This is a genomic window from Cellulosimicrobium funkei, from assembly GCF_900155925.1.
Lineage (GTDB): Bacteria > Actinomycetota > Actinomycetes > Actinomycetales > Cellulomonadaceae > Cellulosimicrobium > Cellulosimicrobium funkei.
In genome coordinates this window covers 1-45,034 of the sequence record NZ_FTMI01000010.1, presented here as the reverse complement: position 1 = coordinate 45,034, position 45,034 = coordinate 1, and the positions used below count along the sequence as shown (strand labels likewise).

General features: G+C 76.3%; 47 protein-coding genes and 3 pseudogenes. 20 read left to right on the top strand and 30 right to left on the bottom strand.

Annotated elements, in window-relative coordinates; genetic code table 11:
• The 3 genes and pseudogenes from BXA05_RS20620 to BXA05_RS19115 all read left to right on the top strand — a co-directional run.
• Positions 1 to 97 (top strand): annotated as a pseudogene (locus BXA05_RS20620) (glucosamine-6-phosphate deaminase); the annotation flags it as partial.
• Positions 98 to 367: 270 nt separating this feature from the next.
• Positions 368 to 1,039, top strand: a complete 672-nt coding sequence (locus BXA05_RS19120) for a hypothetical protein (protein ID WP_076406800.1) — start codon at positions 368 to 370, stop codon at positions 1,037 to 1,039.
• 221 nt (positions 1,040 to 1,260) lie between these two features.
• Positions 1,261 to 3,477, top strand: coding sequence for a sialidase family protein (locus tag BXA05_RS19115; protein ID WP_076406789.1), 2,217 nt, complete (start codon positions 1,261 to 1,263; stop codon positions 3,475 to 3,477).
• A 34-nt stretch (positions 3,478 to 3,511) separates the two neighbouring features.
• Here the strand turns inward: BXA05_RS19115 and BXA05_RS19110 are convergent, their stop codons facing one another.
• Genes BXA05_RS19110 through BXA05_RS19100 form a run of 3 tightly spaced genes read right to left on the bottom strand, consistent with a single transcriptional unit; the run spans position 3,512 to position 5,038 of the window.
• Complete coding sequence (locus tag BXA05_RS19110; protein ID WP_076406787.1) at positions 3,512 to 4,180, bottom strand: YrhK family protein; 669 nt, start codon at positions 4,178 to 4,180, stop codon at positions 3,512 to 3,514.
• A 52-nt stretch (positions 4,181 to 4,232) separates the two neighbouring features.
• Entirely contained in the window at positions 4,233 to 4,538 is a 306-nt protein-coding gene (locus tag BXA05_RS19105; RefSeq protein WP_076406786.1) for an SHOCT domain-containing protein, read from the bottom strand.
• 23 nt (positions 4,539 to 4,561) lie between these two features.
• Positions 4,562 to 5,038 (bottom strand): DUF6325 family protein, encoded by a 477-nt coding sequence (locus tag BXA05_RS19100; RefSeq protein WP_021480863.1) that lies wholly within the window; start codon positions 5,036 to 5,038, stop codon positions 4,562 to 4,564.
• Positions 5,039 to 5,492: 454 nt separating this feature from the next.
• On the opposite strand from BXA05_RS19100, the gene BXA05_RS19090 reads away from it, so the two are divergent.
• The gene (locus BXA05_RS19090; protein ID WP_076406783.1) at positions 5,493 to 5,978 is read left to right on the top strand and encodes a hypothetical protein; all 486 of its coding nucleotides are present in this window, start codon (positions 5,493 to 5,495) and stop codon (positions 5,976 to 5,978) included.
• 78 nt (positions 5,979 to 6,056) lie between these two features.
• On the opposite strand, the gene BXA05_RS19085 is transcribed toward BXA05_RS19090, so the two are convergent.
• The 5 genes and pseudogenes from BXA05_RS19085 to BXA05_RS19070 form a co-directional block, all read right to left on the bottom strand.
• Positions 6,057 to 6,548 carry a hypothetical protein gene (locus BXA05_RS19085; protein WP_076406781.1) on the bottom strand — a complete coding sequence of 164 codons (492 nt, stop codon included), beginning with the start codon at positions 6,546 to 6,548 and terminating at the stop codon, positions 6,057 to 6,059.
• Between the two features lie 59 nt (positions 6,549 to 6,607).
• Positions 6,608 to 7,294 (bottom strand): hypothetical protein, encoded by a 687-nt coding sequence (locus tag BXA05_RS19080; protein WP_076406779.1) that lies wholly within the window; start codon positions 7,292 to 7,294, stop codon positions 6,608 to 6,610.
• Positions 7,291 to 7,377 carry a hypothetical protein gene (locus BXA05_RS20615; protein ID WP_244550534.1) on the bottom strand — a complete coding sequence of 29 codons (87 nt, stop codon included), beginning with the start codon at positions 7,375 to 7,377 and terminating at the stop codon, positions 7,291 to 7,293. Before BXA05_RS20615 ends, BXA05_RS19080 begins: the two co-directional genes overlap by 4 nt.
• Before the next feature lie 227 nt (positions 7,378 to 7,604).
• Positions 7,605 to 7,739 (bottom strand): annotated as a pseudogene (locus tag BXA05_RS20610) (sigma factor); the annotation flags it as partial.
• A gap of 284 nt (positions 7,740 to 8,023) precedes the next feature.
• A complete protein-coding gene (locus BXA05_RS19070; RefSeq protein ID WP_076406777.1) occupies positions 8,024 to 8,395 on the bottom strand; it encodes a hypothetical protein in 372 nt (123 codons plus the stop codon).
• Between the two features lie 151 nt (positions 8,396 to 8,546).
• Between BXA05_RS19070 and BXA05_RS19065 the strand changes: the two genes are divergently transcribed.
• The 6 genes from BXA05_RS19065 (at position 8,547) to BXA05_RS19040 (ending at position 15,392) form a co-directional block, all read left to right on the top strand.
• Complete coding sequence (locus tag BXA05_RS19065; RefSeq protein WP_076406776.1) at positions 8,547 to 9,503, top strand: L-lactate dehydrogenase; 957 nt, start codon at positions 8,547 to 8,549, stop codon at positions 9,501 to 9,503.
• 119 nt (positions 9,504 to 9,622) lie between these two features.
• Positions 9,623 to 10,663, top strand: a complete 1,041-nt coding sequence (locus BXA05_RS19060) for a phosphotransferase enzyme family protein (protein ID WP_076406774.1) — start codon at positions 9,623 to 9,625, stop codon at positions 10,661 to 10,663.
• A gap of 140 nt (positions 10,664 to 10,803) precedes the next feature.
• Positions 10,804 to 11,964, top strand: a complete 1,161-nt coding sequence (locus tag BXA05_RS19055) for a YihY/virulence factor BrkB family protein (protein WP_083712050.1) — start codon at positions 10,804 to 10,806, stop codon at positions 11,962 to 11,964.
• A 187-nt stretch (positions 11,965 to 12,151) separates the two neighbouring features.
• Entirely contained in the window at positions 12,152 to 13,243 is a 1,092-nt protein-coding gene (locus BXA05_RS19050) for an acyl-CoA dehydrogenase family protein (RefSeq protein ID WP_244550532.1), read from the top strand.
• Positions 13,240 to 14,649 carry a PIG-L family deacetylase gene (locus BXA05_RS19045; protein ID WP_244550529.1) on the top strand — a complete coding sequence of 470 codons (1,410 nt, stop codon included), beginning with the start codon at positions 13,240 to 13,242 and terminating at the stop codon, positions 14,647 to 14,649. The genes BXA05_RS19050 and BXA05_RS19045 overlap by 4 nt, the downstream gene beginning before the upstream one ends.
• A 20-nt stretch (positions 14,650 to 14,669) precedes the next feature.
• Entirely contained in the window at positions 14,670 to 15,392 is a 723-nt protein-coding gene (locus BXA05_RS19040; protein ID WP_244550527.1) for a glycosyltransferase family 2 protein, read from the top strand.
• A gap of 46 nt (positions 15,393 to 15,438) precedes the next feature.
• On the opposite strand, the gene BXA05_RS19035 is transcribed toward BXA05_RS19040, so the two are convergent.
• Positions 15,439 to 16,410: a LacI family DNA-binding transcriptional regulator gene (locus BXA05_RS19035; protein WP_076406771.1), complete on the bottom strand. Its 972-nt coding sequence runs from the start codon at positions 16,408 to 16,410 to the stop codon at positions 15,439 to 15,441.
• A gap of 168 nt (positions 16,411 to 16,578) precedes the next feature.
• The gene (locus BXA05_RS19030) at positions 16,579 to 17,097 is read right to left on the bottom strand and encodes a VanZ family protein (RefSeq protein ID WP_076406770.1); all 519 of its coding nucleotides are present in this window, start codon (positions 17,095 to 17,097) and stop codon (positions 16,579 to 16,581) included.
• A gap of 55 nt (positions 17,098 to 17,152) precedes the next feature.
• Here BXA05_RS19030 and BXA05_RS19025 point away from each other — a divergent pair, with 55 nt between their 5' ends.
• From BXA05_RS19025 to BXA05_RS19015, 3 genes are all read left to right on the top strand, one after another.
• A complete protein-coding gene (locus BXA05_RS19025) occupies positions 17,153 to 18,010 on the top strand; it encodes an MBL fold metallo-hydrolase (protein WP_076406768.1) in 858 nt (285 codons plus the stop codon).
• 94 nt (positions 18,011 to 18,104) lie between these two features.
• On the top strand, positions 18,105 to 18,377 hold the full coding sequence (locus BXA05_RS19020; protein ID WP_144681188.1) for a hypothetical protein: 273 nt from the start codon (positions 18,105 to 18,107) through the stop codon (positions 18,375 to 18,377).
• A gap of 174 nt (positions 18,378 to 18,551) precedes the next feature.
• On the top strand, positions 18,552 to 20,468 hold the full coding sequence (locus BXA05_RS19015) for an alkyl/aryl-sulfatase (protein WP_076406766.1): 1,917 nt from the start codon (positions 18,552 to 18,554) through the stop codon (positions 20,466 to 20,468).
• A 53-nt stretch (positions 20,469 to 20,521) separates the two neighbouring features.
• Here the strand turns inward: BXA05_RS19015 and BXA05_RS19010 are convergent, their stop codons facing one another.
• Positions 20,522 to 22,270, bottom strand: a complete 1,749-nt coding sequence (locus tag BXA05_RS19010; RefSeq protein WP_076406765.1) for a SpoIIE family protein phosphatase — start codon at positions 22,268 to 22,270, stop codon at positions 20,522 to 20,524.
• A 105-nt stretch (positions 22,271 to 22,375) separates the two neighbouring features.
• Between BXA05_RS19010 and BXA05_RS19005 the strand changes: the two genes are divergently transcribed.
• From BXA05_RS19005 to BXA05_RS18995, 3 genes are all read left to right on the top strand, one after another.
• Complete coding sequence (locus tag BXA05_RS19005) at positions 22,376 to 23,110, top strand: aminoglycoside phosphotransferase family protein (protein ID WP_076406763.1); 735 nt, start codon at positions 22,376 to 22,378, stop codon at positions 23,108 to 23,110.
• Between the two features lie 77 nt (positions 23,111 to 23,187).
• The gene (locus BXA05_RS19000) at positions 23,188 to 23,697 is read left to right on the top strand and encodes a GNAT family N-acetyltransferase (protein WP_076406761.1); all 510 of its coding nucleotides are present in this window, start codon (positions 23,188 to 23,190) and stop codon (positions 23,695 to 23,697) included.
• 166 nt (positions 23,698 to 23,863) lie between these two features.
• Positions 23,864 to 24,250 carry a hypothetical protein gene (locus tag BXA05_RS18995; RefSeq protein WP_076406760.1) on the top strand — a complete coding sequence of 129 codons (387 nt, stop codon included), beginning with the start codon at positions 23,864 to 23,866 and terminating at the stop codon, positions 24,248 to 24,250.
• 62 nt (positions 24,251 to 24,312) lie between these two features.
• Here BXA05_RS18995 and BXA05_RS18990 read toward each other — a convergent pair whose 3' ends face one another.
• Entirely contained in the window at positions 24,313 to 24,966 is a 654-nt protein-coding gene (locus BXA05_RS18990; protein WP_076406758.1) for a LysE/ArgO family amino acid transporter, read from the bottom strand.
• 68 nt (positions 24,967 to 25,034) lie between these two features.
• Between BXA05_RS18990 and BXA05_RS18985 the strand changes: the two genes are divergently transcribed.
• Positions 25,035 to 25,949, top strand: a complete 915-nt coding sequence (locus BXA05_RS18985; RefSeq protein ID WP_076406756.1) for an ArgP/LysG family DNA-binding transcriptional regulator — start codon at positions 25,035 to 25,037, stop codon at positions 25,947 to 25,949.
• A gap of 24 nt (positions 25,950 to 25,973) precedes the next feature.
• Here BXA05_RS18985 and BXA05_RS18980 read toward each other — a convergent pair whose 3' ends face one another.
• From BXA05_RS18980 to BXA05_RS18905, 16 genes are all read right to left on the bottom strand, one after another.
• Positions 25,974 to 26,321: an STAS domain-containing protein gene (locus BXA05_RS18980; protein WP_143311221.1), complete on the bottom strand. Its 348-nt coding sequence runs from the start codon at positions 26,319 to 26,321 to the stop codon at positions 25,974 to 25,976.
• Positions 26,322 to 26,366: 45 nt separating this feature from the next.
• Complete coding sequence (locus BXA05_RS18975; protein ID WP_009863124.1) at positions 26,367 to 26,630, bottom strand: GlsB/YeaQ/YmgE family stress response membrane protein; 264 nt, start codon at positions 26,628 to 26,630, stop codon at positions 26,367 to 26,369.
• 105 nt (positions 26,631 to 26,735) lie between these two features.
• Positions 26,736 to 28,223, bottom strand: a complete 1,488-nt coding sequence (locus BXA05_RS18970; protein WP_143311220.1) for a condensation domain-containing protein — start codon at positions 28,221 to 28,223, stop codon at positions 26,736 to 26,738.
• Positions 28,220 to 28,918, bottom strand: coding sequence for a 4'-phosphopantetheinyl transferase family protein (locus BXA05_RS18965; protein ID WP_076406753.1), 699 nt, complete (start codon positions 28,916 to 28,918; stop codon positions 28,220 to 28,222). Before BXA05_RS18965 ends, BXA05_RS18970 begins: the two co-directional genes overlap by 4 nt.
• On the bottom strand, positions 28,915 to 29,613 hold the full coding sequence (locus BXA05_RS18960) for an HAD-IA family hydrolase (RefSeq protein ID WP_143311219.1): 699 nt from the start codon (positions 29,611 to 29,613) through the stop codon (positions 28,915 to 28,917). Before BXA05_RS18960 ends, BXA05_RS18965 begins: the two co-directional genes overlap by 4 nt.
• Positions 29,610 to 31,541, bottom strand: coding sequence for a hypothetical protein (locus tag BXA05_RS20160; RefSeq protein ID WP_076406751.1), 1,932 nt, complete (start codon positions 31,539 to 31,541; stop codon positions 29,610 to 29,612). Before BXA05_RS20160 ends, BXA05_RS18960 begins: the two co-directional genes overlap by 4 nt.
• Positions 31,538 to 33,025 (bottom strand): MATE family efflux transporter, encoded by a 1,488-nt coding sequence (locus BXA05_RS18950; protein ID WP_083712048.1) that lies wholly within the window; start codon positions 33,023 to 33,025, stop codon positions 31,538 to 31,540. The genes BXA05_RS20160 and BXA05_RS18950 overlap by 4 nt, the downstream gene beginning before the upstream one ends.
• A complete protein-coding gene (locus BXA05_RS18945; protein ID WP_076406750.1) occupies positions 33,009 to 34,172 on the bottom strand; it encodes an acyl-CoA dehydrogenase family protein in 1,164 nt (387 codons plus the stop codon). Before BXA05_RS18945 ends, BXA05_RS18950 begins: the two co-directional genes overlap by 17 nt.
• Positions 34,169 to 34,939, bottom strand: coding sequence for an acyl-CoA dehydrogenase family protein (locus BXA05_RS18940; protein ID WP_076406748.1), 771 nt, complete (start codon positions 34,937 to 34,939; stop codon positions 34,169 to 34,171). The genes BXA05_RS18945 and BXA05_RS18940 overlap by 4 nt, the downstream gene beginning before the upstream one ends.
• Positions 34,936 to 35,871 (bottom strand): hypothetical protein, encoded by a 936-nt coding sequence (locus tag BXA05_RS18935; protein ID WP_143311218.1) that lies wholly within the window; start codon positions 35,869 to 35,871, stop codon positions 34,936 to 34,938. Before BXA05_RS18935 ends, BXA05_RS18940 begins: the two co-directional genes overlap by 4 nt.
• A gap of 43 nt (positions 35,872 to 35,914) precedes the next feature.
• Positions 35,915 to 36,199 (bottom strand): acyl carrier protein, encoded by a 285-nt coding sequence (locus BXA05_RS18930; protein WP_061268877.1) that lies wholly within the window; start codon positions 36,197 to 36,199, stop codon positions 35,915 to 35,917.
• A 73-nt stretch (positions 36,200 to 36,272) separates the two neighbouring features.
• Positions 36,273 to 37,592 (bottom strand): type III PLP-dependent enzyme, encoded by a 1,320-nt coding sequence (locus BXA05_RS18925; protein ID WP_076406745.1) that lies wholly within the window; start codon positions 37,590 to 37,592, stop codon positions 36,273 to 36,275.
• Positions 37,589 to 39,037: a preATP grasp domain-containing protein gene (locus BXA05_RS18920; RefSeq protein WP_143311217.1), complete on the bottom strand. Its 1,449-nt coding sequence runs from the start codon at positions 39,035 to 39,037 to the stop codon at positions 37,589 to 37,591. The genes BXA05_RS18925 and BXA05_RS18920 overlap by 4 nt, the downstream gene beginning before the upstream one ends.
• On the bottom strand, positions 39,034 to 40,038 hold the full coding sequence (locus BXA05_RS18915; protein ID WP_076406744.1) for a 3-oxoacyl-[acyl-carrier-protein] synthase III C-terminal domain-containing protein: 1,005 nt from the start codon (positions 40,036 to 40,038) through the stop codon (positions 39,034 to 39,036). The genes BXA05_RS18920 and BXA05_RS18915 overlap by 4 nt, the downstream gene beginning before the upstream one ends.
• Entirely contained in the window at positions 40,035 to 40,301 is a 267-nt protein-coding gene (locus BXA05_RS18910; protein ID WP_076406742.1) for an acyl carrier protein, read from the bottom strand. Before BXA05_RS18910 ends, BXA05_RS18915 begins: the two co-directional genes overlap by 4 nt.
• Complete coding sequence (locus BXA05_RS18905; protein WP_211435881.1) at positions 40,298 to 42,118, bottom strand: fatty acyl-AMP ligase; 1,821 nt, start codon at positions 42,116 to 42,118, stop codon at positions 40,298 to 40,300. Before BXA05_RS18905 ends, BXA05_RS18910 begins: the two co-directional genes overlap by 4 nt.
• A 229-nt stretch (positions 42,119 to 42,347) precedes the next feature.
• Between BXA05_RS18905 and BXA05_RS19875 the strand changes: the two genes are divergently transcribed.
• Positions 42,348 to 43,019, top strand: coding sequence for a helix-turn-helix transcriptional regulator (locus tag BXA05_RS19875; RefSeq protein WP_076406741.1), 672 nt, complete (start codon positions 42,348 to 42,350; stop codon positions 43,017 to 43,019).
• Here the strand turns inward: BXA05_RS19875 and BXA05_RS18895 are convergent.
• Complete coding sequence (locus BXA05_RS18895; RefSeq protein WP_061268882.1) at positions 43,016 to 43,435, bottom strand: VOC family protein; 420 nt, start codon at positions 43,433 to 43,435, stop codon at positions 43,016 to 43,018. The two genes, BXA05_RS19875 and BXA05_RS18895, sit on opposite strands and share 4 nt — an antisense overlap.
• Before the next feature lie 61 nt (positions 43,436 to 43,496).
• Between BXA05_RS18895 and BXA05_RS18890 the strand changes: the two genes are divergently transcribed.
• The gene (locus tag BXA05_RS18890; RefSeq protein ID WP_076406739.1) at positions 43,497 to 44,126 is read left to right on the top strand and encodes a putative glycolipid-binding domain-containing protein; all 630 of its coding nucleotides are present in this window, start codon (positions 43,497 to 43,499) and stop codon (positions 44,124 to 44,126) included.
• A gap of 102 nt (positions 44,127 to 44,228) precedes the next feature.
• Here BXA05_RS18890 and arfB read toward each other — a convergent pair whose 3' ends face one another.
• Positions 44,229 to 44,666 (bottom strand): alternative ribosome rescue aminoacyl-tRNA hydrolase ArfB, encoded by a 438-nt coding sequence (gene arfB / locus BXA05_RS18885; protein WP_076406737.1) that lies wholly within the window; start codon positions 44,664 to 44,666, stop codon positions 44,229 to 44,231.
• Positions 44,667 to 44,921: 255 nt separating this feature from the next.
• Between arfB and BXA05_RS18880 the strand changes: the two are divergent.
• Positions 44,922 to 45,034 (top strand): annotated as a pseudogene (locus tag BXA05_RS18880) (superoxide dismutase); the annotation flags it as partial.

The window sequence follows — 45,034 nt, the reverse complement described above, 5'->3', positions numbered from 1 at the left end:
CACGGTCCTGGTCGACGACGCGGCGGCCTCGCGCCTGCAGCTGGGCGACTACTACCGCCAGACGTACGCGTCCAAGCCCGACTGGCAGGGCCTCTAGCCCGCCGCCCGGGCGGCTCGACACCGTCCGGACTTCACCCGCTCGAGAACTGGACGCCTGTCCAGTTGGGTGTCTAGGTTGAGGCCCAGCCGATGCCCGCACCACAGCCCCCTGCAGGTGCGGGCATCGGCGACGACGGCGGTGCCGCCTCATCGTGTCCGACACGCCCGTGCCCCTGCTGCTCCGGTCCCGCTGGTCCGCGGGGGTACGGCGGCGCCCGTGGACGACGACCGCCGAGACCCGACCGACCACGACCCGACGGGAACCACCATGAGCACCTCGACCGGGCGCCGCGCCGCCGGGCGGGCCACCGCCGCCGCCGCCCTCGCTGCCACCGCCGCGCTCCTCGCGGGGCCGGCCCACGCGGCGGAGGGTGACACCTACGTGCCGACCGAGCCCTCGATGCGCCTGACGACCCTCGCACCCGTGTGCGAGAGCGACGCCGCGTACCTCGACTACGCGATCGAGGTGGAGGGCACCGACCACGACACCGCGACGGTCACGTGGATCAACCCCGACGGCGAGAGCGTCGTGCAGAGCGGGCTCCCGCTCTCGGGCCGCCTCCTGTGGCCCGGTGCGGTCGTCGACGACTCCGGCCGCGGGGTCGACTGGCCCGGCTGGCGCCTCGAGGACGGCCGGTGGGTCGAGGGCGACGAGTACGACTGGGTGCGCCCCTCCGTCGACGTCCGCTTCGAGGTCAACCCCCACGTCGTCGTGACGACCGTCTACCCGCCGGCGTCCCCCGACTGCGCGACGAACCCGCCCGGGCTGGGCGACCCGGCCGGCGTCGTCCCCGTCTCGAGCACGGTCAGCGCCTCCGCGGCGAACCCGGGCCTCGCGGAGACCGGCGTGAGCGCGGCGCTGTACGCCGGGATCGCCGCGGTGCTCGCCGCCGCGGGCACCGCCGTCGTGATCGCGTCCCGCCGGACCCGCCGCGGCTGAGCCGCCGGAGAGCTCCGACCCCCACCGACGCCCGTCGGCCGCGCACCCCGCGCGGCCGGCGGGCGTCGTGCTGTCCGCGCGCCGCCCTTGACCCTGCCGATCCGCCGGGCTACCTTCCTGACGTCAGACATCTGACATCATCTGTTCAAGCGTTCTCGGCAGCGTCGCCGCGTTCCCCCGTGACCGTCCGCCCGCGCCGAGCACCGACCGGAAGGAACGGCATGATCGGACACCTCCGCAGACCCGCGCACCGCGCGGTGACCGTCGCCGCGACGCTCGCGCTCGCGGTGGGCGGCGTCGTCGCCCCCGTCACGACGGCGTCGGCCCACCACACGACCCTCGCCCCGGACTTCGACCTCGCGCCCGCCACCGGCGGACCGGGCTCGTACACCGAGCAGCAGCTCGCGACGAACGGCCAGGGCGGCTTCCCCAACTACCGCATCCCCGCGCTCACCGTGGCGCCGAACGGCGACGTCCTCGCCTCGTACGACGGCCGTCCCACCGCGGCCGACTCCCCCGGGCCGAACTCGATCCTCCAGCGCCGCTCCACCGACGACGGCGTCACCTGGGGGCCGCAGGAGGTCGTCGCCGCCGGGAAGACCACCGCGCCGATCGAGGGCTACTCCGACCCGAGCTACGTCGTCGACCGGGAGACGGGGACGATCTACAACTTCCACGTGAAGTCCTACGACCAGGGCTTCGGCGGCTCCCGGCCGGGCGTCGACCCGACCGCGCGCGACGTCGTCCACGCCAACGTCTCCGCCTCCACGGACGACGGCCGCACGTGGACCCACCGCACCATCACCGCCGACGTCACGGCGGACCTCGGGTGGCGCTCGCGCTTCGCCGCGTCGGGCCAGGGCATCCAGCTCCGCTACGGCCCCCACGCGGGCCGGCTCGTGCAGCAGTACACGATCATCAACGGCTCCGGCCAGTTCCAGGCCGTGTCCGTCTACTCCGACGACCACGGCGCGACGTGGCAGGTCGGGCAGCCCGTCGGCACGGGCATGGACGAGAACAAGACCGTCGAGCTCTCGGACGGGCGCGTCATGCTCAACTCGCGCGACTCCGCCGGGTCGAAGTACCGCAAGGTCGCGTACTCGACCGACGGCGGCGTGACGTACGGGCCGGTCACCATCGACACCGAGCTGCCCGACCCGACCAACAACGCGTCGATCGTGCGCGCGTACCCGAACGCACCGCAGGGGTCGGCCGAGGCGAAGGTGCTCCTCTTCTCGAACGCCGCGTCGCAGACCGGGCGCGTCAACGGCACCGTCCGCGTCAGCTACGACGACGGCGAGACGTGGCCCGTCGCGCGCGTCTTCCAGCCGGGCGGCATGGCGTACTCGACGCTCGCCACGCTCGCGGACGGGACCGTCGGCCTGCTCTACGAGCCCGGCGGTGGCGGGGGCGGCATCCGGTTCGCCAAGCTCGACCACGACTGGCTCCTCGCGGCCCCGAGCAGCACGCCGGGCGAGGTCGAGGTCACCGCGGCGAGCGTCACGAGCGCGACCCCGGCCGGCGGCTGGAAGGTCGGCGACATCGTCACCTACTCGTTCACGATGACCAACCTGTCCGACGCCGTGACGACCGTCTCGCCGACGGGGAACCTCGAGCGGTTCGACCCCGCGCAGGGCGCGCCGAACTGCCGCTACCGCAACCTCGGGGCGCGCGCGGCGTACACGTGCACGTCCGCCCGGCACACGATCACGCAGGCCGACCTCGACGCGGGCTTCTTCGCCCCGCGCACCACGTGGACGTCGACGTCCGGCACGACCGTCACCACCGTGGAGCACGAGGGTCCCGGCGTGTACTTCGGCGCGCCCGGGAACATCAGCGTGCGCGGGACGCACGCGAACCCGCAGCAGTCGTACGCCGTGGGCGACCGCCTGAGCTTCACGTTCGACGTGCGCAACCTCTCGACGGCCGCGACCCAGGTCGTGCCGACGGGCAACCTCGCCGGGCTCGACCCCGCGAACGCCGCGCAGAACTGCCGGTACCGGAACCTCCCGGCCGAGGGGTCGTACACGTGCACGTTCGCGCACCACGTCGTCACGCAGGCCGACCTCGACCGCGGGTCGTTCACGCCCGCCACGACGTGGACCTCGACCTCCGGGTCGAGCGTGACGGTCGTCGAGCTCGACGGTCCGACGGTCGAGCTCGCCGCCGCCCCTGCCGCGCTCGCGGTCCAGGCGACGAGCCGCTGCCTCGCCGGCGGCGCGTACGTCGCGGTCACGGCGCGCAACACCGGCGACGAGCCCGCCGACGTCACGCTGCGCACGCCGTACGGCGAGCGCACGGTGGCGGACGTCCAGCCGGGCCGGGCGGCGTACCAGTCGTTCGCGGTCCGCGCGGCGTCGGTCGACGCCGGGAGTGCGAGCGCCGGGACGGCCACGGCGGCCGTGGACGCCGACTACGCGGCGGCCGACTGCTCCTGACACCGGGAGCGCCGGGCCGGGTGACGCGGGGGCGTCACCCGGCCGGGACGGCGTCTGTGCGGGCCGGGGTGCCGGCCGACCGGCGCGAGAGCAGCGCGGCGGCGAGGAAGCAGACGGCGCCGAGGAGCGTCCCGGCGTCGTCCCACCACGCGCTCAGGTACGTGCCCGTGGACGGGTCGACGTACGCCCCGACGGCGGACGCCGCGAAGGCGACGGAGCCGATCATGTTCAGCCACGTGCCGTGCCACGTGCGCGCGTCGGTGTCCCACAGGTGGCCCCGGTCGCGCGTCGCGAGGACCGCGAGCGCCGACGACACGAGGAACGCGACCGAGCCGTAGGCGTCCGGCCTCCACCCCACCCACAGCGCGGTCGGGGCCTTCACGGCCGCGACGAGGGCCGCCGTCGTGCTCACGTTGAAGCACAGCGTCCCGACGAGCTGCACGGCCGCGGACCACCAGTCCCAGCGGTCGGCGGGCAGCGTGCCCGTCCGGGGCGTGCGGCGCCCGCTCAGGCCGAGCTGGACGAACGCCGCGGCCGTGAAGAAGACCGAGCCGACGACGAACGTCACCCCGGTCGCCACGGCGCCCACCGCGCCCGCGTACGGCGGGAGCGCGCCGACGAGGAAGCACAGCGACCCCGCCGCGAACCCCCACGCCTCGCGCCGCAGGCGACGCCCCGGGTCGGCGGTGCGGGTGCGGGTCATGCTCGTCCTTCCGCCGTGCCGGGCCGGCCCGCGCGACGGCGGACCGGCCGTGTCAGGCGAGGATGCGGGCCTTCTGGGCCTCGAACTCGGCCGGCGTGAGCACGCCCTGGTCGCGGAGCGCGGCGAGCTGCGTGAGCTGCTCGATGCGCGCGTCCGTGGCCGCCGGAGCCGGCGCGGCGTACTGCGGTGGCGGGGCCGCGTACTGCGGCTGCTGCGGCGGGTCCGCGTACTGCGGCGCCTGCGCCGACTCCTGGGCGGCCCAGCGGCCCGCCTGGCGGCGCGAGACACGGTTCGAGACGGCGGTCGCCGTCCCGGCGACGACGGCGGTGCGGGCCACGCCGCGGAGCAGTCCTGGCACGGTGGTCTCCTTCCTGGCGCCGGTCAGCCGACCGGCTCGGTGGCGTCCAGCGACGCGATGAGCGCCTGGACCGGGATGCGCCCGCTCGCGACGAGCTGGGCACCGTTGCGGCGCAGGGCGGTCGCGAACGGCGCCGCCCACACGTTCTCGTACACCAGCACGACGGCCGTCATGCCGGGCTCGACGGCGTCCACCGCCTGCGCGAGGTCGTCGTCGTCGAGCAGCCCCGACCGCGCGCCCTCGAACACCGCGAGCTCCGTCGACCCGTCGTCGAGCTCCTCGAGCCCGACGGCCGTCACGCCGCCGTCGTCCTCGCGGCGCACGACCACCAGGTCGAGCACGCGGATGATGCCGCGGTCCACGAGGTCGACGAGGTAGGGGAACGCGGCGTCGCCCGTCGCGCGGTCGGTGGGGAGCTCGACGACGAGGAAGTCGACGGGCCCGCTCTCCCGGAGGTCGTCGAGCCCGTCACCGGGCCCGTCGCTGAGTTCCTGCGTCATCGTGGCGTCCTCCCCGCGTCCGTCCCGCGCGGCGCACGGGCTCCGTCCCCCAGGCTCGCTCCCGGGCGCCGTCCGCGTCCTCACCCGGGAAGTGTGAAGTCGCGTCACAGGTACGCGACGTGCACGCCGTCGATGCGCCCGTCGAGCGCGAACGGCATCCGGTCCGCGTACACGCGCGAAACCGGCCTCACGGCCGTGCAGCGTGGCTCGATGCTCGTCCGTCCTCCCGTCCGTCCCGGGCCGTGCGGACCCGGCGCCGTGGCCCGCCCGGGCGCGGTCGACGCCGCCGCCACACCCGACCTCCGCGAGGAGACCTGGGTGGACCTGCGGGGACGGGTGCGCACCGCTCGACCGGGCGGCAGATCGGCCATGATGGTCCTCGGCGTCGCGCGCGGCCAGGGTCGTCGCCCGCGACGTGCACGGCACGGAACCGGTCCGCGACGAGGGGGCACTCATGGAGGAGCAGGACGTCGACCGGGCGCACCGGCCGACGAGACCTCGGCGCGTGCGCCTGCCCGTCTGGGCGGGGACGAGCCTCGTGGTCGTCGGGGCGCTGGTCGTCGTGGCGCTCCTCGTCTCGCGGCTCTCCGGCGGCGCAGAGGCCTGCCCCGCGATCGGGTACGCCGATCTCCTCGAGGTGGTGCTGACCGGCGACACCGAGGAGGTGCACCATCTTCAGGTGCGCGACGGCGGAGGCGACGTGTGGCAACCACCGCTGCCAACGGGTCCCGACCCCCCGGAGTCGGCCGTCGCGACCTCGCGGGACGGTGACACCTGGTCCTTCACGCTCTTCTCGCGGACCGACCCGGTCGGGCTGCGCGCCCTCGACGAGACCGGAGCGGTCCTCGCCGAGACCGAGAAGTCCGTGAACTGGGTCCGCGTCAGGGGGTCGGAAGCGTGCGGCGGCCCGATGGAAGCCCGGGTGGGCTGGACGCTCTGATCACCCCCGAGCACGGACCGGCCGTCGACGGCCACCCGTAGGGCCCGAGCGTCGTCCGCGTGCCCTGCCGCCGCCCGATCAGCCAGCCGGCGCGCGCCGTGCAGCGCGCACCTGCGTGGACCCGAGCACGGCGAGCGACGTGACGACGAGCAGAGCCGCCCCGGCCGCACACACCTCGGCCACGCCCGACCCCGTCGCAGCGTTGAGGAGCGCCCCCACGATCGCGGCGGCGCTCAGGGTCGCCGCTGTCGCGACGGCTCGGGGCGCCTCGACGTCGGACGAGCCGCGGGCCCAGCCCCGGACCAGGCGCCAGCCGAGGACCCCGCACCCCAGGGTGAGGACCGCCCCGACACCGCCGACGAGCGTGACGAGCTGCTGCACTTCCGCGAGGAGCTCCGGTGACGCCGCTGCCGCACGGGGCGCCTCGTCGCGGTACTCCGTCACCGCCGCGGCGACGACCAGGCCGGGCAGCGCGCCGGCGACGCAGAGCAGGACGGTCGCGAACGCGAACAGCTCGACGGCCGGGCGCGCAGCGCGAAAGCCCCACGTCCAGGCTCGTCCGTCGTCCATGCCTGAGGAGTCTGGCAGAGATCGGTGTCGTCCCGAACGGATCGGCGCGGGGTGTCGGTCTACGGAGCGGTGGGGGTGTTGAGCGCCTGCTCGGCCAGGACCTCGCCGGTCCGGGCGTCGAGGACGACGATCGCGTCGGCGGGCAGCGTCTCGGGCGGCGGGGGCACGTAGCCCTCGACGGGACCGCAGGTGCGCCGGTCGAAGGACTCCAGGACGGTGCCGCTGACGGTCTCGACCGTGGCGGTGGCGGGGTGGTCGAGGATCTGCTGGGGCCATTCCTCGACGGGCAGGTAGCCGCCGTCGGTGTCGGCGGGGTTCGCGTTCCACCAGCCCTCGAGCCCGCCGATCTCGTCCGTCGTGCCGTCGGGCTGGTACTGGGTCGCCGTGTTCCCGCCCGGTTGCGCCACGTAGCTCGCGCAGATCCGGACGCCGTTCGTGTCGCGCTCGGGCGTGGACGGCTCGGGCGCGCTCGTCGTGGCGTCGGTGCGCGGCGCGTCGCTCGGGCCCGCCGGCACGACCCGGCCCAGCCGGGTGCTGGGCTCGGTGCCCGCGGTCCCGAGCGCGGCCGGCACCACGAACGCCACCGCGGCGATCAACGCGACCGCGGACCCGGCGACGGCGCCGAGACGACGGCGCGTGCGGACCCGCCGCGCGCGGGTCAGGACCTCAGCGGGGTCGAGGTCGGGGTCGAACGGCGCGGCGCGCAACCGGTCGCGCAGCGCGGCGGCGAGGTCGTCGTCGTTCACGGGTGCTCCTCTCCCAGCACGACACGCAACGCGGCGAGTCCGCGCGACGCCGAGGCCTTGACGGTGCCGGGCGTGACGCCCAGCTCGACGCTGACCTGCTCGACCGACAGGTCCAGCAGGTGACGCAGCAGACGACCCGGCGCTGGCGCGGCGGCAGGGTCATCAACGCCCGCACGAGCTCGTCACGGAGCACCACCGCGTCGTCGCCCGCCGCGTGCGCGCGCTCGGGCACGACGTCGACGAGCCGTTCGCGGCGCCGTCGTCGCCAGTGGTCGACCCGGAGGTTCACCAGCACGCGTCGCGCGTACGGCAGCGGGTCCTGGCGTGCCCGCGGCCACGCCCGCCACACGCGCTCGTACGCCTGCTGCGTCAGCTCCTCGGCCCGGTGCCGCTCGCCGACCAGCAGGTAGGCCGTCGTGGCCAGCGCTCTCGCCGAGTCGCGCACGAACGCCTCGAACTCGACCGACGACGACCGGTCGCCCACCGCGAGCGGGAGCGACGCCTCGACCTCGACGCCGCTCGACCCGACCCCCTGCTCCACCCGCACCTCCGCCACCGACCTTCCTGTCACCCACGACAACGCACGAGCGCGCCGAGAGGTTGAAACGCGCCGCCCCTGGCGCGGAGTCGTGGGGCGATGGCAAGGCCGTCGGAGTCGTGCGACGACCGGGGGCGCTCTCCTCCGTTTCCCGAGGGATGAGATGGCTCGGCCGCTCAGGGAAGGCCCCCTCAGTCGCAGCTGTTCTCGACGTGCTCGGTGACCGCGCTGAACGAGGCCTGGTAGTCGTCGTCGAGCAGGAGCTCGGTCCCGTCGTCGCCGTCGGCCAGGGCGTCCGCCACGTCCGAGGCCGTCGTCGTCACGCGGTCCCAGTCCGCGCTGAGCGCGTCGGGCGCGGTGACCTCGCGCATCGCCTCGGCGTCCTGCGCGAACGCGTCCGCGGCCTCGTCGCGCGTGAGCGACTCCGTGCTGGCCCTGACCGTCTCCTCGTAGGACCGGGCGGCGTCGCAGAAGCTCGGCTCGTCCGCCGAGCAGGCTCCTGCCGACACCAGCACCACACCCGCCGCGGCGACCGCCGCGACCCGGGACCGCAGAGCTCTCATGACCGTCCTCGCCTCGCACCCTGCCCGACCTGGCGGCCCGGCCTCCCCGGGCGGCCCGAGGAGCACTGCCGATGATGCCCCAGGCCCTCCGGCACCGCCCCCGGACGCCGCGCACGAGCCGCAGCGGCGCCGTCTGCGTAGCGTGGTGCCCATGACACGCGTCGAGAGCTCGAAGGTCACGGTGGTGGGCGCCGGGAGCGTGGGGACCAGCCTGGCGTACGCCGCGCTGATCCGCGGCTCCGCACGGACGGTGGCGCTCTACGACATCAACCGCGCGAAGGTCGAGGCCGAGGTGCTCGACCTCGCGCACGGCACGCAGTTCACGGGGGCGAGCCAGGTCGTCGGCGGTGCGGACCCGTCGGTCGCGCAGGGGTCGCACGTCGTCGTCATCACCGCCGGTGCGAAGCAGGACCCGGGCCAGAGCCGCCTGGACCTCGCGGGCACGAACGTCCGCATCCTCGAGACGCTGCTGCCGCAGCTCCTCGAGCACGCGCCGGACGCCGTCTACTGCATCGTCACCAACCCGTGCGACGTGCTGACCGTCGCGGCGCAGCAGATCAGCGGCCTGCCGACGTCGCGCGTGTTCTCGTCCGGCACGGTGCTCGACACCTCCCGGCTGCGGCGCCTCATCGCCGACAAGGCTCGCGTCGCGGCGACGAGCGTGCACGCGGACATCGTGGGCGAGCACGGAGACACCGGGTTCGCGCTGTGGTCGCAGGCGCGCATCGGGCCGGTGCCGATCCTCGACTGGGTCTCGCCCGACGGCCACCACTTCACGCACGGCGAGCTCGACGAGATCACCGACCAGGTGCGCCAGGCCGCGTACCGGGTGATCGAGGGCAAGGGCGCGACGAACTACGCGATCGGGCTCGCGGGGGCCCGGATCGTCGAGGCGGTCGTCAGCGACCAGCACGCCGTGCTGCCCGTCGGCACGGTGCACGACGACTACCGCGGCATCGGCGGCGTCGCGTTCTCCGTACCGAGCGTCGTCGCGTCCGGTGGCATCCAGCAGGTCCTCGACCTCACGATGTCCGCGGCCGAGGAGCGTCAGCTCCGCGCGTCCGCCGAGGCCCTGCACGCCGCGCAGCAGGACCTCGGGCTGGAGTAGCAGCCCGCGCCGGGCCACCGCGGCCCTCCCCGCACGGGTTCGTCCGCGCGCGGACGACGGCGCGGCGTCGTCGGGAAATCTCTCGCCTCGGCGCCACGACGACGCCCAGGATCGTCGCCATGCTCCCGCTCTCCGAGATCCATGCCGTCCGCACGACCGTCGACGACGAGTGGCGCAGTCCCGTCGCGGACGCCGTCGCCGCCCGGTGGGGGATCCCGCCCGGTGCGGCGCGGTACTGGCGGTCGAGCGCGTCGCACGTCTTCGTCGTCCCTCCGGGCGTCGACGACCGCGGTGTGCTGTACGTCCGCTTCGTCCCGGCGGCGCTCCGGTCGCGACGATCCGTCGAGGCACCGGCGGCGCTGCTCGCCGCCGTCGGCGCGCAGGGTGGCGTCGTCGAGCCGCTGCCCTCGCTCGACGGCGCGCTCGTGGAGACCGTCCGGACGCCGTCGGGGGACGCGCACGCGGTCGTCGTGCCCGAGGCACCGGGGCGGGAGCACGACGTGGACGACCTGACCCCCCAGGGCGCGAGCGACTGGGGCGCTGCGCTGGCGCGGTTCCACCTCGCCGCGGCCCCGCACGCGGCGCTCGTGTCCGACGTCGCAGGGGCCGCCGCGACGGGGAGCCGGAACGGCGGCGACCCCTGGGCCACGCTCGCCCTCCGCTCGGCCGAGGCCGGCGACGACGCTCTCGCCGAGGCCGCGGTCCGGCTGAGCGCCCCGTGGGGCCAGGTCACCCAGAGGCTCCCCGGCGGCGTCCTCCACGGCGACTTCGAGCTGGACAACGTGCGCGGCGAGGGCCGGCACATGGTCGCGTTCGACGTCGACGAGACGTGCGTCGGGCCGTACGTGCTCGACGTCGCGGTCGCCGTCCGCGACCTCGTGGGGACCGGCACGGTCGACGATCCCCGGTACCCCGCGCTGCTCGCCGCCTTCCTGGAGGGGTACGGCCGCACGCGTCCGGTGCTCGACGCGGAACGGCACGCCCTGGCCCTGAGCGGTCCTGTCGTCGCGGCACGCTCGCTCGTGCACGGCCACGGCGTGCTCGACGCGGGCGACGCCCCGGACGACCCCGGCTGGCTCGCCGAGCTGCGGCGTCGCCTCGACGCCCATCACGACCAGGCCCGGAAGGTCGTGCTGGCGGCGAGCAGCACGCTCGACTGAGCCTCGCCGCGCGTCCGGGGGCGCTCCGCTTGCGGGTGGAGCCCGGCGCACGGAGCGTGGTGCTCGTCCGGGACGCGCCGTGAGGCCGTCCACCGACGCGAGCGTCGTGCGCCGAGGCGACGCCCACCGAGGAGGCCGCCATGACCGACAGCAGCGGACGCCACGCGTCCGGCACCGCACGGGACGAGGAGTCGCGGCCCGCCCCCGACGCCGACCACAAGCCCGACTCCCCCACGGACCTGCGCAAGCCGTCGTGGGGCTTCGCCGTCAAGGGCGCGGTGCGCGAGTTCATGGACGACCAGTGCACCGACCTGGCCGCCGCGCTGACGTACTACGCGGTGCTGGCGTCGGCGCCCGCGCTGCTGGCGCTCGTGTCGATCCTCGGGCTCGTGGGCGACGGCGAGAAGGCCGTCGAGTCGGTGCTCAAGAGCGTCGAGGGCGTCGTGCCGCAGACCACCCTCGACATGATCAAGCCGCTCGTCGAGAACGCCGCCAACACGGACAAGGCCGGGTTCGCGCTCGTCATCGGTGTCGTGCTGGCCCTGTGGTCGGCGTCCGGCTACGTGGGCGCGTTCTCGCGGTCGATGAACCGCATCTACGAGATCGAGGAGGGACGCCCGATCTGGAAGCTGCGCCCCGTGATGCTGGGCGTCACCGTCATCACCGTGCTGCTCGCGGGCCTGGTCGTGGGGAGCCTCGTCCTGTCCGGGCCGATCGCGCGCCAGGTGGGCGAGCTCGTCGGCCTCGGGGACACCGCGATCGCCGTCTGGCAGGTCGCGAAGTGGCCGGTCGCGCTCCTGCTCGTCGTCATCCTCGTCGCGCTGCTCTACCACCTCACGCCGAACATCAAGCAGCCCAAGTTCCGCTGGGTCAGCCCGGGCGCGATCCTGGCGATCCTCGTCTGGGTCGTCGCCTCGGCGGCGTTCGGCCTCTACCTCGGCAGCGGGCTGAGCAACTACGGCGCGACCTACGGCACCCTCGCGGGCGTCATCATCTTCCTCCTGTGGCTCTGGCTGACGAACCTCGCGCTCCTGCTCGGCGCCGAGCTCGACGCGGAGGTCGAGCGCAGCCGCGAGCTGCAGAGCGGCATGCCCGCGGAGGAGCGCATCCAGCTCCCGCCGCGCGACACGCGCGCGAGCGAGAAGAAGGCCGCCAAGCGCGAGGAGGCCGTCGAGCAGGCGCGCGCCCTCCGCGAGTCGAACGGCCGGTCGACGGACACCGACACCGACTCTCCCGGCACCGGGCGCACGAGCGCGGACGACGACGCCACCGACCCGGGCACGACGCCGCGCCGCGACTGAGCTCACCGGCGACGACGGGCCGCCGCGCCCGGCGGCCCGTCGTCGGCCCGCTCCGCCCGGCTGCCTGCGCGCCCTGTTCGTCTTCCCACACGGCCCGACCCGGGTTGGGCGCGCCCGGCGACGCGCCCGCGGTTACGGTCGTGCCGGGTCGAGACGAGGCCCGTCCTCGATCCCCCGGAGCCGCGACGTGCCCGACCTCGCTCGACCCACCACCCCCGGCCTCGTCCCGCTGTACCTAGGCCCGCCGTCGACCCCGCCCGCCGACCGGCCCGCGCTCGTCGGGCCCGACGAGCTTGCCGCGATCGACGCCGCCGGGACCGACGTCGCGGCCCTCCTCGACCACGCGCGCACGATCGGCGCCCGGGCACCGTTCCCCGGCGACGGGCGGACGGCCGAGCTCTGGGGCGCGCTCGCCTCGCTCGCGGCGACGGACGTGGGCGCCGCGCGCATCGTCGAGCCGCACCTCGACGCCCTCGCGATCCTCGGGCAGGTCCCGGTCCCCGTGGCGCTCGACGCCGTCGGGGCGGGTCCGGACAGCACGTGGGGCGTGTACGCGGCGGAGGGGCCCGGCGTCCGGCTGGAGGCGCACGAGCACGACGGCGCGTGGGTGCTGTCGGGCACGAAGCCGTGGTGCTCCCTCGCCGCCGACCTCTCGCACGCGCTCGTCACGGCGTGGACCGACGCCGGTCGGCGGCTGTTCGCGGTCGGGCTGCGGTCGCCGGGCGTCGTCCCCGCCGACGGGCCGTGGGTCGCGCGCGGGCTCGCCCAGGTCGTGAGCGCCGCGGTCCGGTTCGACGACGTCCCGGCCGTACCGGTCGGGGCGCCCGGCTGGTACCTGGAGCGGCCGGGGTTCGCGTGGGGCGGCATCGGCGTCGCGGCGTGCTGGTGGGGCGGCGCCGTCGGGCTGGCGCGGACGCAGCGCGACGCGCTCGCCGCGCGCGAGCCCGACCAGCTCGCGCTCGCGCACCTCGGCGCGACGGACCGCGCGCTCGCCGCCGGCCGGGCGGTCCTCGCGGAGGCCGCGAGCGCCGTCGACGCGGGCGTCGAGGGCCCCGACGCCTCCCTGCTCGCGCGCCGCGTGCGCGGGGTCGTCGCGGAGGTCGTCGAGGAGGTGCAGCGCCGCTGCGCCCACGCGCTCGGCCCGGGCCCGCTGACCACGGACGAGCGCTTCGCGCGACGCGTCGCGGACCTCGGCCTGTACGTGCGCCAGCACCACGCGGAGCGCGACGACGCGTCGCTCGGCCGCGCCCTCCTCGCGCACGGGACGGCGGCGTGGTGACGTTCGACCACCGCGAGCCCGGCACGTCGGAGGACGCGTGGGTGCGCGCCGGGATCCTGGACGTGCCGCGCCTCGACGTGGGCGAGGTCGCGCACCTCGTGGTGCTCGCCGCGCACCCCGACGACGAGTCGTTCGGCGCGGCGGGGCTCGTGCACGAGCTGGCCGGCCGCGGCGCCGCGGTCACCGTGGTGGTCGCGTCGGACGGCGAGGCGTCGCACGCGGGCTCGGCGACGATCTCGCCCGAGCGGCTCCGCGCCGTCCGCCGCGCGGAGGTGGCCGAGGCGGTGGGCGTCCTGGCCCCTGCGGCCCGGCTCGTGCTGCCCGGCCTGCCCGACGGCGGTCTGCGCGAGCACCGCGACGACCTCGCCCGGGTACTCGGTGACGTGCTGGACGCCGTGCTCGCCGGGCCGGGCGGCGAGGGCGTGCCGCCGTCGTCGGTGGTGCTGTGCGCGCCGTGGCGCGGCGACGGGCACCGCGACCACCGGATCGCGGGCGAGGTGGCGGCGGAGGTCGCCGACCGCCTCGGCCTGCGCCTCCTGGAGTACCCGGTGTGGCTGTGGCACTGGGCGGACCCGGGCGACGACGCGGTGCCGTGGCCGACCCTGCGCGCGCTGCCGCTGGGCGCGGAGGCCAGGGAGGCCAAGCGACGCGCCCTCGCCGCCCACGTGACGCAGGTCGAGCCGCTGTCGGCGGCGCCCGGCGACGAGGCGACGCTCGGCCCGGAGATGCTCCGGCACGCGGACCGCGGGGTCGAGGTGCTCGTCGACGCGTCGGGCCGCCGGGTCGCGAAGGAGCCCGCGGACCCGGGCGCGAGCCTCGACGCGGGGTTCTTCGAGCGCTTCTACGCGGGCCGACGCGACCCGTGGGGGTTCGAGACGCGCTGGTACGAGCAGCGCAAGCGGGCCGTCCTCCTCGCGAGCCTCCCGCGGCCGCGGTTCCGGGCCGCGCTCGAGCTCGGGTGCTCGACGGGCGTGCTCACGGCCGAGCTCGCCGCGCGCTGCGACCGCGTGGTCGGCGTGGACGTCGCCGAGGCTCCGCTGGCGGAGGCGCGGCGCCGCCTCGGGCCGGAGGTCGAGCTGCTGCGTCTCGACACCCCGGGCGAGTGGCCCGACGGCACGTTCGACCTCGTCGTGCTCTCGGAGGTCCTCTACTACTACGGTCGCGACGACCTCGACCGCGCGCTGGACCGGGCGACGGCGTCGCTCGCCGCCGACGGCGTGCTCGTCGCGTGCCACTGGCGCCACGACGTCGTCGAGTACCCGCTGGGCGGCGACGACGTGCACGCGCGTCTCGCCGCCCGCCCGGAGCTCGACCGGCTCGCGCACCACGTCGAGGAGGACTTCGTCCTCGACGTGCTCGTCCGCCGTCCGGCGGTGTCGGTCGCGCACGCGACGGGGCTGCTGTGAGCGCCCCGGGGAGCCGGCCGGTGGGTGCAGTCGAGCGCGTCGTCGTGGTGGTCCCCGCCCGCGACGAGGAAGAGCTGCTGCCGCGCTGCCTCGCGGCGCTCGGGCGGGCGACGGCCGTCGTCGGGCGGGACCGGCCGGACGTGCGGGTCGGGGTCGGCGTCGTGCTCGACGGCTGCACGGACGGGAGCGCGCGCGTCGCCCGGGCCGCGGGCGTGCGCGTGGTGGAGGTCGCGTACGGCAACGTCGGGCGCGCCCGTCGGGCGGGGGTGCGCGCCGGCGTGGCCGACCTGCAGGTGCGCCGGGACGGCGCCGCGTCGCGCACGTGGCTCGCGTGCACCGACGCCGACTCCGCGGTGCCCGAGCACTGGCTGACGCGTCAGCTCGACCTGGCCGACGCGGGGGCGGACGTCGTGGTCGGGACGGTCCGCCCCGAGCTGGCCGCGCTCTCGCCGGACCGGGCGCGCGCGTGGCTCGCGACGCACCGGCCGGGCACGGCCAACGGGCACGTGCACGGCGCCAACCTGGGCGTCCGCCTCACGGCGTACGACGCCGCGGGCGGGTTCGCGCCCGTCGCGGAGCACGAGGACGTAGGGCTCGTGGAGCGCGCCCGGGCCGCGGGGGCGCGCGTCGTCGCCGACGCGGCCGGGGAGGTCCTGACGTCGGCGCGACTCGTCGGACGCACGCCCGGCGGGTACGCCCGGCACCTGCGCGAGGACCTGCTCGCGCACGACCTCCCCGCCTGAGGCGCCACCCCCTGGCGAGCGGGCGAGCGCAGTCCCGACGGCCGGGTCAGGCGCTCGTGCGCCGCACGACGACGGACGGGAACGTCCGCTCGTCGTCGTGCCGCCGCCCGAGCAGGGCCGTGGTCGCGGCGGCCGCGATGCGCTCCACCGGGTGCGTGGCCGTCGTCAGGCCGGGCCCGGCCTGCTCCGCGAACGGCTGGTCGTCGAACCCGGTGACCGCGACGTCGTCGGGCACGCGGACGCCGTCCTCCGCGAGCGCGCGCATCGCGCCCACGGCGAGGGTGTCGCTCATCGCGACGAGCGCGTCGACGCCGGGCCAGCGCCGCCGCGCCTCGCGCGCGGCCTCGGCGCCCGCGAGCCACGACAGGTCGGCCGCGACGACGCGCGCCGGGACCCCCGCCTCCCGGACCACGTCCTCGTACGCCTCGACGGCGCGCCGCGAGCCGGGCAGCCAGCCCGGACCGGTGAGCATGACGACGTCGCGCCGCCCGGCCGCGAGCACGTGCTCGACGAGCGCGGCGATCCCGGCGGCAGCGTCGACGTCGTACGAGGGGACGCGGCCGTCCGCGGGGCCGATCGCCGCGACGCGCGCCACCAGCTCGCGCGGCACGCTCGCGAGCACGTCGGCCGAGTAGTCGACGAGCAGCACGCCGCCCACGCCGGGGTCGCGCGCGAGGCGTCGCAGCTCCTCGCCGGGGTCGCGGCCGAGCCAGCGCAGCGCCACCCCGACGCCCTGGGTGTCCGCGGTGCGGCTCGCCGCCGCGACGACGCGCGCGACGTAGGGGTCGGCGAGCAGGTCCGCCGACGGCGACCCGACCGCGACCACGACGCGCTCGCCCCGCCCGCTCGCGAGCGCCCGCGCGCCCGGGTGCGGCACGTAGCCCAGCTCGTCGACCGCCGCGAGGACGGCGCGGCGCGCCTCGTCCGACACGCGGCCCGCCCCGCGCACGACGCGCGACGCCGTCGACCGCGAGACGCGCGCGGCGGCCGCGACGTCGTCGAGCGTGGTGGTCGGCATGGCGTTCTCCTGGGCGGGGTCGTGTCGGCGTTGACGGGCGACGCGCCCGGACCACCACGCTAACCCGGTGAGCACGCTCCGTGGAAGCGTTCCCACACCGTGTCCGCGCTGGAGTTCCCGTGTCCGCGCTGGAGTTCCCCGGCCGAGGTCGGGCGCGCGGCCGCGTCGTCAGGAGGCGCGGCTCGCGGTCACGCGGTCGTCGTCCGTCGTGCGCGCCTGCCGGGCGGCGAGGCGCAGCGCGACGACGGCGACCCCCGCACCGACGAGCGCGCCGATCGAGTTGGAGAGCCAGTCGTTCGTGTCGCACGACCGGCCCAGCGCCGGGACGAGCGCCTGGAACGCCTCGACGAGCGCCGACGCGACGACCCCGCCCAGCAGCGCGACGAGCGGGCGGCGGAGCAGCAGTGCCGCGAGCATGACCGGTGGCACGAACAGCACGACGTTCGCGAACAGCTCGACCCGGGCCGGCGTCGGCACGGCCCACCCCACCGTGCAGACGGCGTACAGCTCGCGGTCGACCGGCACGAGCGTCAGCAGGAGCAGCGGCACGAGGGACAGGGCGAGCAGCGCGCCGGTGAGCCGACGGCGCCCGGAGAGCCACGCGCCCGCGAACGGGCCGACGACGACGAGGGCCGCGAGCGCGAGCGGCGACATCCAGGGGTGCGCGACGAGGAGCGTGGAGATCATGGGGGCGACAGTCTCTCAGGAGACGCGTGTCGGCGGGGCACGGTAGACCTGTGCCATGACGACGACGCCTGCACCCTCCCCCGTCCCGACCCCGGACGCGGGCTGGTGGATCTGCCGCACGTGCGCCGTCGAGCACGCCGAGCGCCCCGCGGTGTGCGCGATCTGCGCCGACGAGCGCCAGTGGGTGCCCGCGACGGGCCAGGCGTGGACCACGCTCGCCGAGCTCGCCGCGGCGGGCGAGCGCCTCGTGCTGGAGGAGCTCGAGCCCGACCTGTTCGGCCTGACGAGCGAGCCGACCGTCGGCATCGGGCAGCAGGCCAAGATCGTGCGCACCCCGGCAGGCACCCTGCTGTGGGACCCGCCGGGCTACGTGGACGACGCCGCCGTCGAGCAGGTGCGCGCGCTCGGCCCGGTCGTCGCGATCGCCGCGAGCCACCCCCACATGTTCGGCGTCCAGGTCGAGTGGAGCCGTGCGCTCGGCGACGTCCCCGTGCTCGTCGCCGAGGCGGACGCGCACTGGGTCGCGCGACCGGACCCGGTCATCGAGACCTGGACCGGCGAGCGCGAGGTGCTGCCCGGCGTCGTGCTCTCGCAGCCGGGCGGCCACTTCCCCGGGAGCGCCGTCGTGCACTGGGCCGCAGGCGCCGACGGTCGGGGCGTGCTGCTCTCGGGCGACACGATCTTCGCCAACCCCGACCGCACCTCCGTGAGCTTCATGCGGTCCTACCCGAACCGCATCCCGCTCTCGGCGGCCGTCGTGCTGCGCGTCGCCGAGCGTGTGGCGCGGCGCCCGTTCGAGCGGCTCTACAACAACTTCGAGGGCGTGATCCCCGCCGACGCCCGTGCGGTCGTGCTCCGCTCCGCCCAGCGGCACGCCGCCTGGGTCCGCGGCGACTTCGACCACCTCACCTGACCGCACCACCGGCCAGGGCTGCGACCGCGCGCGGCCCGGCCGAGGATGGGAGCGGGAGGTGACGACGATGCCGAGACGTGTCTCAGGGGCCGCGGTGGCTGCGACGGGGACGTGGGTCGACCCGGACGGCGTCCGCATGCCCGCAGGCGAGGTCCACGCGTGGGAGCGCGGCACCAACGCGACGGTGTGCCGCCTGCAGCTCAGCCGCCAGGGTCTCGTGCGGTTCCCCCACGTGACGTGGGCCGACGTCCAGCCCGCGACCGGGCGGGACGCCGACGCCGTCACGTCCGTCTGCCGCCGCTGCGCCGCCGGGACCGGCGCCCGGCGCGACGAGAAGCCGTGGCGCCGGGTCGACCCGCGGCCGTGAGGGCGAGCTCCCGGTGGTCGTCACGGCGCCCGCCGCGACCGGCCTCCCGGGCCGGACCACCGTCGGGGGTTGGCCTCCGTGCCGGCGCGCGTCCGTCGTCGTGCGCTCCGAGGGTCTGCTCACTACGTTGCCGTTGAGGGCGTGCCCCCTGCGCGCGCCGGACGGGAGACCACGATGGCGGGTACGGCAGGTCCGGCTTCGAAGCCGGCCACGGAGCACACGCGGGCGGCCAACCGCGCAGCGCGCGACACCCTCCCCCTCGCGGACCGACGGGACGTCGAGGACGCGGCCCGCGGTCTCGTGGGGACGATCGACGACCCGGTGATCCGCCGCGCGGACGGGCAGCCGGTGATCGACGTGTCCTCGCACGCGTTCCTCGGGGTGTCGGAGGACGCACCCGACACGGTCCACCCGAGCTTGTGGCGGCATGCGCGCGTCAACGCGCACCACGGCCTCTTCGAGGTGGTGGACGGCGTCTACCAGGTACGCGGCCTCGACCTCGCGAACATGACGCTGATCGAGGGTGACACCGGCGTCGTCGTCGTCGACCCGCTGTCGTTCACCGAGACGGCGGCTGCCGCGCTCCGCCTCTACCGCGCGCACCGTGGCGACCGCCCTGTCGTCGGCGTCGTCTACACCCACAGCCACGGCGACCACTACGGCGGGTCGCGCGCCGTGGTCGAGGGCGCCGGCGACATCCCGGTCATCGCACCCGAGGGCATGGTGTACGAGGCCGTCGCGGAGAACGTCTTCGCCGGGACCGCGATGGCCCGGCGCGGCATCTACATGTACGGACCCATGCTCCCGGTCGGCCCGCAGGGGCAGGTCGACGCCGGCCTCGCGAACGCCCTCGCGAGCGGCGGGAGCAGCACGCTCGTCCCGCCCACAGACCTGGTCACACGCACCGGCGAGACCCGCACGGTCGATGGCGTCGAGATGGTCTTCCAGATGGCTCCGGGCACGGAGGCACCGGCCGAGTTCCTGGTCCACCTGCCCGCGCGGCGCGTGCTCTGCGCGGCCGAGGACGTCAACCACCTCATGCACAACCTGTACACGCTGCGCGGCGCGCAGGTGCGCGACGCCGCGACCTGGTGGAAGACGCTCAACGAGACGGTCCGGCTCTTCGGGGACACGACGGACGTCGTCGTGGGGCAGCACGGCTGGCCGCGGTGGGGCGCGGAGGACGTGCGGGAGTACCTGCGCGACCAGCGAGACCTGTACAAGTTCATCCACGACCAGACGCTCCGGCGGGCGAACCTCGGCGGGACGATGACGGAGATCGCTGAGGAGCTCCGGCTCCCGGCGTCGCTCGACCGGCAGTGGTACAGCCACGGCTACTACGGGTCGCTCAACCACAACGCCAAGGCCGTGTACCAGCGCTACCTCGGCTGGTACGACTCGCACCCCGCCCACCTGCACACCCTCCCACCCACGCAGGTCGGACCGCGCTACGTCGAGTACATGGGCGGAGCCGACGCGGTGCTGGAGAAGGCGCGCGCGTCGTACGACGACGGGGACTACCGCTGGGTCGCCGAGGTGCTGACCCACGTCGTCTTCGCCGACCCCGGGAACAGGGCCGCCGCGGAGCTCCAGGCGGACGCGCTCGAGCAGCTCGGCTACCAGGCCGAGAACGCCACCTGGCGCAACGAGTACCTCATGGCGGCGCTCGAGCTGCGCCAGGGAGTGCGCGACCTGGGCAGCATCCAGCTCGCCACCCCGGACGTGTTCGCCGCGATGACGCCCGACATGCTGCTCGACTACGCGGGCATCCGGCTCGACGCGACGCGCGCCGAGGAGCTCTCGCTCACCGTGACGTGGACGGTCGAGGAGGCCGACGGCGGATCGACCGACTACGTCGTCGAGGTGCGCAACGGCGTGCTCGTCTACACCGCCGGTGCGCACCACGACTCGCCGGACGTCGCCGTCCGGTCCACGAAGGTCGTGCTCGCCCAGGCGCTGTTCGGCGACAGGTCCCTCGACGAGCTCGTCACCGCGGGCGATCTCGCCGTCACGGGCGACGTCGCTCCGCTCGCCGACCTCTTCGCGCTGTTCGACGACTTCCCGCTCTGGTTCGAGATCGTGCGCCCCTGACCGCACGCGTCGGCCCAGGCCCCGGCCAGGAGGGCCCGGCGGCAGGGTGTGGCTCAGACCGAGACGGTCACCGGGGTGCCGGGCACGTCGCGCCGCACGACCGCCGCCTGCGGGCCGGTGCGGAGCGCGACGAGCGCGACGTCGTCCTCCCCGTCGCCGGGGAGGACCTGGGAGAGCGCCGTCCGCACCACGTCGTCCAGGCTCGCGCCCGCCAGGCCCCGCAGCGCGTCGGCGAGCGCGGCGACGTCGTCGCGGATGCTGTGCCCGCGGCGCTCCACGAGGCCGTCCGTGTACAGGACGAGGGTGTCGTCGGTGCCGAGCTCGACCGTGTGGTCGTGCCGGCCCGCACCGGGGCGCAACCCGAGCGGGAGGTCGTTGCGCACGGTGAGCACCTCGACCGCGCCGTCCGCGCGGACGACGACCGGGGGCAGGTGGCCCGCGCTGGACCAGCGGACGGTGCGCACGCCGCGGGAGCGCTCGTCGTCGCTCTGCTCGATGCGGGCGACGACCGCGGTCGCCACGGCGTTGATCCCCAGGGCGAGGCCGTCGATCGCGGCGTCCACGCGCTCGAGCAGGCGGGCCGGGGTCGCGCCGCTGTCGTAGCCGATGGCGCGCACCAGGCCGCGGAGCTGGCCCATCGTCGCGGCGGCGCCGAGGTCGTGCCCGACGACGTCCCCGATGACGAGGGTCGTCACGCCGTCGGACGCCACGAACGCGTCGTACCAGTCACCGCCGATGTCGCGGTCGTGGGTCGCAGGCTGGTAGTGCACCGCGACCTCGAGGTCCTCGGGCTGCGGCGGCTCGGTGAGCACGGCCTGCTGGAGCACGAGCGCGAGCTCGCGGGCGCGCGCCGTCTCCTCCTCCGACCGCTCGGCCCGACGGCGCAGCTCGTCCAGGGTCGTCCGCATCCGCGCGGCGTCGCGCAGCGCCGCACCGATGGTCGTGGCGAGACCCGTCAGGTAGCGCGCGTAGTCGTCGTCCCACGGGCGGCCGGTCGCCGCCTGGAGGACCAGGACGCCCGCAGCACCCCGCGGGCTCGCGTCCCGCAGGGGCTTGACGACGCGGCCCCGCGCGACCTCGCGCTGACCGGTCGCGAGGGTACGCCCGACGGCCTCGGCCTCCGTGCCGTCTGCCGCGTGGCCCGCCTCCAGGAGCACGCGGGGGCGCGGACCGTCGATGGCGTAGAACGCGACGCGCGCGACGTCGGCGCTGCGGGCGAGCACCTCGACGACCGGGCGGGCGAACGCGGCCAGGCTGCCGGCCGTCGTCGGCAGGACGGCGTGCAGCTCGCCGAGCGTGAGCAGGCGACGCTGGTTCACGACCTCGCGCGTCGTCTCCGTCGCGATGTCGAGGACGCCGGCGATCCGGCCCTCGTCGTCGCGCAGCGGGCTGTAGGAGAAGGTGAAGTAGGTCTCCTCGTCGAAGCCCGACCGGTGCATGACGAGGGGCATGTCCTCGCTCCACGTCGCGCGGCCCTCGGTGAGCACGGCGTCGAACAGCGGCCCGATGTCGTCCCAGATCTCCGGCCACACCGCACGGACCGGCGCGCCGAGCGCGCTCGGGTGCTTGTCGGTGCCGAGCATGTCCCGGTACCCGTCGTTGTAGAGGAGCGTCAGCTCCGGGCCCCACACGATCATCGCGGGGAACCGGGTGGAGAAGCACAGCCGCACCGCGTGGCGGAGGGCGACCGGCCAGGTCGCGGGCTCTCCCAGCGGGGTGTCCGCCCACACGACCTCGCGAGCGAGGCGACCGACGTCGCTGCCCGACGTCGCCTCGTCAAACCAGCTCGCGTCCGCGTTCACCTCCGCATCGTAGTGGGCTCCGGGCCCTCGGGACGGCACCTGGGCGTGCTGAGACGGGCCGTTAATCGCTGTTCCACGGTCCGCGCACCGAGCAGGATCGGGGCCGTGGACGACACGACGGAGCAGGAGCTCACCGGCGGCAACGTGAACGACGTCGTGCGGCGCGGGGACACGGTGCGGCGCTCGGCGGGTCCGTGGACCCCGACGGTCCAGGCGCTGCTGGCGTGGGTGCGTGCGCAGGGCGTCTCGTTCGTGCCCGCCCCGCTCGGGCTCGACGAGCAGGGCCGCGAGGTGCTCGGCTGGATCCCCGGCGAGACGGGCGGCTGGCCCGTCCCGGACTGGGTGTGGACAGCCGCGGCGCGCGAGCAGGCCGCCCGGATGCTGCGCGCGGTGCACGACGCCTCGGTCGGCTTCGCTCCCCCGGGAGCCGTGTGGCGCTCGCCGGAGCGCGAGCCCGCGGAGGTCGTGTGCCTCAACGACGTCGCGCCGTACAACATGGTGCACGACGGCGAACGGGTCGTCGGGTTCATCGACGTCGACATGGCGGCACCTGGGCCGCGCGCGTGGGACCTCGCCTACCTGGCCTACCGGATGTGCGGGTGGTGCGAGGACATGCCCGCTCCCGCGGACGCCCGGCCCGAAGAACGGCTCGCGCACCTGCTGGAGGCCTACGGGCCGGACGCGGCGCCGGGGGCCGCCGACGTGCTCCGCACGATGCGCGAGCGCCTGCTCGACCTCGCGGACTGGACCGAGGAGCGTGCCCGGACGACGGGCCGCGACGACCTGCGGGAGCACGCCGCGCTCTACCGCCGGGACGTCGGACGCCTGCCCCGGCCATGACCTCGACCGGCGTCCGCGCCGGTCGCACGAGACCACCCACCCAGGGCGCCGCCGGTGCCCCACCTCTCAGGAGTCCCATGAACGTCGACGCCCGGTCCGACCTCTCCCTGCGACAGGTCACCGCGCTGAACGTCGAGGAGGTCTGCGACCTCAGCGACACGCTGACGGCGGAGCAGCAGGAGATGGTCGCCGACAACGCCCGCTCCCTCGCGGTCGGTTTCTGCTCCGGTTCCGCCTGGTTCCGGGCCGTCTACGCGGGCGGGACACCGGTGGGCTTCGTCATGACGCACACCGGATACGACTGGGACGACGACATCGAGTGCCCCGGCGTGTACCTGTGGCGGCTCATGGTCGCGCGGCCGTACCAGGGGATGGGTTTCGGCCGGCGTGTCGTGGAGCTCGTGGCACGTGACGTGCTCGCCTCGGGCCGGACGGAGCTCTTCACGAGCTTCGGCGAGGGGGCCGGGAGCCCGGAGGCCTTCTACGACCGCCTGGGATTCGTCCGGACGGGTGACTCCTACGGGGACGAGCCGGAGGTCGTCCTCGACGTCCGCCGCTTCCTCGCCGCGGTCGACGCGGCGGGCTGACGCCGCGTCCGGGGTGGTTGCCGGTGCCGCACCAGCAGGGGGCAGAGATGCGGCACCGGCTGCCCCTCACGCTAGACGCGAACTGGACAAGCGTCCAGTAGTCGAAGCGGGTGAAGTTGACGAAGGTCCCTTCCGCTGACAGCGCTTTCCGCTGAGGATGTGGCCCATGGGGCTGAACTGGGGGAACACCGGACCGGACGAGTACGAGGCGCGCGCGCCCGAGGGCGTCTACCGCATCGTCACGCGCGGCACGGAATGGTGCCTCGAGAAGCCGTTCCCGACGCCGGGCCGCATCGGCGGTTTCCCGTCGGCCGCCGAGGCCATGGCCTGGGGCGACGACCTGCACCTCGCCGCGAGCGGCCCGCGCGTCCGGACGCCGCAGCCCGCATGGCCGACCGTCGACGAGTTCGCGCGCGTCGTCGACGTCCAGCCGACGGTGCTGCGCTCGTGGATCGCGGTGCACGCCGGCGGCTCGACGAGCCCTCGCCGCCGCATCGACCCGGCGACCCAGCAGCGCATCCGCACGTTCTACCAGCTCGACGCGACGCCCTGACGCCGCGGCCCCACCGCCCCGTACCCCCGCGTGACCGCGCGCGGTGACCTGCCCCCAGCCTCTCAGCCACCCAGCAGCAGGGACACCCCGATCGTCGCCATGACGAGGGCGATCACGCCGTCGAGCACGCGCCACGCCCCGGGCCGGGCGAAGACCGGCGCGAGCAGCCGCGCGCCGAAGCCGAGCGCGGTGAACCAGACGACGCTCGCCACCATCGCCCCGGTGCCGAACAGCCACCGGGCGGTGTCGGCGCCTCCGGCCCCCGCCCCGCCCGCGTGGGCGGCGGCGTAGCCCGCGGCGAGCGACCCCAGCAGCAGGACCGTGTCGAGGTACACGTGCGGGTTGAGCCACGTGAGGGCCAGCGACGTGCCCACGGCCGACCGCGCCGACGTCGCCCCCGCGCCCGACGCCGGGTCGAGCCCTCCGGGGCGCAGCGCCCGCCGGGCGGCGAGCGCCGCGAGCGTCAGGAGGAACGCGGCGCCACCCCAGCGCACGACGGTGAGGAGCACGGGCGCACCCGTGACGAGCGCGCCGAGGCCGGCCGTCCCGGCCGCGATGAGCACGAGGTCCGAGAGCGCGCAGACGAGGACGACGGGCACCACGTGCTCGCGCCGGAGCCCCTGGCGCAGCACGAACGCGTTCTGCGCGCCGATCGCGACGATGAGAGACAGCCCGGCGGCGAGGCCAGCGGCAAGGGGCGCGAGGAGGGCGAGCACCCCTCGACGGTAGGGACGCCGCTCGGTGAAGTACAGCGACAGATTCTGCTGAACCGTAAGATCCGCTCATGGTGGACCTGCAGCCGGACCAGCTCCGTGCGCTCGAGGCGATCGCCGCGACCGGCACGTTCGACGCCGCGGCGCGCCGGCTCGGCGTCACGCCGTCCGCGGTGAGCCAGCGCATGCGCGCGCTGGAGTCCACCGTCGGGCAGGTGCTGGTGCGGCGGGGCAAGCCCGCAGAGCTGACCCCGCCCGGGCGCGTGCTCGTGCGGCACGCACGCCACCTCGCGCTCCAGCAGGCGGACGTGCTCGCCGAGCTGGGCATCGGGCGGGACGGCCAGGACGCGGGCGACCCGGCGGCGCTGCCCGAGATCACGCTCGTCGTCTCCGGGGACGCCCTGACGACGTGGGCGCTGCCCGCGCTCGCCGAGGCGGCGGGGTGGGCGCGGCTGGAGGTGCTCCGCGAGGACGAGGAGCACTCGATCGGGCTCCTGCGCGACGGGACGGCGGTCGCGGCCGTGACGTCGGTCGCGGACGCGGTGCCGGGCTGCCGGTCGACCCTCCTGGGCCGGATGCGGTACCGGCCGTGCGCGAGCCCGGCGTTCGTCGAGCGCTGGTTCCCCGACGGCCCGACGGCCGCCGCGCTGTCCCGGGCGCCCGTCCTCGCGTTCGACCGCAAGGACGACCTCCAGGAGCGCTACCTGCGGCTGCGGGCGCAGGAGGCGGGCACCGCGCTCGACCCGCCGCGCCACTACGTCCCCGCGTCGCACGAGTTCCGCCGGGCCGTCGAGCTCGGCATGGCGTGGGCGATGCTGCCCGACCTGCAGAGCGCCCGGGCCGAGCGGGCCGGGCGCCTCGTCGGCTTCGACGACGAGCGGGCGGTGGAGGTGCCGCAGCACTGGCAGCAGTGGCGGCTGCACTCCGCCTCGCTCGACCGGCTCGCGGCGGCGGTCGCACGCGCGGCGCGCGACGCGCTGGGGTAGCACGTCGCGCGCCGCGGGCGTCGGTCAGCCGGCCAGCGCACCGGCCGGTTCGTCGGGAGGGGGCACCTCGTCGGGGCCGACGATCTCGACGAGGTCGAGGGCGTGGCTGAACTCCAGGATCTCGAGCACCTGGGGCGGGACACCGAGGAGCCGCGGTCGCGACTCCTCGGTCACCTTCATGAGGAGCAGGTGCAGCCCCGACGAGTCCATGAACGTCACGGCCGAGAGGTCGACCGTCTTGGGGCGGCCGTCGATCGTGGCGGCGAGCCGAGCCTTGACGGCGTGGGTGACCGCGAAGTCGATCTGGCCCCACATCACCCAGCGACGGCCGCCGTCCTCGACGCGGACTCCCCCGGTGCCACTGCTCCCCACGACGCTCCCGTCCCCGACGTCACCGACGGTGCGCCGTGCGCACGGTCAGCCCCGGTTGTTCCGGGTGACCGCACCGTACACGCCGAGGGTGATGAGCGAACCCAGGATGGCGAGGAGCCAGGTGCGGAAGTCGCCCAGGTCGCCCAGCGAGGTCCCGAAGAACACCGAGCCGAGCCACCCACCGAGCAGCGCGCCCAGGATGCCCAGCAGGATGGTGATGATCACCGAACCGGTCTGCTTGCCCGGCAGGACGGCACGGGCGATGAGACCGGCCACGAGGCCGAGGACGATGTACGCGATCCAACCCATGAGTACTCCTCCGATACGTCGGTTTCCCTGCGGACGTGAACACTCCCAGGCTCCGGCACTCCTCGCACGCGCTGGCGCCGCCTCACCCGCACCCCGTTGCGGACGTCACACCGCCCGACGCGCGGGCGTGGCCCTCGCTGCCCCGGTCAGGCGGGTAGGCCGAGGGCCGCGTCGGGGCGACGACGGGGTCGGGGCCCGGGACGCCGTCAGGACCGTGCGCTCGACGTCCCGCACCACGGACGCCGCGGTCGCGTCGTCGAGGCGCGCCGCGTCCGCCGTGAGCACGACGTCGACCCCGCCGTCCGGCGCGTCCACGAGGTGCAGCGTGAGCGTGACGCCGCCCTGCTCGTCGGACGCGTCGGCGCACGCCAGCCGCCGCGACCGCGTGGGTCGTGCGCGCAGCGTCCGGTCGGGCCCGGTGCCGCGCCGGTCGTTGTACCAGCACGTCCCGTCGTGCGCGGTCGTCGGGTCGGCGGCGGCCTCGCGTCGGAGCAGGTCCTTGTCGTAGTACGCCGAGCGGTACGCGGTCATCGCGGCCCGCCAGACGCGCGGCCCGACCTCCTCGAACGGGGCGTCGAGGCCGTCGACGTGGAGCAGCCCCTCCATCGCCGTCGTCACGACGGCGTCCGCGAGCGCCGGCCGGAACCGGTTGCTCACCATGACCTGGAGGGCGAGGTCGTCGCGGCCCGCGGCGGCGGCCAGCGCCCGGCACGACGCCGCGAGCAGCACGCCGGACGTGCTCGTGCGCCACCGCGCGGCCACGCGCTCCGCGGCGGGCACGAGGCGGAGCGAGCGCAGGACGGTCTGCCGGTAGCGCGGCCGCGCGGCGGCCACCGCCTCGCCCGCGCCCCCGGCCTCCTCGCCTACGCCTCCTGTGCCCTTGCGGACGGTGCTCCCGCGGTCTGCGTCCCCGCCGTCCGGGCCCTCGGCGTCGGCGCTGCCTCGCGGGAAGACGACGACGGGCGCCGCCCGCATCGTGCGCAGGGTGCGGGCTCGGGCGGCGGCGTCGTGCCGGCGGCCGTCGTGCGACGTCTGCCAGGCCGCCTCGTCGAGCGGCGTCCACGCGGCCCGCTCCGGCGGGGCGCTCCCCGCGGCGAGGGCCGTGAGGTCGGCGTCGAGCACGGGCAGGCCCCAGCCGTCGAGGGCCGTGTGCGCGACGACGAGCACCGTGTGGTGCACCGCGCCGTCGACGGTCACGAGACCGGCGCGCACCGGCAGGTCCGCCGCGTAGTCGAACGCCCGGCCCCAGAGCTCGTGGCGCATCCGTGCGCCGCGCACGGCGACGGCGGCGAGGTCGTCGACGCGCTCCTCGACCACCTCGACCGTCCCGGCGCCGCAGAGCTCCTGGGCGAAGCCGTCGCCCCGCGCGTGGATCCGCGTCCGCAGGGAGTCGTGGCGCTCGACGAGCGCCCGCACCACCTCGACCGCCGCGGCGGTGGGCAGCGGTCGGTCGAGCGGACCGCCCCACACGAGGTTGAACTGGTGGTCCTGCGGCGCGAGCGCCACGAGGGCCCGCCGGATGGCGGTCTGCCCCCACGTGGCGGGCCCCTCGCCCGCGCTCCCGCGGACCTCGACCCGGTGCACGACCCTCATCGGGCCCCCTCCCCTGCGGCGACCGGTCGTGGCACGCGGACCGGGCGGTCGCGCTGCTCCCCCGGCCACGCCCGGACGCGGCACACGTGCGGGCGCGCGCCCGGCGTCGCGCACGCGGCGACGGCTCCGTCCGGGGCCGGCACGTCGGACACCCACCACTCCTGCCCGCGCCACGCGCCGTCGTCGGCTCGCACGACCCCGGGGGTGGTGACGTCGAGCCCGAGCACGTCGAGCAGGCGCCCGCCGACCGCCTTGGCGCACGCCTCCAGGCGCGCGAGGCGACGCCAGTCGTCGGCGGCTCCCGCGGTCCGTGCCGCAGGGGCGAGGTAGCGCGCCGCGACGCGGGCGACGTCCACGCGGGGGTCGCGCACCTGCACGTCGACACCCACGTCGTCGGCCGCGAGCGCGACGAGCGCGTGCCCCCCGCTCCGGGAGAGGTTCCACCGCTGCCCGACGACGGGCCCCGGCTTCCCGTGCGGCCCCACCTCCCACCGGACGTCCGCGGGCGCCAGACCCGCGCGCCGCGCGAGGATCACGCGGGCGGCGACGTGGGCGTGCACGTACCGGGAGGCGTCGGCGGCGACCGCGAACCGCCGGGACCGCGCCCGTTCCGCCGCGCCCAGCAGGGTGTCGCCGCCGAGCACGGGGACCGTCGTGTCGACGTACCAGGCCTCGACGTCGAGGGCTCCGCTCATGCCACGACCTCCAGGCTCGCGACGCGCAGGGGGCGGTCGGCCCGCACGAGGACCTCCAGCCCGCCGCGCAGGGGTCGTGCCGCCACCGGCCGCAGGTCCGGCACGCGGTGGTGCGCCCCCGGCACGGGCTCGGGCCCGACGGCGAGCACGGCCGCCGTCGCCTCGCGCCCCGCCGCGACGCCCGCCGCCGAGTCCTCGAGCACGAGGCACCGCCGCGGGTCGACGCCGAGCAGCCGGGCCCCGGCGCGGAAGCCCTCGGGGTCGGGCTTCCCGCGCGTCACGTCCTCCGAGCACACGAGGCGCCCCGGCACCGGCAGCCCCGCCGCGGTGAGGCGCGCGAGCGCGACCTCGCGCGCCGCCGACGTCACGACGGTCCACGTGCGCGGGTCCAGACCGGCGAGCAGCTCGGCCGCGCCCGGCACGGCGACGACGCCCTCGGTGTCGTCGCACGAGAGGCGATGCAGCCACGCGACCTCGCGCACGACGTCGGCACCCGGCGCGACGAGGCGGACGACCTCGACGTCACGCCGTCCGTGCGACGCGGCGACGACGGCCTCGCCGTCGAGCCCGAGGCGGGCGGCCCACGCGAGCGTGTGGCGCTCGATCGCGGCGGACGAGTCGACGAGCGTGCCGTCGAGGTCGAGCAGCAGCGCGTCGCCGCGCCACCGCCACACGCCCGCAGGGCCGCCGCTCACAGCAGCTCCGCCGCGCGCGCGGACCGCGCCGCGGCGTACCGGTCGGCGTACTCCTGCGCGGCACCCGTCGCATGCTGGAGGCCGAGCGGCGCGCGGCTCGGGCGGCCGAGCGGCTCGCCCACCGCGCGGGCCACAACGGGCAGGCCGGCCGCCTCGTCCGCGAGCGCCGCGAGGAGGTCGGCGGCGTCGAGCCGCTCCTCACCCGCGGCCGACGCCCGGCGTGCCGCCCACAGCCCGCGCGAGACGTGCCGTCCGCCCGGCACGAGGCCGAGGAGCCCGCGCACCTCCAGCCGCTCGCACGCGAGGACCTCCACCGTCGCCCGAGCGTCCGCGGTCCGTCCGTCGCCGTGCACGGGGTCGGGGCCGCCAGGCGCCGGGCGAGGGCGACCCGTCCCGTCGACCGCGGGGGACGCGGTGTCGTCCGACCCGACGGCGGTCGCCGCTACGCCGTGCTCGTCCACGACGTCCTGCTCGTCCGCCACGAGGTGCTCGGCCGCGCCGTCGAGGTCGCCGTGCGCGGCGAGGTCGGCGACGGCGTCCGCGGCCTGCGCGCCGCACGACGCGCAGTCGTGCACGACGACCCGCACCGGCACCGCGGGACCGGCCGCGCGGCAGACGACGGCCGCGTCCCGCTCGGCCAGGAGTCGCACCGCGTCGGGCGCGGCCGGGTCGAGCCGGTCGTCGTGCGCGGCCAGATCCGGCCGGGCGGGCCCCGCGGGGTACGCGCCGCCCGCCGTGGCGTCCTGCGCCGTGGTCGCCCAGGCCGCGCCCGCGGCGAGCGCGTCGAGACCGAACGCGACGAGCTCGTCGACGCGGTCCTCGGGGCGGTCGGCGGGGAGCAGCCCCGAGAGCACCCACGTCCGCACCGCGGCCGCCCGGTGCGCCGTCGTGCCGGGGCCGGCAGCCGGTGGCCAGGCGGTCCGCGCGACGTCGGACCCGAGCAGCCAGCACGCCGCGCCGAGCTCGACGAGCGCGGCGGGCCCGACGTCCCCCAGCCGCGGGCAGACCCCCGCGGCGAGCGCCGCGACGTCGTGCGCGACGACCGCCGGGTCGACGCCGAGCCACCCCGCCCAGGCGTCCCAGGCCCACCCGAAGGGGTGCTCGAGCGGCTCGCCCGCGGCGGGCCGCAGGACGCGCAGCGTGCAGCGCGACCGCTCGAGCGTGACGGCGACCGGCCGCAGGGTCGCCGGGACGCGCGCCGGCGTGCGCTCCGGCCCGGGCCGGTCCCACGCGTCCGGGTCGACGACGTCGCCCGCCGGGACGGTGGCGTGCCGGGCGCCGTGCGCGTCGTTGCCCGCGAGGCTGGGGCTGTCGCCGTGCTCCAGCAGGTGTGGCAGCGTCGCGACGACGGGGTACCGCTCGCGCGCGCAGAAGGTCACGACGGCCTCGTCGTCGTCGCGCGCGTCGTCGGGCAGGGTCGCGAGGTGCGCGGCGAGCCGTCGGGCGCCGTCGGCGGGGAGCACGAGGCCGAGCGTCGGCACCCACTCGTCGTGACCGAGCGGCGCCCAGGCCTGGCCCGCCGCCGCGGCGGCGCGCACGAGGTAGGCGTTGCGCGGGCTGTTCCAGTTCGAGTACAGCGCGACGGCGTGCCGCGGCCGGGCCCGCACCGCGCGCCGGACGAGCTCCGCGAAGCCCGCGACGGGCGTGACGTCGTCCTGGAGCACGAGGTGGTGCGTCGCACCGGGCGCGACGGCGGCCCAGGCGCGCTTCGCGGTGCGCAGCGGGCTGGGCGGACCGTCCGGGTCGGGGTCCTCCACGACGCGGACGTCCAGCGGCGCGCACGCGCGCACGAGGGCGGACACGTCGCCCCGCGCCGGGTGGTGCATGACGACGACGCTCAGCACCAGGTCGCGGACCTCGCCCCGCGCCGCGGTCACCGGTCCCGGCCCCGGCTCCCCGGCGCGCACGACCACCGGTCCGGCCGTCACGACGTGACCTGCCGCGCCCGGCCGCCGCCCGCGCGTCGTCGCACGAGACGCACCGCGACGGGGAGCAGGACGGCCAGCCCGACGACGTTCGCCACCGCGATCGTCGCGTACAGCGCGGTCGGCCCGCCCCCCGCCCGGGCGAGCGCCCCGCCGACCCCGAGCGACACCGCGTGGTACAGCACGTTGAGCGTCACCGCCACGCGCCCGTACCCGAGCTGCTCCAGCAGCGTCACGAGGTACAGCACGAGGCCGACCCCCGCGTACGACGGCCCGACGACCCGCAGGTACAGCGCCGCCTGCGCGGCGACCTCCGGGTCGGCGGAGAGCTGCCCGGCGAGCAGGGGCGCCGCCGCGAGGACGAGGGCGCCCACGACGACGTACGTCCCCGCGACCACGACCGTCCCGGCACGGAACGTGCGCGGGAGGAGGCCGAGCGCACCTGCGCCCCACTGCTGGTTCATGACGATGCTCACCGCGGCCGCGAGGCCGATGGCCGGCACGACGACGAGCGTCTGCACCGTCGCGGCGCCGCCAAACCCGGCGACGACGTCGGTCCCCGACGGCCCGAGCACCCACACCATCACGAGGTTCGTCACGGTGAGCAGGAGGTAGGACAGACCGACCGGCAGGCCGACGCCGAGGAGGAGCGCGCGCACGTCGACGCCCCGGCCGTCCGCCGCGCCCGGTCGCGAGGCGCCGCGCGTCCGCCGCCCCGGGCGCGGGAGGAGGCGCGCGCGCACGAGGAGGGCCCACGCGACGCCCGCGCCCACGAGGGTCGACCCGGCGATCGCGACCGGGACGGCGAGGACGCCGAACCCGCCGACCAGCCCGACGAGCCACACGACGAGCACCTGGAGCCCCGCGACGAGCAGCGCCACGGTCGCCGACGCGCCCGTGCGGCCCCAGCCGCGCAGCGCGGCGGCCGCCACCGCCGTCGGCACGGACAGGACGCTCGCGAGCACCGTCCAGCGCGCGAACGCCACGAACTCCGCGACGAGCGGGCCCGGCACGGAGAGCACGGTCGCGAGCGCCGGGGCGGCGAGGACGACGAGGAGCGCCACGGCGCCGAGCACCGCACCGCCCGCGGCGACGAACCGCCCCAGGAGCGCCGTCGTCGCGGACGCCAGTACGTCGTCCCGGCCGCGCGCGCCGCGCAGGCGCGCGAACCCGACCTGCGTCGAGACGTCGAGACCCTCCTGGACGGCGAGGACGAGGAACGTCACCGGGATGAACAGCGAGCGCACGTACAGGGCGTCGTCGCCCATGTGCCCGAGGAGCGCCGCGACGACGAGCTGCGCGAGCGCCCCGACGACGAGCGCGGCGCAGATCGGGCCCGCGAGCCGCAGGACGCGTCGGCGCAGCTCCGCGACCGACGGCGCCGACGCGCCCGGCAGCCCCGGCCCGCCCGGCGGCGCGGCGTCAGGATCGGGCCCGGGGACGGGCAGGGCCGGTGCCGTTCCCGCCTCCCTAGACGAGCTCGACATGCCGTGCCCTGCCCTGCAGCCAGCCCTGGGCGAGCGTGAGCCGCTGGACGGTCCGCGTGCCCTCCATCATCTCCAGGCCGGGCACGTCGCGGACGAGCTTGTCGAGGTACGGGTGCTCCCACCGCGCGCCGGGGCCGAGCAGCGCGGGCACCGCGCGCGTGACCTCCTCCGCGAGGTCCAGCGCCGTGGCCTTCGCCGCCGCGGGCAGCGTCCCGTCCGCCGGGTCGGCGTCGGCGCCGCGCGCCGCCTGGAGCACGAGGGCCCGGGCCGCGTGGAGACGGTCGTCGAACGTCTCGAGCAGCAGGCGCTCGTCGGCCAGGAACGACGACCGCGCGGCCCGCACGTAGTCGAGGGCCGCCTGCGTGACACCCACGGCGAGCGCCGCGACGACGGGCCGCAGCCGGTTGAACGTGCGGACCGCCCCGAGGAGGCCACGGCGCGACGGCGAGAGGTGCCGGCCCAGGGTGTCCTCCGGGCGGAGCGGCACGTCGCGGAGCCGGACCTCGCCGAGCTGCACGGCCCGCATGCCCGTCGTCACGAGCGGCGCGGCGTCGAAGCCCGGGCGCGCGGTGTCGACGAGGTAGACCCCGACCCCGAGCGGGCCGGGGCGGTGCCGCGCGAACACGACGCCGAGGCTCGCCCGGGCGACGTTGCCGACGTACTTCTTGTGGCCGCGCAGGACGGCGCCCGTGGGCACGCCTCCCGCAACCACCGCGGTCTCGAGCGCGGCGGCGTCCGAGCCGCGGTCGGGCTCGGTGAGCCCGAAGAACGTCCAGGTGCGCGGCTGCGCGACGTGCCGGTAGAAGCGGTCGCGCTGCTCGTCGTCCGCGAGGTCGTCCACGACGACCCCGGACATCGACGGCCCCGGCGCCCCGACGACGACGGACGCGTCGCCCCACGCGAGCGTCTCCGCGACGACGGCGCGCTCGACGCACGTCCGCACGAGCACGGGCACGCCCCGCACGCGCAGCGGGTCGTCGAGATAGCCCGGCGGGAAGCCGCCCAGCTGCCGGTACGGCAGCACGCCGGCGTCGAGGAGCGTGTGCAGGGCGCCCGGGTCGGCGTCGACCGCGAGCGCGCGCTCGCGGAGCGCGACGGCCACGGGGCGCAGGTGGTCCCGCAGCGCGAGGAGGTCGACGGTGGTCATGCGTCCTGCCCTTCCCCGCCGCGGGTCGCCCCGGTCGGCAGCGTCCCGCTCGCATGGCCGAGCAGGTCGATCGTGCGGGCCAGCCGGGCCGCGTCGCCGTCGACGAACCCGGAGGCGCCGAACAGGTTGTGGACGGTGCGCGACGTGCGGTCGAGCACCGCGGTGACGCGCGCGAGCGTCGTGGCGGGCACCGGTCGGTCGTCCGCCCGCTCCTCGGGCTCCGCGGTCACGCGCGCCAGCAGCGCTTGCGCCTCCAGGTGCGCGAGCGCGGCGTCCGCGAGGACGAGGCGGACCGGCGGCAGGTTCACCGTCGCCGTGCCGCCGATGCTCCGGCCGCGCAGCCGGTCGACCGCACGGTCGGCCAGCCGTTCGCACAGGCCGGTCCGCGCCCACGCGACCCCGACGCGCCACGCGGCGTCCGCGGCACGGTCGCGCCGGTCGTCCACCGGCCCGGACGCCGCCGCGCGCCAGGCGAGCAGCGGGCCCGCGTCCGACAGCACCTCGCCCAGCAGCGCCGACCCGGGCGGCGGGGCGACGTCGTCGGGAAGCAGGACGCACTCCCCCGGCAGCACCGCGACAGGCAGCACCGCGGCGAGCGCGACGAGCGCCGCGACCGCGCCCTGCTCGCGCGCGACGTCGCGTGCCCCGGGGACCCCGGTGACCCGGGCGACCCCGGCCCCCGAGGTCGCTGCACCCCCCGCAGCGCCCGGCGCCGCGACGCCGGCGCTCACCGTGCCCGCGTCCCGCGAGACGATCCCCGCGCTCATGCGAGCACCGCCTCGCGGGCGCGGCCGCCGGCCTCCGGCGCCGTCGCGGCCGACCGCGGACCGAGGGCGAGCGAGCAGCGGTAGCCGAGCTCGACGCACCGCTCGTGCAGCACGACGGGCGCGTCCGGGGCGTCGTCGTCCGCGAGCACCTCCCAGACGCCCGTCGCCGCGGCCCCGGGGTCGGCGTGCCGCACGACGTCGCTATCGAGCAGGGGCACGTCGGCCGGGTCCACGTCGACACCGAGGACGACGCGCCGGACGTCCGGGCGCGCCCCGCGGGGTGCGTCGGACGAACCCGCCGGCGCGGTGGGACCCGCGGGTCGCGGACCCCGCGCGGCGCGCGCAACCGTCAGCTCCTCGACGGGCCGACCCGCGCCGTCGCGCGCGACGACGAGCGCCACCACGCGGTCCCGCGCCGGGACGCGCGTCGCGGTGGGCGGGAGCGTGCACTGCTCGAGGACGAGCACGACGGCCGTCCCCGCGCGCCCGGCATCCCCCGGCCGGCCGGCCGGCCCGACACCCGGCCCGCCGTCGGCGAGCAGCTCGCCCGCGAGGCGCAGCGCGGTGAACGGGCCCGCGAGCCCCTGCTCCGTGACGCAGAAGGTGGACGGGCCGCCGTCGAACAGGTCCGCGACGAACCCGCCGAGGAGCCGTTCGTGCTGGAGGTCGGGAGTCGTCACGACGAGCACGACGAGGCGCACGTCGTCGAGCAGGCCGCGCCCGCCGAGCGCCGCGCGCGCCGCCCGGATCATCGTCGGGTAGTCGCGGCCCGGCCCGTCCTCGAGCCAGTCCGTCGGCTGGTCCTCGCCGTAGACGTACCGCAGGTCCTCCGCGACCGACCGCCGCGTCCCGTCCCCGACGGGCGCGAGGTCGTCTACCGGCACGTCCACGACGGCCCGCACCCGCAGCGCGTCCTCGCGCGGACCCGACACCGGCGAGGCTCCGGGCCCCGCACCGCTGCCCCCGAGCGGCACGTCAGTTCCGGGTCGAGTGCTCGACGACGAAGTCCGTCAGCGAGCCGACCGTCTCGAGGTGGTGCTGCTCGAGCGACTCCGGGTCGACCTCCATGTCGAGCGAGTCCTCGAGGGCCATGAGCAGGCCGAGGACGCTCGTGGAGTCGAGGTCGAGGTCGTCGAACAGGCGCGTCGCCGCAGTCACGTCAGGCAGCGGTCGCCCGAGGACGCTCGACAGGGCCTCGACGACGGCCCCGACGACGCGCTCGCGGCCGAGGGCCTCCTGCGGCTCGGTGCTGGTGCTCACGATGGTTCCTCCGGGTGGTGGGTCGGCGCCCGCGGGGCGGGCGGTGGCTGGACGAGGGCGGACGGGCGGTGGGTCAGGGGACGGCGCCGACGGCGACGGGCTCGACCCGCGCGCCGAGGTCGTGGAACACCTGTCGCGCGAGGAGGTCGTCGGGCGTGTCCACGTGCCGGACGAGGAACGTCTCGTCGCCCAGGGTGAGCACCTCGGCCGGGTACCCGTGGCTGAGGAAGTGCACCGGCGACGCCGTCGCGCCGTACGCGCCGGAGCGGTCCACCGCGACGAGGTCGCCCGGCGCGAGGTCGGCCGGGAGCGACACGGCCTTGCCGATCGTGTCGTTGGGGGTGCAGAGCGGGCCCGTCACGTTCCACGCGACGTCCTCGGCGGTCGAGGCGGGCCCCACGCGGCGCATCGGGAAGTTGCGCTTGACGAACGACCCGATGCCGACGGCCGCCATGTGGTGGTTCGTGCCCCCGTCGGCCACCGCGAACCGCTCGCCCATCGACTCCTTGACGTACCGCACGCGCGCGACGTACGTGCCGCACAGCGCCACGAGGTAGCGGCCGAGCTCCATGACGAGGTCGGTCCGGGGGTGGCGCTGCACGAACGCCTCGACGACGGGGTTGAGCGCCGCGGTGAGGACCTCGACGTCGAGGTCGCGCTCGCGCTCGAAGTACGCGACGCCCAGGCCGCCGCCGACGTCGACGAGCTCCAGCGGGAACCGCAGGCGCTCCGCGAGCCGTTCGGCGAGATCGAAGATCCGCGTCGTGTTCTCGACGATCGTGCCCTCGTCGAGGATCCGCGTCCCCATGTACACCTGGACGCCCACGACGCGGGACGCGGTGAGGCCGTCGCACAGGCCGGGCGCGTCGAGGAGCTGCTGCTCGTCGATGCCGAACTGGCGCGGCTTGCCGCCCATGGTGAGCCCGGAGCCCTTGACCGAGAACGACGGGTTGACGCGCAGCACGACGCGCGCGGGCCGTCCCACCGCCTGCGCGAGCTCGTCCACGAGCGCGAGCTCGGGGAGCGACTCGACGATGATCGCGCGCACGCCCGTGTTGAGGCACGAGACGAGCTCGTCCCGGCTCTTGCCGGGGCCGAGGAACAGGACGTCCTGCGGCGCGACGCCCGCGGCGAGCGCGGTGCGCAGCTCGGCGAGCGACGACACCTCGGCGTTCGCGCCGAGCGCGTGCAGCAGCCCGCAGACGCTGACGTTCGGGTTCGCCTTGAGCGAGTAGAAGATCCCCAGCGCAGGGTGCAGCCGCTCGCGCAGCGCCCGGTAGTTCGCGGCGAGCACGTCGCCGTCGTACACGTACACGGGGGTGCCGTACCGCTCCGCGACCGCGGCGAGGTCCGCGCTCCCGGGCGTCGTCGGCCGGGTCGGGGTCGTGGTCATCGGGCGTCTCCTTCGGTGGGGCGGCCGGTGGGCCGCGAGGCCAGCCGCTCCGTGACGGCGCGGTCGAGGCGGGTCAGGGTGTCGTCGTCGGGCGCGACGAGGAGGCCGTGGAGCCGTCCCGCGAACGTCGCGCCCGACGTCGGCCCGGACGCGCCCGCGTTGACCGTCCCGGTCCCCTGGACCACGAGGCCCGCCTCGCCGGGGGCGCCGGGCAGCAGGTCGCCGAGCAGGTCGTGGAGCGCCGCGAACGGGAGCGGCGCGTCGAGCACCAGCGGGTACTGGCGCGCGAGCGCGACCCACCCGTCGGGCTGGAACCGTTCCTGGAGCGGGACGGTGTACGTCGACATGTTGCTGCGCGCGTTGATCTCGAGCACGGGCAGGAGCCGGCCGTCGGTGCGCACGAGCGCGTCGACCCCGACGAGGCCGTGGAAGCCGTCGGCCGCGAGCCGCGCGCCGAGGCGGCCCGACAGCTCGGCCAGCGCCTCGACCTGGTCCGCCGGCAGGCGCGACGGGATGCGGTGGCCCTTGTGGACGCCTCCCTCCGTGATCGCCTCCTTGACGAAGTCGAACGCGACCGAGCCGTCCCGCCCGACGGTGAAGTGGTAGTTGAGGTCCGTCGCCTTGTCGGCCCAGACCTCCACGACGACGGCGAGGCGGTCGTCGCCCGAGCGCGCGGCCCGGCGCGCGACCATGCGCACGAGCTGGTCGAGCCGGCGCGGGTCGTCGACGACGAGGATCCCCTTCCCGGAGACGCCGTACGCGTCCTTGACGCCGACGGTCGCGCCGTCCGCGACGAGCCGCGCGGCCTCGGCGCACGCATGCTCGAAGTCCTCGACGGTGCGGCACGCCCAGCCGCGCGCCTGCTCGACGCCCAGCTCGTCGCACAGACCGCGGCTGTAGACCTTGCTGTTGACGGTCTTGGTCGTCGCCGCGTCGGGGAGCACCGAGCGCAGGCCCGTCGCCGTCGCGAGGTCCTCCTCGGCCGACGACGTCCCGTGCGCGAGGAGCCGCACGCCGTCCGCCGCGAGCTCCGCCAGGCGCGCGAGCAGCGCGGGCGAGTCGAGCGCGTCGAGCGTCACCGTGCGCAGCGGGTCGCTCGATCCCGCGACGTGCACCGTGGGGAGCCCGACGCCGAGCGCGTCCAGGTGCGCGAGGTGGTCGGGGTCCGGCTCGGCCTTGAGCACGACGTGGTCGTGCGGGCCCGCGAGGAGCAGCGCGAGCTCGTCCATGCGGTGGACGAGCGCGGCCGTCGCCGACGCGCCGCCGACGGCGGGCAGGCCGACCTCCCCGACCGCCCACGCGTCCTCGACCTCGACGTTCCCCAGCAGCACGAGCGGCGCGTCGGGCGCGCCCGCGAGCGCGCGCTTCGTCCGCGCGAGGAACGGCTCGCGGCCGGCCGTCGTGGTGGTGTGCGGGGCGGTCCCCGTCACCAGCTCGACCGTCATGCCTGCTCCTTCGTGTCGTGGACCGTGGCGCCTTCGGAGCCCTCGTGGCGCAGGACCATGGCGGAGAACGTGGCGCCCAGCCCGACGGCGACCATGAGGAACGGGTCGCCGGGCCGCAGCCGACCCTCGGCGCGCGCGGCGGCGTAGCCGATGAACGAGTCCGCCCCGAAGCAGTGGCCGGTCACCGGGACGTCGTCGAGCCGGACGCGCGCGAGCGGGAGGCCGAGGCGCGTGCACAGCCGACGCCAGGACACGCGGTTGACGTTGTGCGGCAGGACGAGCGCGAGGTCGTCCAGCGTGAGGCCCGCGCGCCCGACGGCCTCCAGCACGACCTCGGCGAGCACCTCGGTGTACGCGACGCCGAAGGGGCCTGCGAGGTCCTCGGGGAGCGGCACCTGGTGGTACTCGCCCAGCGTGCGGGTCGCGTAGGCGAGGACGGGGCTGCCCGGCGCGGCCCCGTCGGCGCACGAGCCTGCGGGGCGCGACGCCGCGACGAGGCACGCCGCCGTGCCCTCGCCCATGATCGTCGTGCCCTCGATGAGCCGGGAGCCCGGGCTGAACGCCTTCTCCCCCGTGAGCACCAGCGCGAGCGCGTCCGGGTCGCCGTCCGACGCGAGGAGACGCCCCGCGAGGTCGACCGCGAGCAGCGCCGACGCGCACGCGTGCTGGGTGAGCGTCCACACGACCGCGTGGTCCAGGCCGAGGCGCGTCGCGGCGTCGTGCAGGGGGTTCACCCCGACCGGGGCGACCGTCGCGATGGTCCGCGCCCCCAGCACGTACCGGACGCGGTGCTCGTTGCCCGCGAGCCCGGGCACCGCGCGCGCCGCGGCGACGAGCAGGTCGGTGAGGGTCTGCCCCGGCGCCGTGCACACCTCGCGCAGCCCGAAGAACCGCTCGAACACGCCGAGCTCGAGGTGGTCGAGGCCGAGCTCGTCGGCGAGGTCCCGGATCGGCACGCGCGTCGCGGGCACGTGCGCGCCGACGTCGACGAGGGTCGTCATGCCGCCGTCCCTGGGACGTCGACGACGCTGCGCAGGTGCGTCGCGAGCGCGCGGGGCGTCGGGTTGTCGACGACGGCCTCCGGGTCGAGGTCGACGCCGAGGGCGTCCTCCAGGTCGCCGAGCAGCGCCAGCACCTGGACCGAGCCGAGGCCGAGCCCGGCGAGGTCGGCCCCCGCGTCCACGTCGGCGGGGGCGACGCCGAGCGCGGTGGCGACGTGGCGCAGCACGAGGTCGTCGAAGGCGTCGGGGCGGGGTGCGGTCATGGTCGGGTCCCTGCGAGCTCGGGGTGCGCGCGGTCCCGGGCAGCGCGCAGGGAGTGGAGCGCAGCCAGGTCGCCCCGGCCGTGCAGGTCGCGCGCCCGGCCGCGCTGGATCTTGCCGCTCGTGGTCCGCGGCACCTGGCCAGGACGCACGAGGACGACGTCGTGCACCGCGGCGCCCGAGACCGTCGCGAGGTGGGCCGCCATCTGCCGGACGACGGCGTCCAGCTCCTCCTCGGCGCTCGCCGCCCCGCCCGCCCGGGCGCCCGTCGTGGGGCGGAACTCCTGGACCGCGCACAGCGCTCCCGGTCGGCCGTCCGCCTCGAACACCGCGCCCGGGCGGCCCTCGGCCCCGGGGTGCAGGCGGCGCAGCTCGCGCTCCAGGTCGTACGGGTAGAGGTTGCGGCCCGCGACGATGAGCAGCTCCTTGATGCGGCCCGTGACGACGAGCTGGCCGCCGTGCAGGGCCCCCAGGTCGCCGGTCCGCAGCCACGGTCCCGTGCCGTCCGCGGCGACGGCGCCGAAGGTCTCCGCCGTCGCGGTCGCCGCCGCCTCGCCCCAGTACCCGGCCGCGACGCTGTCGCCACGCAGCCAGACCTCGCCGACCGCGCCGTCCGGCACGGTGCCGCCCTCGCCGTCCACGACCCGCAGCTCCACCCCGCTCGGCACGCCGCAGCACACCAGGCGCGCGCCCGGTCCCTCGACCGTCGCGGCGTCGGGGAGGGCGGACAGAGAGGAAGCCTCCTCCGTCACGACCAGGCGGCCGTCGGCGAGCGCCGTCTCGTCCGCCGTCACGACGAGCGGGAGGCGCCTGTCGGGGTACGTGGCCGTCAACGTCGCCTCCGCGAGGCCGTACCCCGGGCCGTGCGCTGACCCGCGGAAGCCCACGGGCTCGAACCGGCGCGTGAACGCGTCGAGGACGGCCGGGTCGACCGGCTCGGCGCCGCCGAGCGCCCAGCGCAGACGGGACAGGTCGAGATCGGCGAGCTGGTCGTCGCGCACGCGCCGCGCGCACTGGTCGTAGCCGAAGTTCGGCGACGCCGTGACGGTCGCCCCCGTCTCGGTGATGGCGGAGAGCCAGCGGACGGGGCGCTTGAGGAACGACGTCGAGGGCACGACCACCGCCGTCGCCCCGAGGCCGAGCGGCACGAGCAGCATCCCGACGAGGCCGAAGTCGTGGTACCCCGGGAGCCAGCTGCAGAAGACGTCGTCCGGGACGAGGCCGAGCGTCGTGGTGAAGGCGTCGTGGTGGTGCAGCACGTTCGCGTGCGTGACCACGACGCCCTTGGGGCTGCTCGTGGACCCGGAGGTGTACTGGAGGAACGCGACGTCCTGCGGGCCCGGGCGGTCCCGCCGCGCCGGGCCGTCCGTCGCGCCGTCGACCACGGTGACGGCGACCGGTCCGCCGTCGGCGCGCCGCAGCGGCACGGCCCACTCCGTCGTCTCGATCGCGGCGGTCGGGTCGACGAGCACGACGGCGGCGTCGCAGTCCGCGAGCATGCCGCGCACGCGCTCGCGCTGGTACGCCTGCCCGCCCGGGAGGGGGGACGGGACGGGCACCAGCCCGGCGGAGAAGCACGCGAGGAGCCCGACGACGAACGACGCGGTGGCGGAGTAGAGCACCAGCGCGCGGTCGCCGGGCTCGTGCCGGGCGGCGAGGCGGGCCGCGAGCGCCGCCGCCTGCGCGTCGAGCTCGGCGTAGGTGAGCGTCCGCCGCTCCCCCACCTCCGGCACGACGACGACCGCGGGGTGGTCCGGGCGCTCGCGCATGTGGTCGCGGACGAGGTCCACGAGAGTCCGGTCGTCCGGCTGCACGCCCACGTCGCCCCCTGCTCACCGGCGCCGGGACCGTCCCGACGCACGCGGACGCCAGGAAGCACACGCCCCACCCCGGCGGTCCGGGGGAAGCCTCGCAGCGGTTGCTCGCGGTGTAAACAAATTCACGTGGCCGGAAGAGGACAAATGCCTTCTCTCGACCGCAACCCGTCACGTCGGTCAGCACCGCGGGACGGCCCGGGACCGTTGCCGGGGTCGACTACAGTCACACGGCGTGACCTCGACGGAGCGGGACCCGGTCCTCGGGGCCCGCCGTTCCGCGCGGGCCCTCGCGCTGCGCCGCGCGCACGACGTGCTCGTCCTCGACGACGGCAGCGAGGCCTGCCCGGAGCCCCTGTGGCTCCGGGTCCGCGAGCGCGTCCGCCACGCCGCACGCCTCCGCGTCGTGACGCTCGGCACCGGCGCCGTCGGTGCGGGTCGCGGCGAGGGCACGGACGGCGCACCCGCGCAGGACCGCGGCCCCCACCGTGCGGCGGGTCGGCCCGGTGAGACGAGCGGCGGCACCCCCGCGGTCGAGCGACGGGTCGCGACCTCCCTCCCGGTGTCGCTCGTCGCCCTCGACGACACCGTCGTGCTCGTGGCACGCCCCGGGCGCACGCGCGCGGTGACGGACCGCGACGCCGTCGCCGCGCTCCGCGCCCTCGCCGAGTCCGAGTGGGACCGCGCACGGCCCGACGGCGACGCCCTCGCCCCGAGCGAGGACACGCTGCTGCGGCTGCTCGCCGAGGGCAAGACCGACACCGCCGTCGCCGTCCGGCTCGGCGTCTCGCCCCGCACCGTGCGCCGTCACGCCGCCGGCCTCATGGGACGGCTCGGCGCCACCAGCCGGTTCGAGGCCGGCGTCCGGGCCGCGCAGCGCGGCTGGATCCGGATGACCGACCGCTAGCGCGCCGCGTCCGCCGCGACCTGGGCGTCGCTGCGCAGGATGCAGAACTCGTTGCCCTCCGGGTCGGCGAGCACGACCCAGCCCATCCCGTCGGGCGTGCGGCGGTCGGCGACCTGGGTCGCGCCGAGCGCGAGCAGGCGCTCGACCTCTTCCTCGCGCGACCTGTCGGTGGGCCGCAGGTCGAGGTGGACGCGGTTCTTCAGCTGCTTGTCGTCGGGCACCTCGACGAACAGGACGTGCCCGCGGCTCTCGGCGGGCGTCGTCGCGTCGGCCGGCGGGACGATCATGCACTCCTCGTGGCCGGGGAGGTTCGGGTCGCCGGGCACGTCGGTGTACCCGAGGACCTGGGCCCAGAAGACGGACTGCGCGTAGGCGTCCCGCGCGTCGAACGTGGTGTGGGAGATGCGAGAGGTCATGGCGCGACCCTGCCACGCGCTCGCCGCGCGGGCACCGGCTTTTCGGCCCACACTGACCGGCGTGAGCCCACGGACGAGGCACGTCGCATGGACCGGCTGGGACGACGACCCCGACCGCCTCGAGGCGGCGACGGTCACCGTCCGCGGCGACCGCCTGGCTGCGCTCGGCACGTCGCGTGCCACCACCTACGCGACGGCGTGGGCGCTGCGCACCGGGCCGGGCTGGGTCACGGAGCACCTCGACGTGTCGGTGCGGGGCCTCGGGTGGTCGCGGCACCTCGACCTCGCCCGGATGCCCGACGGCGCGTGGCGGGCCGACGTGCGCGAGGCGGGGACGCCGCCGTCGGGCCTCGCCGTGCCCGGGGTGCAGGACCCGGCCACGCTCGACGGGGCGCTGGACTGCGACATCGCGCTCTGCCCGGTGACGAACACGATGCCGATCCTGCGGCTCGGCCTGCTCGGGGACGACCCGCCGGCGCACGAGACGCACCTCGTCATGGCCTGGGTCGAGGTGCCGTCGCTGCGGGTCCTGCGCAGCGACCAGGTCTACGCGGCCCGCACGCCGCTCGACCCCGCGACCGGGCAGGCTGTCGTCACGTACACGAGCGCGACGCGGGACTTCACGGCCGACCTCACCGTCGACGCCGACGGCCTCGTGGTGGACTACCCGGAGCTCGCGCGCCGCCTCTGACCCCGCCGACCACGAGGTTGCCGTCGCTCTCGCGTCGAGAACGACAGGAGGCCCGTGCTCGACCGTGCGCAGGGTCGTGGTCGGTGAGGCGTGCCAGCCGGGTCAGTCCTGCGGCGGGCGGCGCAGGCGCTTGACGTCCGTCCGCCGCTTCTTGGCGGCGATCCGCCGCTCGACGGACCCGCGCGTGGGCCGCGTCGCCCGCCGCGACGGCCCGGGCGGCGCGACGGCCGCGGCCAGCAGGGCGGCGAGCCGGGTGCGCGCCGCCTCGCGGTTGCGCCGCTGCTCCCGGTGCTCGGACGCCGCGACCGTGACGACGCCCCCGACGACGCGGCGACCCAGCCGGTCCAGCAGGCGCGCGCGCTGGGCGTCGGTGAGGACCGCCGACCGCGCGACGTCCCACGACAGCTCGACGCGCGAGTCCGTCGTGTTGACGCCCTGCCCGCCGGGGCCGGACGAGCGCGAGAACCGCCACGACAGCTCCGCCTCGGGGACGACCAGTGCGGTCGTCACGCGCAGGCCGGGGCGGGCGTCGTCGGGCATCCGTCCATCGTGCCCGACGAGGACCCCCCAGCCCAACGGATTCGGACCCCGGCCCCCTGACCGACCACCGTCCGTCGAGCACGGGACGAGCGACCGGAAAGGCGCCCTTCCGGTCGCGGACCGCGTGCTCGGCGCAGCCGTTCGACGCGCGGGACGACCCGTCCGACCTGCAAGATCACAGCGCGCCGTCCTTGACCTCAACCGTGGTCGAGGTCCTAGCGTGGCTGCATACCGACGGAAGGAACCTGAGGAACCATGCCTGTCTACACTCTCCCCGAGCTGTCCTACGACTACGGTGCGCTCGAGCCGCACATCTCCGGGCGGATCATGGAGCTGCACCACTCCAAGCACCACCAGGCCTACGTCAC

Excerpts from the sequence above, each read along its gene's own strand:
- BXA05_RS19035 (WP_076406771.1), bottom strand. The coding sequence starts at position 16,410 with ATGCCGACCACCACGCTCGACGACGTCGCGGCCGCCGCGCGCGTCTCG.
- BXA05_RS18995 (WP_076406760.1), top strand. The coding sequence starts at position 23,864 with ATGGGGCTGAACTGGGGGAACACCGGACCGGACGAGTACGAGGCGCGC.
- BXA05_RS19060 (WP_076406774.1), top strand. The coding sequence starts at position 9,623 with ATGCTCCCGCTCTCCGAGATCCATGCCGTCCGCACGACCGTCGACGAC.
- BXA05_RS18925 (WP_076406745.1), bottom strand. The coding sequence starts at position 37,592 with ATGACCACGACCCCGACCCGGCCGACGACGCCCGGGAGCGCGGACCTC.
- BXA05_RS19070 (WP_076406777.1), bottom strand. The coding sequence starts at position 8,395 with ATGAGAGCTCTGCGGTCCCGGGTCGCGGCGGTCGCCGCGGCGGGTGTG.
- BXA05_RS18945 (WP_076406750.1), bottom strand. The coding sequence starts at position 34,172 with ATGACCACCGTCGACCTCCTCGCGCTGCGGGACCACCTGCGCCCCGTG.
- arfB (WP_076406737.1), bottom strand. The coding sequence starts at position 44,666 with ATGCCCGACGACGCCCGCCCCGGCCTGCGCGTGACGACCGCACTGGTC.
- BXA05_RS18940 (WP_076406748.1), bottom strand. The coding sequence starts at position 34,939 with ATGAGCGCGGGGATCGTCTCGCGGGACGCGGGCACGGTGAGCGCCGGC.
- BXA05_RS19065 (WP_076406776.1), top strand. The coding sequence starts at position 8,547 with ATGACACGCGTCGAGAGCTCGAAGGTCACGGTGGTGGGCGCCGGGAGC.
- BXA05_RS18975 (WP_009863124.1), bottom strand. The coding sequence starts at position 26,630 with ATGGGTTGGATCGCGTACATCGTCCTCGGCCTCGTGGCCGGTCTCATC.
- BXA05_RS18910 (WP_076406742.1), bottom strand. The coding sequence starts at position 40,301 with ATGACCGCACCCCGCCCCGACGCCTTCGACGACCTCGTGCTGCGCCAC.
- BXA05_RS18965 (WP_076406753.1), bottom strand. The coding sequence starts at position 28,918 with ATGAGCGGAGCCCTCGACGTCGAGGCCTGGTACGTCGACACGACGGTC.
- BXA05_RS18915 (WP_076406744.1), bottom strand. The coding sequence starts at position 40,038 with ATGACGACCCTCGTCGACGTCGGCGCGCACGTGCCCGCGACGCGCGTG.
- BXA05_RS19085 (WP_076406781.1), bottom strand. The coding sequence starts at position 6,548 with ATGGACGACGGACGAGCCTGGACGTGGGGCTTTCGCGCTGCGCGCCCG.
- BXA05_RS19090 (WP_076406783.1), top strand. The coding sequence starts at position 5,493 with ATGGAGGAGCAGGACGTCGACCGGGCGCACCGGCCGACGAGACCTCGG.
- BXA05_RS19120 (WP_076406800.1), top strand. The coding sequence starts at position 368 with ATGAGCACCTCGACCGGGCGCCGCGCCGCCGGGCGGGCCACCGCCGCC.
- BXA05_RS18920 (WP_143311217.1), bottom strand. The coding sequence starts at position 39,037 with ATGACGGTCGAGCTGGTGACGGGGACCGCCCCGCACACCACCACGACG.
- BXA05_RS19015 (WP_076406766.1), top strand. The coding sequence starts at position 18,552 with ATGGCGGGTACGGCAGGTCCGGCTTCGAAGCCGGCCACGGAGCACACG.
- BXA05_RS19115 (WP_076406789.1), top strand. The coding sequence starts at position 1,261 with ATGATCGGACACCTCCGCAGACCCGCGCACCGCGCGGTGACCGTCGCC.
- BXA05_RS19000 (WP_076406761.1), top strand. The coding sequence starts at position 23,188 with ATGAACGTCGACGCCCGGTCCGACCTCTCCCTGCGACAGGTCACCGCG.
- BXA05_RS19100 (WP_021480863.1), bottom strand. The coding sequence starts at position 5,038 with ATGACGCAGGAACTCAGCGACGGGCCCGGTGACGGGCTCGACGACCTC.
- BXA05_RS18970 (WP_143311220.1), bottom strand. The coding sequence starts at position 28,223 with ATGAGGGTCGTGCACCGGGTCGAGGTCCGCGGGAGCGCGGGCGAGGGG.
- BXA05_RS19055 (WP_083712050.1), top strand. The coding sequence starts at position 10,804 with ATGACCGACAGCAGCGGACGCCACGCGTCCGGCACCGCACGGGACGAG.
- BXA05_RS18950 (WP_083712048.1), bottom strand. The coding sequence starts at position 33,025 with ATGTCGAGCTCGTCTAGGGAGGCGGGAACGGCACCGGCCCTGCCCGTC.
- BXA05_RS19110 (WP_076406787.1), bottom strand. The coding sequence starts at position 4,180 with ATGACCCGCACCCGCACCGCCGACCCGGGGCGTCGCCTGCGGCGCGAG.
- BXA05_RS18895 (WP_061268882.1), bottom strand. The coding sequence starts at position 43,435 with ATGACCTCTCGCATCTCCCACACCACGTTCGACGCGCGGGACGCCTAC.
- BXA05_RS18985 (WP_076406756.1), top strand. The coding sequence starts at position 25,035 with ATGGTGGACCTGCAGCCGGACCAGCTCCGTGCGCTCGAGGCGATCGCC.
- BXA05_RS19025 (WP_076406768.1), top strand. The coding sequence starts at position 17,153 with ATGACGACGACGCCTGCACCCTCCCCCGTCCCGACCCCGGACGCGGGC.
- BXA05_RS19030 (WP_076406770.1), bottom strand. The coding sequence starts at position 17,097 with ATGATCTCCACGCTCCTCGTCGCGCACCCCTGGATGTCGCCGCTCGCG.